This window comes from Cyclobacterium plantarum (assembly GCF_011290685.1).
Taxonomy (GTDB): Bacteria; Bacteroidota; Bacteroidia; order Cytophagales; family Cyclobacteriaceae; genus Cyclobacterium; species Cyclobacterium plantarum.
Genome location: NZ_JAANYN010000001.1, coordinates 750,366 through 808,036, shown reverse-complemented (window position 1 = coordinate 808,036; position 57,671 = coordinate 750,366). Strand labels below are relative to the sequence as shown.

The following is a 57,671-nucleotide window of genomic DNA, read 5'->3' as shown; positions in this document are numbered from 1 at the left end:
TTTGGCAAGGCTTCCGGCTTTAAGTGACTATTTCTCTTCCATTAACCTGACCCATAATTATTCATCTTTATATGAAGTAAGTAATTTCTCCAATGCACTCATTTATCAGGAAGGTTTGGAATTGTACAACACCCTACAGCAACTTCCCATGCCCAGTATGACAGACGAGTTCGGTTCTTATATACCCATTTTTATTTTAAATGATGTGGTAATTTCAGAGAGATTTGCACCCCTTATCGGGGTGGATTTGCTCACCAAAGACCGCATGAACATCAGTTTTGAATACAATACGGAAAGGAATATTGGTTTGAATTTTTCCAACGCCCAGGTCACCGAACAAAACAGCCAGGATTTCCGCTTTAATCTGGGTTACACCAAGGCCGGGGTGAAGGTGCCATTCAAGATACAGGGGCGGCAGGAAGTGCTCAACAATGACCTTACTATAAGGATTTCTACCAGCATCGTAGACACCAATACCGTACAAAGGAAAATTGAAGGGGAAAGCACCCTGACCAATGGAAACCTTAACATACAGTTCAGGCCCAGCATTGGATATGTAGTCAATCAAAAACTCAACATTCAATTTTACTTCGACCGAACCATCAATGATCCTAAAGTATCCACCGCATTCCGCAGAAGTTCCACCTCATTTGGCGGCCAATTGACATTTAATTTGAGTGAATAATTTTGTCCTATCCAGAAACATCGTATTTTTGAACCGTTAACTGATAAAAAATGAATTTTCCAAAAGAACTACAATACACCAAAGACCATGAATGGGTCAGCGTTGAAGGAAATATTGCTACCGTGGGTATCACGGACTTCGCCCAGAAAGAATTGGGCGATATTGTTTTTGTAGAAGTCGATACCGTAGGCGAAAGTCTGGAGACCGGTGAAATTTTTGGTACTGTAGAGGCAGTAAAAACCGTTTCTGACCTCTTTATGCCGATAACTGGTGAGGTTGTGGAATTGAATGAGCAGCTGGAAGATTCGCCGGAATTGGTCAACGATGATCCTTATGGAGCGGGTTGGATGATCAAAATCAAAATAGAAGAAGGTACAACTCATTCTTTGTTGTCTCCTGAAGAGTACACTGCTATAATTGGACAATAGGTCGTTTTTGAAGCATCCATTGATTCCTGCTTTGGTCTGGTCACTTGGCATGGCATACGCCTTGTTTAGTCCGGGCAGTGAAGTACCGGATATCCCGAAATTCTACGGCTCGGATAAATTGATCCATTTTGGCATGTTTTCAGGTATGGCTTTCTTATGGAACAGGGTCATCAGATTGCAACTTCCGGAAGAAAGCAGGGAAAAACAAAAAAAGTTTACTAATTACTTAGTTTTATGGATTTTTATAGCTATCTTTACAGAGTACTTGCAAATACTAGTGCCAGGCAGGTCGTTTGACTATCTGGATATTGTGACCAATATATTGGGGGGAACTATCGGAACAATTATTTTTGTTTACATGAATAAGAAGAGTAGCATTCTTGTATAAATAAAAATAATTTGTTATGATTGTTACTTGTAAATTAAAAGCTGAATCAACAAATTAAAAGGAGTTATAACATGGAAGCTAAAAAGACACCCAAAGCTGATCTGACCAAGAAAACAGGCATGTTCCTGAATCTTGGCTTGATGGTCAGTGTTGGTCTGGTTCTATTTGCCTTTGAATACAGGTCCTATGATGATGGCCTGCTCAAAGATCTGGGATCGATCGATGATGATTTTGAAGAATTGCTGGACATTCCAATTACGGAACAACCGCCACCACCGCCACCTCCAGTGGAACAACCTGAAATCAAGGAAATCCCTGATGAAGTGGAGATTGAAGAAAAAATCGAGGTAAATTTCGATGTGGATGTACAGGAAGAAACTGTAATCAAGGAAGTTGAGATTGCGGAAGCTCCAGTTGAAGAGAAAGCTGACGAGATTTTTGACGTGGTGGAAAACATGCCTACCCCTCCGGGAGGAATGGAAGGTTGGAATAAGTACTTATCCAAAAACCTTAAATACCCGACTCAGGCAAGAAGGATGGGCATAGAGGGTACCGTGTACGTCGTATTCGTCGTTAATACAGATGGTTCCATACAAGATGTAGATATCCTTAGGGGAATTGGTGGCGGATGCGATGAAGAAGCCATGAGAGTTGTTAGAAATGCTCCCGCCTGGGAACCAGGAAGACAAAGAGGCCGTCCTGTAAGGGTAAAAATGAGATTACCTATCAGGTTCCAATTGAGTTAATTAAATTCTATTGATAATCAGTTAAAATGCCATAGATATCCCATCTATGGCATTTTTTATTTAATCCACTGCTATCTATGCCTAATAATGTTTTCGGACAAGCCCTTACTCCCTGCTGTTTTAAGCCGGTAACAGGGTACTTTAGAGATGGTTATTGCAGGACAGGAAAGGGAGATACAGGAACCCATACTGTCTGTGCTATCATGAGTGAAGCTTTTCTTGAGTTTAGCCAATCTGTAGGAAATGACTTAAGCACCCCCAGACCCGGATTTGATTTTCCCGGATTAAAACCGGGTGACCAATGGTGTCTCTGCCTGACACGATGGATTCAGGCTTACCATGCGGGAGTTGCTCCCAAAGTTGTGCTTGAAGCTACACATGAAAAAAGTCTGGACCTTATTGATTTACAAGAATTGATTAAGTTTGCAGCCAGGTAAAGACCAGACTGCCTTTTTAAAGAATATTTAAAGCCTGTTCTTTTATCTTTTCCAATTCGTCTTTCATGTTGATTACATGGTGTTGTATGGCTGCATCATTGGCCTTGGACCCAATGGTATTGATTTCCCTTCCCATTTCCTGACTTACGAAACCCATTTTCTTGCCTTCCGAGCGATCGGAATCCAAAACAGCGGCAAACAACTTCAGGTGTGCATCCAGTCTAACTATTTCTTCTGAAATATCAAGTTTTTCAAAATAATAAATCAGTTCCTGTTCAAACCTGTTTTCATCAAAAGCTTGCTCTTTCACCCAGTCTGAAAAGTTATTTTTTATTTTATTTACCAAACGCTCTTTACGTTTGGGGACCAATTCCTGAATATGCTCAAGGCTTCCTTCGATTAAATGTAAACTCTCCCTGAATTTTCTCATCAATACATCCCCTTCTTTTCTGCGGAAATCATCACAATCCTGCAAGGCATTTTCCAAGACTTCTTTTACTTTCTCCCAGGAGGCTATTGAATCTGATTTTTCGGTGTTGGATAAAATCACATTGGGAGATTGCAGTGCCAGTTTAAACAACTCAGGTGTTTCTATCCGCACAGATTTGGCCATGTCTGAATATTTCCGAACATATTTCTCAAACAATTCCTCCTGAATCACTATAGGGAGCTCGTCTTCCTTTTTGGAAATGAAATCTACCGAAACATTCACTTTGCCTCTTTCAAGGACACCTGTCACCAGGGTTTTTACTTCTGTTTCTTTATCTGAAAACTGTTTTGGAGATCTGAAACTGAGATCAAGAAACTTGGAATTGAGGGTTTTGACTTCAACCTGAATGGAATAATCCTGGTCCTCAAAGGCTGCAAGACCAAAACCTGTCATTGATTTTATCATGTTAAAAAAGATTTGGTAATTAAAAATTATACCCCAAAGTTACATAAAATCTCGTCTTTTCTACTGAATAATTCCTGATAGGCCTGGCAGCATCCACCTTCACATAATAGTTGAGTAAAACCGTCCTTATTCCTGCTCCATAGCTCTGCAACCAGGGATTGTTGAAATTATTCAAGGTAATCACAAAGGGAGAACCTTCCGTATTGATGATTTCTGTATTCTGATCATTCACCCGTTCCCAGGGAGCGGAGTTAGTCCAGGAGGAGCCTGTATCATAAAAGCCTACCAATTGAAAGTTTCTAACGAAATTTGAGGTAATATTTCCTCTGGATAGGTAGGAAAACAAAGGAATTCTCAATTCCGCACTGAAAGTTATCACATTGTTTCCTCTTATTTCATCGTAATCAAAACCCCGCAGGTCTACAAACTCCGCAAACAGCAAATTAGAGTTTTCCACCCAATTTTCATTACGGAGAGGCGATACCTCAGGACGGTTTGTAGGAGGCTGGTAAAACTGATTAAACAACCAGTTGTCCATACCACCCACCAGGTATTTTTGGGGGTTATTGCCGAAGAAACTTCCTGCGAATAAGCGGGTCGCAAAGGTGATGTTCTTATGGATTTTTTGATAATTTCTAATATCAAGGTATACATTGCTAAAAGAACGCTCGGAGAGGTTTAAACCCTGATAATGAACCATTCCTATTTTGCCTTTCAAGCCTTGTTCCATATAAAGTCCAAGCTGCCTGGTCTTATCGACCACCAACTCGGCCCTGCCACCGGCGTAATTGATATCGAGCCGGCTTTGCGGACCATCTCCCCCTCTCAATATCGAATCCGGATTTAAATTAAAATACTGTGATTTAGCTACAAATGGTGATAAACTCACTCTGGTGTTTACGGATAAGGGGTAAGATACCCCTACTTCTGATTTGGTGAGGACATACTTCTGTTCAGTCAGGTTTCCCTCTCTCATGATCAAAGCCCTCCGATCAAATCTACCCCTGAAATCAAGTCGGTATTTCAGGTATTCATATTCAAAATGGATGTCACTCCCTGACCTAAAGTCCATGGCAGCCATGATACCACCTCTTATGGAATGATTGTCCAGCAGATCTGTCATTCTACCACTTAGATTAATCCCAAAACCCCGCAGCGGATCCACTACAAAAGAAGTGTTCAAACTAGTGGTTATAAATTGAGGAATATAATTCCTGGGCCCTTGTACCCTTTTGACCATATTCTGCTGTCTGAAAGCGTCTAAAATATTACTTCTTCTTTCGGCAAGAGAAGTGTCTTCCTGCTCGGCCCTTGATGACTCCTGCCCATACAAGGATGGTATCGTATCGAAAACATAATTATCGGTATCCAATCCCCCTTCCCTCTCAAACCGGAGTCTATCCACATTTATGGCTCCAGTCAAAGGTGCCTCTGATTGGGGAATGGTATCCTGAAGCACCGGCTGCTGTGTCTCCATAGGCTGCATTGCTGAAGTATCTGGCACCACATCTCCCAACATCAAGCTCTCCAAATTGATGCCGGAAAGGCTTGTGTCCGCTTCTGTGACCTCCGGTGCTAAATTCTCCTCACTGATGGAAGGAGCGACTGATATTTCTTCCGTTTCCCGATCTTCTGCTTCAGGATCCTCTTCTTCTCCTCGTTGAATCCTGCGATTAGAAATCCGTTCATTAAGCATTTTGGCTTGCTTTAACTGAATTCTAGGGGTACTTGGAGTAAACTGGTCCATATTTGGAAAGGTTTCCAAGACCAGCATGCTTTGCCTGCCATCCCTTACGGAATAGGCCCATTTGTTGTTTTCGACATCATAGTCAAAAGATTCCAGACTTTTATTGAATGCAGAAACCTGACTGGAAATATTGCTTCCCAGTCCCAACCTCATGATATTGGTTATGCCACTTTGCTCACTAAGGTGAAGAATGGTGGCATTATTCAACTTCTTAGGAAGCAAGTTGATGTGATTCAGATTGGTTAACCGCTTCTCCGAAATGGAATCTCCAAGATCCAATTGAAACAAATTGTAATAATCTGGAAGATTGTTCACATCTATTACCCCTGTCATCAAACTATCCGGAAGGTCTGTTTTGTTTGAAGAATAAATTATTGTTGAATCATTGAGGTAAATAGGGGTACGGTCATCAAAAACATCATTGGTAATTCTCCTACCCTGCCCCCTCATATTGAGCGTGTAAATATCAGTTTGCCCGTTATTGATTGCGGAAAGCACCATTGTTTGACCATTCGGTGCAAAATCCAGGTCCAAAATTTGTGTAATATTTCTCAGAAATATTTTATCCTGGCTACTGCCATCAATTGCCCGCATCCTCAGGGTTGTCACCCCTCTTTTGAACGTGGCTATCACCAGGTTCAGCGTGTCACGCCAGGCGATGGCCGGACTGGAATAGTCTGCTTCTTGCTCGGAAGAAGAATACCCTCCTTTGAAAATTACCCTCTCCCTGTTACTATTTAATTCCCTGATTTTAACTTTGAATTTTCCTTCGGTATTTTGTATGTAGGCGAGATGTTTACCATCCGGACTGAAGCTTAAACCCGATATGGCACCAAACCTGTTCTTAGGGGTTGTTACAATGACATTGCTTACGTCCAGATCCTTGAAATTTTGAAATACATCCTGATTTATATCGGTGTAGAACTTTCTCCATTCATTGGTGAAATCCTTAAACCTCCTACCCAGTGTATTGGAAATGCTATTTTCTTCATTTCTATTTATCCTACTGAGGTTCAGAATACTAGAAATGTATCTTTTGCCATATTTTTCTACGATATAATTCCATATAGACTGCCCTACCAAACCAGCCTCTTCATTTTGCAATTTGAAAAGCTTAGGGTTTTCATTATCCCGTAGGTAGTGTCGGACAAAATCGTCCATTTCCCGGCTCCAACCCTTGGCAAGATAAAGGGCTGCACCATCAATAAACCAATCGGGAAAATTATTTACCAGATTGGCCTGAAAAGCATCAGAAATACTCGAGCCATACAACATCTCCTCAATGATAATTTTAGAGGTATTGTAAAGTAACTCCTTTTTGAAAGATTCCCAGGAACCTGAATAGGCTACTTCTGCCAGCAGTTTGCTGAAAAAGGTTTGCCCATCTACTGTAAAATTATTTTCATTGAGATTAAGGTTGCTCTGCAGCAATTCCTGATTGGAATTGTAAATGAAAATTTTTGGCTTGGTGTAAGCCACATACCCGATAGACTGCGTTAAATTATCAAATTCACCCTCCAAAAAATCAATCGCCCTTCGGGCATTGGTTTGTCCTCCGTCATAATAGTAAACCTCAAAATTGTTGGAGGTAAAATAATACCAATCCTTTTCTTTGTATTGAATCCTATTTTTACCAAATCTTTCTTGATCAAACTGGGCCAGGAGCGTTCCGCTACTGCCACAAAAGACCAATAACCAAATAAGTGCTAGATTTTTAAGTCTCATTTACCTGCCTAAGAAATTATTTTCCAATATCTTAAATATACTTAAAAAATCGATTTATGTTCACTTCTTTTTGAAGTTCCTCCCCACGAACCAAAAATTCCACCATATTTTTACTAAAATAAGGGGCTAACGAAACACCTTTAGCTCCCAATCCCCCGAAGATGTAAACGTTTTCCTCTGATGGATGTTTTCCCAACATGGGTTTTCTATCAATGGTCGCTGGTCTGATGCCAACCTGTTGATCGGTGACCTCTATTACTTTTGCTGGAATCAACTGTCCAAGTTTTTCCAGAATTTCCCTTTTTCCTGAATCCGTTGGTATTAAGTCCACATTTTGGTTGTCGTAGGTAGCGCCAACCTTACCCAGCCCATTTCCCATGTCAATTCTAAATACCCCTCTGTTTACTATTTCCCGTGAATGAAATTCCTGCCTCACAGTAAGAATTTCTCCCTTGACAGGGGTAAATGGCAGCCAATTGAAAAAACTGGAATCCTTTGCCTGTACACCGTTTGTAAAAACCAGGTTTTTTGCTTCTAATTGCCCGTACTGCCATGTCCCTTCAGGATTTCTTTTTAAATGCCCGGGTAAAAACCGTACTTCTGTCAACATGCCTTGCTTCTTCACCCAGGACCGATAGGCTTTAAGCAGGCTTTTGATGTCTACATAACCGGATTTTTTTAACAAAAGTCCACCCAAATCATCCCTTACTCCTGGAAATTGGGGGCCAGTGATCACTTTTTCTATAAATCCGGTATATTGTTCATCAGCACTTTTGGCCAACCATTCATTTTGTTCCTCAAAAGAAATAAAGGGCCGGTAAATCCCTATGGGATGCAAAATTTTTTGCTTTAAGAACCCCTCCATCTCTTTATAAAACGGTTCGATCTCATCAAACAATATATCCGCCAGCCAGGTTTTTCCCAATTTTCTACCTGTGACAGGATTGTACAATCCTGCTGCAACCTTGCTGCTGCTGGAGGGATGTGCATCATCGATGAGATGAACCTTGTATCCAGCCTCAAGAAGCCGGTAAGAGAGTATCGTACCAGCGAGACCCTGACCAATAAGTAAAAAATCCACTTTCATGCCTGAAATTAAATCATTCTTTGTTATTTTGAACCTCTAACTGCTATCTATTTACCATGCTACAAATTAAATCCTTTACATTCAACCCTTTCGCAGAAAACACTTATGTGCTCTACGATGAAACCCGGGAAGCCCTGATCATTGATCCGGGATGCTATGAGAAGCAGGAAAAAGGCGAATTGTTTGATTTCATCGCATCCAATGGGCTTGAACCTGTGAAGTTAGTGAACACCCATTGCCATATTGATCACGTCCTTGGTAATGCTTTTGTAAAAAACACCTACGATATTCCCCTTTGGTACCACAAAGAAGAAGAAGTAATCCTGAGAGCGGTTGGCAGTTACGCTCCCAACTATGGATTCGCCCAGTATCAGGACAGCAAAGCGGATCATTATATCAAAGAAGGCGAATGGATCAAATTCGGCAACAACAAGTTGCTTTGTATCTGGGTACCTGGACATTCTCCCGGACACCTGGTATTTTATGATGAGCTTACCAAAAGCTGTATTGGTGGTGATGCATTGTTTAAAGGAAGTATCGGAAGAACAGACCTCCCCGGCGGCCACCATGAAACCCTGATTCAAGCCATTAAAACAAAACTTTTTGTCCTGCCCGATGAAGTTACCGTTTATCCTGGCCACGGTCCGGAAACGAGCATCGGGGAAGAAAAGAAAACCAACCCTTTTGTAGGGGAAAATATAACGCATTGAACATAAAAAAACATATCCCCAATACCCTCACCTGTTTGAATTTATTGTCAGGCATGTTGGGGATTCTGTATGTAGTACATAATGGACCTTACTATGGTTTCTATTTTATCTTAGCTGCGGCTGTTTTGGATTTTTTTGATGGTTTTGCAGCACGATGGCTAAAGGTACAAAGTGATATAGGCAAACAACTGGATTCTCTGGCAGACCTGGTCACCTTTGGCGTATTGCCTGCATTTATTGCCTTTTTTTTAATCCAGTCCGGGCAAGCCCACCCGTTTCTTCCCTACATCGCCTTCTTTATAGGCATACAATCTGCGATAAGGCTCGCCAAGTTCAATATTGATGAGCGGCAGGCAGATCGATTTATCGGCTTACCGACCCCTGCTAATGCCTTGTTCTTTTCTGCCCTGCCTATATTGGCCGAAAATTCAACATTTCTGAGCAGTTATTTGTTAAACCCCTGGTGGTTATCAACCATTACCCTTATATTTTCGTTACTATTGACGGCTGAAATTCCATTATTGGCTTTAAAATTCAAGGATTTTAGTTGGAAAAAAAACCTATTCCGCTACCTGCTGTTGTTGATTTCAGCCGTCAGCCTCATTTTCTGGGGCTGGGCAGGTATACCCATAGCGGTTTTGTCCTATATCCTGCTGTCGTTGATAAGTAACAGATTCGAAAAGAATGTGGGAGAAACATGAGTTTGTGCGAATAACCTTTTTGACCGGTTTACTCTTTTTGCTGAACGGTCCAATCCTTATATCACAGCAATTTTTTAAATTCCCTGTTACCAAAGAAGGTGTATACCATATCAGCCAGGAACAAGCCACCAACTGGGGACTTGGCCCTCTGGAGCAAATCAGCATTTACGGGATACCGGGAATGCTTCCGCAAATAGTAGATAGCAGCTCACTTGAACTTAAGGAGATCCCACAAAAAAGAATGGGAAATAGCCTCTACTTTTTTTTAAGCCAGGCAGATCAAATCCTAATGGATGGTAATTCGGCAGTTTTCGAACCCCACCATTATACAGATACCCTGCATTATTTAATTGGAACCGGAAATGTCCCTGAAAACTTTGTCAAGCCAGCTTCCTCCGAAACCTTTTCTGATCAGGTGCCGGCCACCAATCAGCCCTTGTATCGCTATGAGCATTTCAAAATTGAAGAAGACAATATTCTTACTTCCGGCAGGGCCTGGTATGGATTCCGTACCTTTACCAATGGCAGTAAAACCATTTCCTTTCCCAAACCAGCACAAAGGCCAGATGATAACCTTTCGGTTGTGGTACAGGTGATGGCCCAGTCCTTTGGCGAAAGCCTTTTTAGGTTTGCTTTAAACGGAGAAGAAGTAGGGGAAATCAATGTACCCTCCATACCCAACAGCAGGTATGCTATCAAAGGCAGGGAGGCTGTTTTTGAATCGCAAACTCCTTTTCCGGCAAGTGGAGATCAGCTTAACTTAAGGTTTACTTATTCTTCCACCAATCCAAATGGCGCAGGATTTCTGAAAAACATACTAATCGGTTTCCCTTACCTGGGGCCAGATTGGCAGGAAGGAGTATATTATAATATTTCCGAAAATGTTTATTCGGTCAATAGTACTTCGTTGCATTTTTGGGACATTAGTGATTTTTATAATGTAAGGGAGCTTAAGGCTACTCCTACCTTGCAAGCCCAGGCCAGCAAATTGGTGGCTTTTGACCCGGAAAATACGGCTGAAATACTTCAGCCAAAATCAGTGAAAAACCGCTCTCAGCTTATTTCCGGATACCCTTCCTTGATCATTATCAGCGCTGAGGAACTTTGGGGTCCGGCCCAAAGACTTACAGCTTTCAAAAACGACATTGGCATGCCCTCATCCCTTGTCGCCCTACAGGACATTTACGATACCTTTGGCTATGGCAACCCGGACATTAGCAGTATCCGAAACTTTTTGGCCCTACAATGGCATGAGGGGAAAAAGCTCCAAAATGTTTTGTTTTTTGGTAAAGGAAGTTTTGACTATAAAAAAAAATTAGGAGGCCGGCCCAACCTTGTTCCTACCTACAGTTCAAGAAACAGCCTGAATCCACTAACCACTTATGGTTCTGATGATTATTTCGGTTTTTTAACACCCGGAAAGGGCGAATGGGAAGAAACCGATGCCGGAGACCACCTCCTGGATATTGGAGTGGGTAGAATTCCGGCTATTAATGCCCGCGAAGCTAACATTGCGGTAAATAAAATCATTCATTATCAAACCGGAAACCCGGGTCAGTGGAAAAGAAAGCTGCTTTTTATTGCAGATGATGGAGACAACCATATCCACCTGAATGATGCAGAAAACCACAGCTCCTACCTGAACGGAAAGCACCCTGAATTCGAACTTCGGAAATTGTATCTGGACAACTTTGATCAGGAAAAGGATGGTGATATCCAAACTGCACCAATGGCCAAAGCGGCATTTGCCAGGGAACTGGAGGAAGGCTTGCTGATGGTAAATTATACCGGTCACGGTAATGAACTTACATGGGCGGCGGAGAATATATTCAGCGTCAGTGATATAGCAGACTGGCCGGATACCGGCCATTATCCCATTTTTGTCACGGCCACCTGCGAGTTTGGAAGGCATGACAGCCCCTTCCTGCGTTCAGGGGCAGAAGAACTTTTGTTGGCTTCCAATAAAGGGGCCATTGCCGTTTTGACTACAGGCCGCCCCGTATTCAGCAGTGTGAATTATTCCCTGAACAAAGCCTTTGTTGAGGCTGTATTCAGTGAAAATGGTAAGCTGACGCTGGGGGAAATTTTCAAAAAAACCAAAAACAACAGTCTGAATGGCCCTTTAAACAGGAATTTCTCCCTGTTGGGAGATCCTTCCATAATGGCAGATCTCCCTGATCTGACTGCCAAAACCACCTCATTAATTTCCCTTACATCCGGGATTGAAACAGATACCCTGGCAGGTTTGCAAAAATTGAAATATTTTGGCGAGGTACGGGATCCGGTATCGACCGCCAAAATCAGTCAATTTGATGGAAAATTTGAAATCAGGGTTGAAAGTTATCCCCGAAGCAGGGAAACCCTTGGTGACGAAGGGCCATCTACTTCCTACCTGGAATACAACCAAATTTTGTTCAGGGGGCAGGGGCAAGTAAAAAACGGGCAGCTGGAAGGGGAGTTGATGCTGGGTAAATTGGACACCAACACTGTAGCCCCTGGAAAAATTAAATTATATGCCCTGGATAAAGGAGGGGACAAAGAAGCTTTTGGAGGAATGGAAATCTTGCTGGGGCCGGATAAGTCAGGAATTCCTCCAGAGAATGAAGGGCCGGCCATTGAAATCATTTTTTATGACAGCCTGGTAAATACCTCCTCTATTTCTTCCAGGCAAAGTTTTATCTGGGTGTATTTGCGGGACACATCCGGTATACAGGTCGGTCATCCCGAAGGCATCAGCCTTCAACTCAATGATGCAACACCAGTATCCCTTGTCGGGAATTATACTGCCCTTTCAGGCAGTTTTCAGGAGGGATACATCAAATTCCTGATCAGCGATTTACAGGAGGGTGAAAACTCACTGATCGTTACTGCCAGAGATCTCCTCGGAAATGAGAGCAACCTCAGAAAAAATATTGAAGTAAGGGGAAGTCAAAGGATGCAAATGGAGGAGGTGATAGGCTACCCAAATCCTGCTACCGATCAGGTTGACTTTAAAATCACACATAATCGACCCGGAGAAAATTTAATTTTGAATTTGAGGGTGTTTTCTTTATCCGGAAGTGAAATATTTTCATTGCAGCGGCGTTTCCCAAAAGCTGAACGGTCCATAATGGACATTCAATGGATATTTTTACAAAGCAAAACCAAATATCCGGCAAAAGGAACTTATCTTTACGAAATTAATCTTCAATCTGAAGAAGACGGTGCTTCAGAAAGAAAGGGGGGCAAAATTATTATTCAATGAAAGTAAACACAAAAATTCTTCCATCTTTAACTTTTTTATTGGCTTTCACTGTTTTTCAAATAGAAAGTCATGCACAAATTTCCATACCTCAGCTTTCGGGACAAGACCAAAACAGAAGGGTGATCATTACCGCGGTACCCTTTCTTAATTTTGCTCCCGACAGCCGCCATTCTGCTATGGGTGATGCCGGGGTGGCAACCTCTCCGGATGTCAATTCGGCACACTGGAATGCCGGAAAACTGGCATTTATTGAGGATGACATGGGTTTTTCCTTATCATATTCACCATGGTTGGGGCGGCTGGTTCCGGACATGTCCCTAAATTACCTTACCGGATACAAAAGGATTGACAATGTTTCCGCTTTTGGTATCGACCTGAGGTATTTTAATATGGGTGATATACAGTTAACCGATTCAAGGGGTAATCCTCTGGGTGATTTTAGTCCGAGAGATATTGCCATAGGAGGCACCTATTCCAGAAAACTTTCAGACAACTTATCTCTGGGCATCAGTGCCCGGTTTATACATTCCAACCTTTCCGGAAACCTGAGTTCAGCCGGGGGAAATGAAAGCAGACCGGGAGTAAGTGTGGGTACAGATGTAGGTATTTACCACAGTTCGGAAATTATTCTTTCCGATAAGGAAGTGGACTTTTCCTGGGGCATTAACCTTTCCAATATCGGTCCCAAAATCACCTATAACAGTGCGGAAGACCTGGATTATCTTCCCACAAACCTAAGAATTGGGTCGGCGCTTAGCATACCAATGGATGAAATGAATACCATTACCTTTGCCCTGGACCTCAATAAAATGATGGTCCCTACACCACCCGTATATGAGGTGGATGAAAACGGCCAATTGGTTTTGGATCCCAACACCAACCAACCCAATATTGAAGCTGGAAAAGATCCCTCCAGACCCCTGCTAAGTGGGATGTTTGGTTCCTTTTTTGATGCTCCTGACGGATTCAGTGAAGAAATGAGGGAATTGATGATAGCATTTGGCACCGAATATTCGTACGATGATAAATTCGCTGTAAGAGCAGGGTATTTTTATGAAAATCCCAATAAAGGCGGCAGGAGATATTTTACCATGGGTGTAGGGTTTAAATTTAACCGATTGGGATTCGATTTCTCCTATCTGGTGCCACAAGTTCAAAATCACCCCTTGGCAGAAACTTTAAGATTTACGCTATTGTACAACCTGGAAAGATGAAGGTAAACCGAAGCCAGGCTCCAGGTTACCAGATTCCTGATCAAATCACCCTGACGCCACCCGAATACAGGACCTTGTCCAATGGTATTCCCTTGTACTTCATGCCTTCTCCAAATATTTTGGCCGTCAAAATAGAAGTCATCTTTCCTGTACAATACACAGAGGCGGTCCTTGACAAACCATTGCTTCCTTTTTTCATGCTTCACATGATTCTGGAAGGCACCAAAGACCTAAAATCTGATGCCCTGGATGATTTTTTTGATTTTCATGGTTCCGAGGTAGAGGTAGTTTCCGGATATGAAAGACAAGGGCTTAGCTTGCTTACTACCCAAAAACACCTGAAAGCGGTATTACCGGTCTTCAGAACCTTATTTACAGCCGCAACATTTCCTGAAAAATCCCTGGTCAAAAAGAAATCACAAAAAAAATTGAGCATAGGCATTCAAAAGGAACAGACATCTGCCCGTGCCAACCAATTGATCAGGTCTGGTCTCTTCGGCAAAGACCACCCTTTTGGCCATCAGGCAAACGAAAATGATGTGGATGCCATAAACAGAGAAGACCTGATTGCCTATTACAAAAACGGTTTTTTATCCAGTCCTCAATTGTTTGTTACCGGAAATCTATCTGATATGGAACTGCAGGCCATAGCAGAATCCTTTGATAACCTGCCACTAATCGCAGAAAAAATGGATTTTTTCCCTATTTCCCCAATTACACAATCAAGGCAGATAGAGCACAAACCGGAAGCCCTGCAATCCAGCATCAGAATAGGAAAATGGATGGTGCCTTTGTCTCATCCGGATTATTTGGCACTCTCGGTATTCAACACCCTACTGGGAGGGTATTTTGGAAGCCGCCTGATCAAGAATATCAGGGAGGAAAAGGGTTATACCTATGGGATAAACAGCTTTCTGGGAAGTCTCAATGGATCCAACTATTGGATGGTAGCAGCAGATGTGAAAGGAGGATATGGGGAAGAGGTAATTCAAGAGGTCTATAAGGAAATCCAACGCCTCAAACAGGAACCTGTCCCGGAAGAGGAAATAGAAATTATCCGAAATTACCTTGCCGGAAACCTGTTGGCCAATTTCAGCAGTCCCTTTGACTTGATGAGTCATTTTCAGCAGGTCCATTTTCAAGGGCTTGATTTTTCTTTTTATACCCGGCAATTGGACTTTATAAGAAAATTTGAGGAAAAAGACCTGGTGGAGAAAGCTGATAAATATTTTGGACTGGAGGGAATGCAGGAAGTAATCACGGGAATGGTTTAACCCAATCTGTTTCTTTTGATCCACCAGGTATACATCCCAGACAAATCGAGTCTGCTCACATACCACAAACTGAAAAAAAAGTAGCGGGGATCTGCTTGGGACAACCTCCTGTACAGGGCTAAAAATTCTCCCGCCACTTTAAAATTAGCAGAGGCAAGCGAATGCTTGATCTCATGCAGCAACCTGAATTTCAGGGCTTCCCTTTCCTTTTCATTGGCTACCAAGTCATAAATTTTTTCACAAACCCTGAGGGTAGAGGGTAAAAGTGCAGAATGCTTTGCCTGATACTGCCGGGTAGACAAGGAGCCGGGCAATTCCCTTTTATAAACCCCAATAAAATCCCCATAGACAAATGGGTATTTCCGGGACAGCCTGACCAGGATATCAAAATCTTCATAGGAAAGGTCTTCGTCATAGCCCCCTTCCTTCAAAAAGGAGTTGGTCTCCATTACCAGTGTTACTGAGCTGATTACATATTTTCGGACCACCGAAGCAAAAACATCTCCAGTCGGAATTTTGCCTGCATGCTGAAAGGGATAGAAAGGCTTATGGGAGCCATCGGGGTATTCCAGCAAGGCATTGCAAAAATACACCTTTGTTTTTGACTTAAGCAGATGCTCCAGGGCCTTGGACAAATGCTCAGGATGTAGGTAATCATCTGCAGCCAAATCTATCAGGTAAACCCCTTTGATGAATGCAAGGGCTGCATTAAAGGCCTGGCAGTAATTGACCGGACTTTCATAAAACCGGTGATGGATTGAAATTCGGTTTTCATGCTGTTGTATCCAGGTCGAAATCAGTTTTTCGGACTCATCGCTGCTGCCGTTGTCAATGATGAAAATTTCCACCTTTTTATAGGACTGGTCCAAAACACTGTTCAGGGCCTGAATCACATAAGCCCCCTGATTGTGACAGGTACAAATTACGGAGACCAATGGCTCGTGCTGCCTTTCCATTTTCTAAATCTGGGGGTTACAAATGTTTCATTGAAATGCCTAAATTAGCAAAAATTCACAGACCTGACCCCTCGAAAGCAAAACAGCTGTATGAGCGATTCATTCAAGACCATCAAAGCACCGGCTACAGGACTTTATAAAGAAAAGGGAAGTAAGTTTCTGTCGTTTATTTACCCTGTGGAAAATGAAACAGAGGTACAGGAAATTGTAAACCACCTTAAAAAAACCTACCATGATGCCCGCCACCACTGCTTTGCCTATGTTTTGGGCAAAGAAATGGATTACTTTCGGGCAAATGACGATGGTGAACCTCATCACAGTGCCGGAGACCCCATTTTGGGGCAGCTGCGCTCCAATGACCTTACCCAATCTCTGATCGTGGTGGTCAGGTATTTTGGAGGAACCAAATTGGGGAAGGGTGGCTTGGTCCAGGCATACAAAACCGCAGCAGCAGAAGCCATCGCCTCGGGAGAAATCATTACCAAAACCCTTACCACTGCACTGAACATCACTTTTGATTATGAAGCCATGGATCAGGTGATGCATACCATCAGTCGCCATGAACTGAAAATTGCTCATCAGGATTTTGGTAACAGCTGCCGGATTCAATTGGAATGCAGGGAAAATTTACGTGAGAAATTGAAAGCCCTGTTTAAGGGCATTCCTTCACTGAAAATACTCACATAGAAAAGATTTCGTCCAGGTAACCCTGCTTGTAAAGTTTAAGAAATATTTCCAGGCAAGCCCAAGCATCTGTTGCCGCATAAAGCAACTGTTTGTTGGTCAGGGCAGGTGCTTCCCAGTTAGAAACCTGCTCGGATTTAGAGATGCGGATACCCAAAACCATGGCGCTTAGGTTCCTCACACCTACATTCAAAAAACCCACTCGCTTCAGCTCTTCATTGAGGTCAAAAAAGGCATCAGGTGAAAAACCGGGAGAAATCTTTTTTAAAGCCTTGATATCATCCCTTACAGCAGCCCCCACCTTAACAATTCGGGAGCTTTCCAAAACCGATTTGGCTTCATCGGGAAATCCTATCTCGTTCAGCCGGATCAGATAAGCTCTTTCTTTGGTGGCCAATTGCAGTAAGGCCACCTCATGGCTTACTCCCCTTCTGAATGCGGGTCGGGTCTCGGTATCAAACCCTACAAAAGATTGAGAAAGCAGGTCTGTTTCCATATGTCTTAGGGCTTTTTGGTCTTCTACAAGGACGATCTCTCCTTCAAAAGCCCCTAATTCCATTTCATTTACCTCCTGCTTGCTTATTTTTAATGGTATCATGCCAAAATTTCTTCTTGCTTGATTGTTTTCATTTCTTCCTTAGAATAATAATTTATCCCCCAATTCAGGTAACCAAACAGTATGGTCATAAAAGGACTGATAATATTGAAAAAACAATATGGGGCATAAGTCAGGGTCGCCACGCCCAATACGGATGCCTGGGTAGCACCACAGGTATTCCAGGGAATGAGCACGGAGGTGACAGTGGCACTATCTTCCAAGGTCCTGCTGAGATTTTCTCCTTTCAGTCCTCTCTTTTTGTAAATATCCGAATACATCCGGCCGGGCACCAATATGGCCAGGTACTGATCAGAGGTAGTGACATTAAAAAACACGCCTGTTCCGGCAGTAGCAGCAATCAAGGAACCTACCGAGTTCACCTTGCTGATTACAGCCTCCGCTATGACTTTTAGCATTCCACTTACTTCCATGATTCCTCCAAAAACCATCGCACAAATAATCAGCCAAACGGTGTATAACATGCCCGCCATACCACCTGTTACCAATAATTCATTGACAATTTCATTGGAAGTTACAATGGCGGTATCACCAAAAAGTGATCCCATTACGATTTGGAAAGTCTGCAAGGCAGTGCCGCCTTCTATACCGGTGGCAAGGCTTCTGATCACATCAGCCTGAAAAATTACGGCAAATAATGCCCCCAGCAGCGCTCCTGCCAGCAAGGTGGGTATGGCAGGGACTTTTTTCATAATAAGCAAAAGCACCAATGCAGGGACTATAAAAAGCCAACCATTAATGGTAAATGTACCTGATATTACGCGGGATATTTCCTCTACCTGTCCTATCGTGCCGGCCGGCTGCCCCCAAATCCCAATAATACCAAATATGAGCAGGGTGATGGAAATGGATGGGACAGTGGTTTTGACCATGTGCCGGATATGGGTAAAAAGGTCTGTGCCTGCCATGGCCGGGGCCAGGTTGGTCGTGTCGGACAGGGGTGACATTTTATCACCAAAATAGGCTCCGGAAATAATCGCCCCTCCTATGATTCCTTCACTAAAACCTAAAGCCTTGCCTATCCCCAGCAAAGCAACTCCTACAGTGGCTACCGTCGTCCAACTGCTCCCGGTAGAAACAGAAACCACCCCACATACCACACAGGCGGCAAGGAGAAAGATTGTAGGATTCAATACCTTAAGTCCATAATAAATCATAGCTGGAACAATGCCGCTAATCATCCAGCTTCCTGCCAGGGAACCGATCAATAACAATATCAAAATGGAAGACATGGCCGAGGAAATACTCCTGATTATGCCATCCTGTACCTTGTCCCAATGAACACCCAACCTGAAAACGGCCATCATTCCGGCAATTCCGGAAGAAATAACCAGCACCAACTGATTGGAACCCAAAAGTCCGTCGGTACCAAACACATTGATATTGATCGCCAAAAGTACAATCAGGAAAATAATCGGAAATAAAGCTTCCCATAAGGAAGGTTTTCTTGAAGATCTATCCATTTATAAAATTTGTAGGCATAGAAAAGCTTAAAGTTAAAAAAAAATATGAATTTACTTTCTTTACCTACAGAACTCTTTTTAAATTTGAAATAATAAACCAAATGACCAAATATAATTTCAAATTTAAATGGACTTGCATGGATATCATTTTTTTTTACTAACTTAAAACGAATTATCAAATGAACAAATATCCTGAGCATGAGGAGAATTGATAATCTACTAACCGAATATGGCATCAGCCATCAGCATCCAACCAATAAAATCATACATTGGATTTGTGTGCCTGCTATTTTTTTTAGTATAGTAGGCCTGATTTACTGTATACCAGCCGGCCCCATGCTGGAATTTGGTTCTATTTTAGGAGATTTCGCCAATTGGGCTACTTTGATTTTATTGCTGGTCTTCTTTTATTACTATTCGCTCTCGCCTCCACTGGCTTTGGGCATGTTATTGTTTTCTGCGAGCTGCCTGGCACTTGCCAACTTTTTGGACCTGATTTTGCCTTTCCCTTTTTGGTCGTTTTGTATACTTATCTTTTTATTGGCCTGGATACTTCAATTTTACGGACATAAAATTGAGGGCAAAAAACCTTCTTTTTTCAAGGATCTTCAGTTTCTGCTTATAGGTCCCGCCTGGTTGATGCATTTCATTTACAAACGATTAGGGCTTTCCTATTGATATTAACAGAGTAAAGCTCCCGTCACCACCGTCTTCCCAGTTACCGGTCCTTTACTATTTTTGTTATATTTTGTTTAACTTGTTATCGTGAATTTTTAAATAAACGATCAAATGAACCCCCTAATATTAGCAGCAGCTGAAATACCTCTCCTATCAGATATTGTGGTCATCTTTGGATTGGCCACACTGGTGATCCTGCTTTTCATGCGGCTAAAGCTTCCCACAATTATCGGGTATTTGCTTACCGGTGCCATAGCCGGACCCTATGGCCTTTCCTTGGTTGATGCTTCTACAGCGGTGGAAGTGCTTTCTGAAATCGGTGTGATTCTACTGCTTTTTGTCATAGGCATGGAATTTTCCCTGAAAAGCCTGATGGCTATCAAAAAGGCGGTTTTTATAGGAGGTAGTCTGCAAGTAGCCCTGACCATAGCTGTGACGGCTATCATTACGTATTTTTTTGGATATGATTGGAACATTGCCGTGTTTTTTGGGTTTCTCTTTGCTTTAAGTAGCACGGCTATCGTGCTCAAACTCCTTCAGGAAAGTGGACAAATCAATACCATATCCGGCCGCACTACCCTGGCCATATTGATTTTTCAGGACATTATTATTGTCCCCCTGGTATTGTTTACCCCCATGCTGGCAGGCGAATCGGACAACATCCTGCTCTCCTTATTTTACATGGCTTTGAAAGGCGGGTTGGTAATCATTTTGACCATACTGGGTGCCAAATACCTGATACCCCAATTGTTGTACCGGGTGGCCAAATCCAAAAATGAAGAACTATTTCTCCTGAGCATAATCGTCACTTGTTTTGCCGTAGCCTATATCACCTCCTTACTCGGTCTTTCTCTTGGATTGGGTGCTTTTTTGGCGGGTTTGATCATCAGTGAATCCGAATACAGCCACCATGCCACCGGTAAAATTTTGCCTTTCAGGGAGATTTTCCTCAGCTTCTTTTTTGTCTCTGTGGGCATGCTTTTCGATATCAGCTTTCTGGTGGATCACATCCTGATCATTCTGGCACTGGTCCTGTTGACATTTGTCGTTAAATTTTTGGTCGTCTCCTTATCCGTTAAAGCTATAGGCAGCAATTTTAAGGAATCTTTTATAGTTGCATTTTCAATATTCCAGGTGGGTGAATTCTCCTTGTTACTGGCCAAGGAGGGATTGAAATACGAGCTATTGGACAATACCACTTACCAGTATTTTCTGGCCATATCCATCATCACCATGATCATTACTCCCTTTGTCTTGAAAAGTAGGGAAAACCTGGCCTGCAGGGTATTGAATATCCCGGTGCCCAAAAATTTCAAAGCCCGGTTTGGCGATAAACTAGACCTGCCTGCCGGCGAAATAGAAACCGATCAGCTCAGTGACCACCTTATCATCATAGGTTTTGGCCTGAATGGACGCAACCTGGCCAAGGCGGCCAAAAGGGCAAACATTCCCTATGCGATCATTGAAATGAATCCGGAAACAGTAAAAGTGGAAGCTGCCAAGGGTGAGCCCATCATGTATGGCGATGCAGCAAATGCCGTGGTTCTGGAACATGTAAAAGTCCATAAAGCCAGGGTGGTGGTGATCGCCATATCCAACCATGAGTCTACCAAGGGGATCATTATCAATATCAGGGATGCCACTCAAAATGCCTTTATTATTGTACGTACCCGATATGTAAACGAAATAGAGGCCATGCTAAAATTAGGTGCTGATGAGGTGATCCCTGAAGAATTCGAAACTTCCATCGAGATTTTTACCAGGGTCCTGAACAAATACCTGGTGCCCAAAGGGGAAATTGAAGATTTCACCCATGATGTAAGGTTTCACAACTACGAAGTATTTAGAACTTTAACCAGTGAAAATGGCAATACCATCACGCTGGATGTACCGGAAATCAACTTTGCGGGGGTAAAGGTAGAAAAAGACCACGGATCCCTGATAGGAAAACCTATAAAGGACATCAACCTGAGAGAGCAGGTAGGCATCAACATGGTGGCCATCAAGCGAGATGGAAAAACTAAAACGGACATCACTGGCAACACCAAAATCAAACTTGGGGATATCGTCTATGTAGTGGGCCGGCCGGAAGCGCTAGAGAAGTTTGAGAAGGAAGTCAGTATTTAAAGACCTTCGATTGATATACTTACTGAGCTTTAATTGTGTTTGCTCAGAAAACCCCCATTATTATTTTTCGAAAAAAAGAATTTGAGGCCAAATAAGTATCTTTCAAACGATCAAACCAAATGCAACACCAAAAGGTACCTGCCAACCTTGAAAAAACAACCCTTCCTTTTCAAAAGGTAATGCTTGTCCTGATTTTAAGGAGGGGATTTTTTAGCTTTATCATTGTGATTCTTAATACATCATCCGGGTTGAAGCCAAAAAAAACCCGTAGAAAAAAATCTCTACGGGTTGCTCAATGGAAGTTGTTATATCTTAAAGGATCAGCATGGCATCACCATAGCTGAAGAATTTATAATTTTCTTTGATGCCCTCTTGGTAAGCCTTCATGATCAGGTCATACCCTCCAAATGCGGAAGCCGTCATCAGCAAAGTGGACTCTGGCAGGTGGAAATTGGTGATCAGAGCATTGGCAATCTTAAACTCATACGGCGGAATGATAAATTTGTCGGTCCAGCCACTGCTTGCCTTGAGCCGGCCATTGGCGGTAACTGAAGATTCAATCGTTTTCAGGGAGGTGGTCCCTACGGAAACAACTTTTTTCTTAGTGTCCAAAGCCTTGTTTACCAAATCCACTGTTCCCTGAGGAATATCGTAATTTTCAGAATCCATTTTGTGTTTGGTCAGGTCCTCCACATCTACCTGCCTGAAGGTTCCCAGCCCTATGTGCAGGGTGATGGGACATACCTCTACCCCTTTGATCTCAAGTCTTTTTAACAAGTGTTGCGTAAAATGCAATCCTGCAGTCGGGGCAGCAACGGCTCCCACATGCTGGGCAAAAATGGTCTGGTACCTTTCCCTGTCGGCATCAACCACGTCCCTTTCTATAAATTCTTTCAAGATAGGCGTCTCTCCCAAAGTATCAATGGTTTTGTAGAATTCTTCATCCGTGCCATCGAATAAAAACCGGATCGTACGTCCCCTGGAAGTAGTGTTGTCGATCACCTCTGCAACCAGGTCGCTATCTCCAAAATAAAGCTTGTTGCCCACTCTTATCTTTCGGGCGGGGTCCACCAATACATCCCAAAGCCGAAGTTCCTGATTCAGCTCTCTCAACAGAAACACCTCAATTTTGGCTCCTGTCTTTTCCTTATTTCCGTAAAGCCTGGCCGGGAAAACCTTGGTATTGTTGGTGACGAATACATCTCCTTCGCCAAAATACTCGATGATATCTTTAAAAACCCGATGTTCTATTTTACCCGTATCCCTGTGAACCACCATTAATCTGGATTCATCCCGGTTTTCCGGTGGGTACAAGGAAATAAGCTTTTTGGGAATTTCAAATTTGAAATCTGATAACTTCATGTGTATATATTTTGGAAATAAAGCGTAAACGTAATTATCGTAAAAAATGCAAAGATAGTAAGAAATTACCCTTATTCTATCTATATTGTAAAATTGTTTTAAATATTCTGATATTTGATGATACTAAGGCTTCTCTGGGAAAGTTTTCGCTTTGCGATGCAGGCGTTAAAATCCAATTTAACCCGAACCATTCTATCCCTTCTGGGAGTCACGGTAGGCATATTTGCCATTATTGCAGTTTTCACCCTTGTGGATTCCCTGGAAAGAAACATCAAGGATAGCCTTACTTTTTTGGGAAGCAATGTGATCCGGGTAGACAGGTTTCCCTTTTCTTCGGGTCCTCAGGAGTATCCCTGGTGGCGGTATTTCCGACGTCCACCGGGCAGCTATTCCGAATTCACCTTTCTCGACGAACGCCTGAGCAGTGCTGCCGGAGTCACCATCTTTGCCAATACCCGTACTACCGTAAAAGCAGGAAGCAATGCCTATGAAATGGCCAATTTGGATGGGGTGGTTTACAACCACATTAAGGTATACGATATTCCCATACAGGAGGGTCGTTTTTTTACAGAAATGGAAATCAAGGCATCGCGAAACGTTTCCATTATCGGTGTGAAGATTGCCAATGCACTATTTCCGGGACAAAGTCCCATAGGCAAGGAATTTAAGATCAAAGGTTTGAAATTCATCGTTATCGGGGTACTGGAGGAAGAAGGCGAGGGCCTTTTTGATACTCCTTCCAAAGACGAGGCACTGATGGTCCCCTATGGGGCCTTCAACAAACTTTTTTATGTAGGAAAAAACGGCATAGAACCAACCATTGCTGCCAAAGGCAGGGACGATGATCCCGGTTTGGTAGCCCTGGAAAATGAAATGACCGGTCTTTTGAGGGCCAAAAGAGGGCTGAAACCGACTGAAGAGAATAATTTCGCATTGAATAAATCAGAGTTTATACAAGATGCCGTTGGTTCGATCTTTGCCGTTATTTCCCTGGCAGGTTGGGTGATCGGAGGTTTTTCCATTTTGATCGGCGGTTTCGGTATAGCCAATATCATGTTTGTCTCCGTCAAGGAGCGCACCGGCATCATAGGCATTCAAAAATCATTGGGCGCGAAAAATTATTTCATCCTTACCCAGTTTCTTTTTGAAGCTACCTTTCTGAGCCTGATAGGAGGCTTTGCCGGCTTGATGATCGTGTTTGGTGCCACCTTCATTTCCTTGGGAAACCTGGAAATCATCCTGAGTTTTAAAAACATAATGCTCGGCATAGGACTTTCCTCAGCCATCGGCATTGCCTCAGGAATAATTCCAGCTTCCATGGCCGCAAAAATGGATCCGGTAGAAGCCATCAGAACTACCTAAAATCGAGGAGTAACGGAATAGAAATTTCTTATTTCTCCTCTTCTTTTACTTCTTTTTTCCCTTTACCGTTAGACTTGCCTTTGTCTTTACTTTCTTTCAGAATACCTGCCTTTTCCTTGATCTTCAATTCCAATTCATCCATCAATTCAGGATTGTCCAGGAGCAGGGTTTTGACGGCATCCCTTCCCTGGCCCAATTTGTTGCCGTCATAAGAAAACCAGGAACCTGCTTTTTTAACGATTTCAAATTCCACTCCAAGATCTATGATTTCCCCTACCTTGGAAATGCCTTCTCCATACATGATGTCAAATTCTACTACTTTAAATGGAGGAGAAACCTTGTTTTTGACGACTTTAACCTTGGTCCGGTTGCCCAGTATATTGTCTGCCCCTTCTTTTATTTGTCCGATCCTGCGGATATCCAGCCTTACGGATGCATAAAACTTTAATGCGTTTCCCCCGGTGGTTGTTTCAGGATTGCCAAACATGACCCCAATCTTCTCACGAAGCTGGTTGATAAAAATACAGGCACAGCCCGTTTTGTTGATGGCTCCGGTCAATTTTCTCAAAGCCTGAGACATCAACCTGGCCTGAAGCCCCATTTTTGATTCGCCCATTTCTCCTTCGAGCTCTCCCTTAGGTACCAGAGCAGCTACAGAGTCAATGACAATGATATCGATGGCCCCGGACCGAATCAGGTGTTCCGCAATCTCCAGTGCCTGCTCCCCATTGTCAGGCTGGGAAATCAGCAGGTTTTCTATATCTATACCTAACTTTTCTGCATAGGTTTTGTCAAAAGCATGTTCTGCATCTATGAATGCCGCCAGGCCCCCGGCCTTTTGTGCCTCCGCAATGCAGTGCATGGAAAGCGTGGTTTTTCCGGATGATTCAGGTCCGTATATTTCTATGACCCTCCCACGTGGCACCCCTCCTATTCCCAGGGCCATATCCAGGCCCAGAGAGCCCGTCGAAATGGCAGGCACGTCCAGTACAACATTGTCGCTCAATTTCATGACCGTACCTTTGCCATAGGTCTTCTCCAGTTTGTCCAGCGTCAGCTGAAGGGCTTTAAGTTTTTCAGTATTTGCACTCATGGTATGTATTCAAATCTTTCAATTGATAATGTGAAAGTAAACATTAGCCGCTTCATTACCAACTGTGGATAACCATTGTTTTTGTATTTCGTTATACTACTTTTGGATATTTAAACGCTGGCTGTTGATATTCAAAATGGTATAGACTTTGATCATAGCCCATTAAAAAATACATGAACCTGTACCTACAATCCATAATTATTGCAGTCCTGATGCTCTTGCAGGCACCAGAAAAGGATGTACCTTCCCCGAGGAAAAACCAGGCATTTACCACAGGAGAAGAGCTCACCTTCAATGTAAGCTATTTTTTCATCAATGCAGCAGAAGCCAAAATGGTTATTTCGGATCAGATTCACCGGATTGATGGCCGCCCCGCTTACAAAATAGATGTGTTTGGTCGTACCTTGAGTATTTTCAAATTATTTTATGTCAAAGACAATTGGGGAAGCTATATAGATACGGCTCAGATTGTCCCTTTTCGTGCTTACAGGCACATTGAGGAGGGCAACTACCGGAAACATGAAGTGATCGACTTTGACCACCAGAACCAGAATGCTGAAGTAAAATTGTACGACAGGGAAAATAAAAACCTGACCAAAATTGAGCATTTTGACATCCCCAATAATGTACAGGATATCGTAAGCGGGTACTACCTGTTGAGAACTATGGATCTTACTGGATTGAAAAAAGGAGATGAGGTCTCGATCAAAGGCTTTTTTGACAAAAAAAATTATAACCTAAAATTAACATACGAAGGAATGGATGAGGTATCTACCGAGATTGGTGATTTCAACACTCATGTATTTAGCCCCACCCTGCCCAGCAACAAATTATTTCGGGGCAAGAAACCGGTGAAAATATGGATAACGGCAGATGCCAATCGCATTCCAGTAAAAATCAAGGCCAGCATGATGGTGGGCTCCATCAATATGGATATTGTATCGGCCAAGGGACTGCTTAACAATAGCTTGACGAATAATTAATGATAAAGTAACAATTGCCATTTTTTTACAAAATCTTCTTTGGGTGTGGCCCAAATCTTTCCCTGATTTAAGTCTGATTTTTTTTATTATCCCTACCTTTGGTTCAGCAATTTAAATTCCTGTTGTTTTTAGCTAACCAAGCAATGAGTGAAAAACAAAAATTAAAGGTTTTGGTAGTAGATGATGAAGAAGACATCATCGAAATATTAACTTACAATCTGGAAAAAGAAGGTTATGAAGTGAGCACTGCCAATAATGGTGTAAAAGCCGTCAAAAATGCCATCTCCTTTAAACCGGACGTTATTTTACTGGACATCATGATGCCCAATCAGGATGGGGTGGAAACCTGTAGACAAATAAGAGAAATCCCCGAGCTGAAAAATACCTTTATCATATTTTTGACGGCCAGGTCCGAGGAGTATTCGGAGGTTGCCGCCTTCGATGTAGGGGCAGACGATTATATCCACAAACCCATCAAACCCAGGGCACTGATAAGCCGGATAGGGGCCTTGTTTCGCCGGGAAACCAAAAAGGAAACGGACTCCAACCAAATCGCAGTCAGGGACCTGATCATTGACAGGAGCAGTTACACGATCAGCAAGGATGGTCAAATTATCATTTTGCCCAAAAAAGAATTTGAACTGCTTTACTTCCTGGCCAAAAACCCCAATATGGTCTTTAGCCGCGATGAATTGTTGAAGAATATATGGGGGGCGGATGTTTTTGTGCTGGCCAGAACCGTGGATGTGCATATCAGAAAGGTCCGGGAAAAAATTGGCGATGATTATATTTTTACGGTCAAAGGGGTGGGCTATAAATTTAATTTGCTTTGATCCATGGTTAGCACCTCCAGGGGAATCGCTCTTATCTTATCTTTTTCGATCGCTGTATTATTGGTTGCATTTTTATCCCTTATTGAGGATAGCAGAGGCCTGGTGTTGCTGGCTACAGCAGCCCTTTCTTTTTCCATCAGCTACCTGCTGATCCATCTCAGCCTGGAATTTTTGGTATTCAGGGAAATCAGCAATATCTACAATGTCCTGGAAAAAATCCAGAAAAAGGATGTTGCCATCAAGGCCACCAAAAAAATGAAAGCCTCCCTCCCACCACTGAAAAGCCTGCAGGCCAATATCAACGCTTATGCAGCTGCCAAAAACAGGGAGATAGAAACCCTTCAAAAAAACGAGACCTTCAGGAAGGAGTTTATCGCAGATATTTCACATGAATTGAAAACCCCGATCTTTGCCGCTCAGGGCTATATCCATACCCTTCTGGATGGAGCAGTGGAAGACCATACCGTCAGGGATAAATTCCTGAAACGGGCAGCCAAAAGCCTGAACAACCTGGAAAACCTGGTGCAGGACCTGATCACTATCAACCAGATAGAAAGTGGCTTTATCCGCTTCCACCCGGTAAATTTTGATGTAAAGAATTCCATTCTGGAAGTCATCGAACAGCTGGAAGGAAAAGCCCATAAGCGGGGTATCAAAATAGATTTCCAGTACGAAGCGGACAGCACTTATATCACCTACGCCGATAGGGATAAAATTTACCGGGTACTACAAAATCTAGTATCCAATGCCATCAAATACAACAAAGAAGAGGGGAAAGTAACCATACAATTGAACCATAATAAAAACCACCTGAGCATCAAAATTAAGGACCAGGGACCAGGCATCCATCCGGAGGATTTGAAACGCATCTTTGAGCGGTTTTACCGGGTAGAAAAAAGCCGGTCCAGGGAAAAGGGCGGCACCGGTCTGGGCCTGGCCATTGTCAAACATATACTGGAAGGGCACAAAAGTAAAATTTCAGTCAGTTCCATTGTAGGAAAAGGTTCGGTATTTAGCTTTGACCTGCCGATAGGAACAAGGGCGGTATTGCCTGGCAAGAAGGAGTGAAACCTGAACAAGTCCGAAAAGACCGGGATACTTTTGGTTTGCGTTATTATTTCAAAACATGAGTTGGTGTTCAGATCATCAAAAAACCGATTAAACCGTCACTGCAAGAATTAAATGTTTTTATAAATGCAGAAATTGGCCTGTCGATAGGTTATTTTTAAATATTTGAGAATATAAATTTGCTTGTATTACCAGGATTATGGCCTAAAATCAGCCTTTTTCCTTTTATTCTCTGTACTTTTTGTCCCGATTTTTCATCGGGAACAAAAAAATCCTTCCCCCCACATACCTGCCGCACCCTCCCGAAAAAAATCGGGACAGGCTCGGTTTTTTGTCGGGCCTGCGCTCTTTGCGTATCTAAATGTAAATCTTCATTTTTTATTTAGCTCTACTTTTTTAAAAAGTGGTTTTATTCACGTCACCAGTAGACTCTAAATTTCTTAAAACGCAGGAAACAGGGTGATGATGAGGATTTTCAATATGTTGATTTACAGGTATTTAAAAAACACATCATCAGTAAGCCTTTTAGGTCGGTTTAGGAGCTGGTAAAGGGTGTGGCAGCCTCGTCTGGCTAGATATCCCAACGGCTTTCACCGCTCAAAACCCTCTCTAAGTCTCGGAATGACGGTTTTTTTCGAAATTCGGTCGAATTCAGGTTAAAGGATTTTTGAAGTTTCTTCTCCTACCACTACTCCTTTTTATAAAACAGCCTGCCTACCCGATTAATATGATCCAGCAAGTCGGTATTTTAAATTTTTATCATATCCATCCAAATCTCCCCATCTTCAATTAACCCGTTTTTGAAGGCTTCCCGGATGGCATCTCTTGATCCATGAATTTCGGGATTCCCCTGATAGAAAAAGAAATCTCTCATCACTAGCCAGGCAAGCTCGTGGGTATATTCAAAGGACTGTATAAGCCCTTGTTTTTCAAGTTTACTCAGGTCTCGTGTATCGGAAAGTCGTACTGATTCTTCAAGTTGTTTAAATGCTTTCCTGTAATTTGAAAACCGCTGTTTCCAGCGTACATCATTATCCATAGGTACAATTCGCCAGTAGCAATTAAAATGGGTATCCGGTTGGTATTTGTAGCCATCTCGTGGCACCTATTTGTTACATTGAACAATAACTCAACCCAAAATTGACGCAGGTAAATTAATCATTTCGGATGTTGAAACAAACTGCAGCTACCCCTTTTACCTGGTTTTCACCGGAAAATTAAATCGTCGTGACTTATCCTTTTTCTAGTCAATAGCCATTTCTGCACCAAAAAAGCACCTAAAATCCTGTCGCTTTATTTACTTTTGATTTTTTTATACCCGCTAATTTCGGAACTTCGGGCCGAAAATAAGGCAGCATGAAAAAAATAGACTTTACATCACTGATATTGCTGGAAACGGAGGACTACATCATCGTCAACAAACCACCTTACTTCGCCACTCTTGAAGACCGGCATGAGGCGCAAAACATGCTTGCCCTGGGAAAGGAATATTGGGAGGACTTGCAGGTCTGCCACCGGCTGGATAAGGAAACCTCCGGCTGCCTGGTCTTTGCCAAAAACCCCGAAGCTTACCGGCATATTGCGTTGCAATTCGAAAATCGAACCGTTGATAAAGTGTACCATGCCGTAGCCGAGGGCATTCACGATTTTGATGGGGTACTGGTGGACCGCAACCTGACGGCCAGCAACAAGGGGATCGCCCGCATTGCGGCGCAGGGAAAACCGGCGCAAACGCTCTTCAAAACCCTGAAAACCTATTTTTCCCACAGCCTGATCGCCTGCAAGCCCATCACCGGCAGGCTGCACCAGATCCGGGTACACCTGGCCTACCTGGGTGCGCCTATTTGCGGGGATACGCTCTACGGAGGAAAGCCGCTGTACCTGTCCCAGCTCAAGCGCAAATTTAACCTGAAAAAAGACACCGAGGAAAGGCCTATCATGCAGCGGGTGTCCCTGCATGCGCAATCCATCAGCTTTCAGGACCTGGCCGGTGAGCCCATCACTGCGGAAGCCCCCTACCCCAAAGATTTTGCCGTATTGATCAAGCAATTAGAGAAGACAAGTAAGTAGCAGCGGAATTAACAGAAACGCCGGGTCCAGTGTACCGCAGGATACCTAATACCAGGAAAAACCGTTTACAAAGACTCCGGGGCTGCACCTACTGTATCAGCATTCAAGTGGCTACCGTATTGCCTATAGGGTGCGAAATCAGGTTGCAAGAGATCGGATTTTAATTCTTAATTTGCCTAATTAAGTGATTGAAGGACACAATATAATTGATTTGAAGATTGTTGCTTAATAATTACATCCCCCGATATTTTTATTTATCAGCAACCCCTTAGAAGAATCATCTACGAATAGATAAAGCGGGTGGGCCGGCACAAAACCGAGCCTGTCCCGATTTTTTTCGGGAGGGTGCGGCAGGCTGCGGGCAGAAGGATTTTTGTGCCTTGATCTTTTGGTACTCTTTTGGATCAAGCCAAAAGTACATATGGACTTGCGGTACTATAAAGATTAAACCTTCAGTCCTAGGATAAAGATAGCCAGAGTGGGCAGCAATTTGTCATAAGGATCAAAAAGGCAGTGGTATTGGCGAAAAACCGTTTCAGTGATTGCCCGCCTACCAGATAATACCAGAAGTAACGAGGACCATGTTCCTTTTAGGCATTGAGGCCTGCCAAGTCTCTGAAATGACAATTGGAGCCCTTCCAGCAAGCGTATTCTTGTGAAAATAAGGCAGTAAACTTTAGATTCCTTTGCAATTAATGGAATTTACTTCTATCTTTGTGTCCCTTTTTGAGGGTGAAATGTATTTAACAAGCTAATAATTAAACATTTACACACAGTGAATACTTTAAGCTATAAGACCATATCAGCAAATGATGCCACGGTGGATAAAAATTGGGTGGTAGTGGATGCCCAATCTCAGATACTGGGTAGATTTGCGAGCGAAGTGGCGAAAATGTTGAGAGGGAAGCACAAACCAAACTTTACCCCTCATGTGGATTGTGGTGATAACGTGATTGTCATCAATGCCGAAAAAATCAGACTTACCGGAAGGAAGTGGAATGAAAAAGTATATGTGCGCCATACGGGCTATCCCGGAGGACAGCGTATCGCTACTCCCAAAATCCTGATGGAAAAAGCTCCAAGAACTTTAGTAGAAAAGGCAGTGAAAGGCATGTTGCCCAAAAGCAGGCTGGGTAGAAAAATGTATACCAACCTGTATGTTTACGCCGGTTCGGAACATCCCCACAGTGCTCAGAAACCAAAAGAAGTAAAACTTTAATGCTAGCCCGTAAATGGAAGTAATTAACAAAATCGGAAGAAGAAAAGAATCTGTAGCCAGGATTTACATCAAGGCCGGAAATGGGAAAATCACCGTAAACAAAAGGTCACTGGAAACCTATTTCCCCTTTGAGTTGCACCAGATAGTGGTGAAACAGCCTTTGGCATTGGTCAATGAAGACGGCGCCTATGATATCAACATCAATGTTGATGGTGGTGGCATCAGTGGTCAGGCAGAAGCGATTCGCATGGCCATATCCAGGGCTTTGTGTGAAATCAACGAAGAGCACAGAACTCCCCTGAAAAAGGAAGGGTTTCTTACCCGTGACTCCAGAATGGTGGAACGTAAGAAAGCTGGTCGTAGAAAAGCAAGAAGAAGATTCCAGTTCTCCAAACGATAATTTTGGAATTTTTCTCCCAAACGAAATATCAAATCAATATTTATAAATGGCCAATATAGAATATAAAGACTTACTGGATGCTGGTGTTCACTTCGGACACTTAACAAGAAAGTGGGATCCTAGAATGGCGCCCTATATCTTCATGGAGAAGAATGGGATCCATATCATAGATCTAAACAAAACGCTCGTTTGCCTTGAAGAAGCATCCAACGCAATCAAGCAGATCGTACGCTCAGGCAAGAAAGTAATGTTTGTAGCGACAAAAAAACAAGCCAAGGACCTGGTAGCAGAGGAAGCCAGAAGGCTGAAAATGCCTTACGTTACTGAAAGGTGGCTGGGCGGCATGATGACCAATTTTGCCACCATCCGAAAGTCCCTGAAGAAAATGTCTACCATTGACAAATTGTCAAAAGACGATTCTTACAGCAACCTGGCGAAAAAAGAACGGTTGATGATCAGCCGTCAGCGGGAAAAGCTTGAAAACGTACTGGGCGGTATATCCGATCTTACCCGTCTTCCGGCAGCCCTTTTTATTGTAGATATCAAAAGGGAACACATTGCCCTTTCGGAAGCCAAAAAACTAGGTATTCCTGTATTTGCATTGGTGGATACCAATTCCAACCCCAACGAGGTGGATTTCCCCATACCTGCCAATGATGATGCTTTTAAATCCATTTCACTGCTGGTGAAAGCATTTGGCGCTGCCATCGAAGAAGGCTTGTCCGAACGAAAGAAAGACAAGGACGAAGCCAAACTCTCTGAAGAAGAGGAAGCCAAGAAAGCAGCCGACGCTGAAACCAACGAATAATTCACATTGACATTTTATTTACAAAAATTGGACACTGGCCCTTGCCTGCTGTTCAATTTTTGTTTTTACTGTCAATACCTATTGATACATCAACATTAAAATAAATAAACCAATGGCGATTACTGCACAAGAGGTAAATAAATTGAGACAAAAGACCGGCGCCGGTATGATGGACTGTAAAAAAGCCCTCACCGAAGCGGAAGGAGATTTTGAAAAAGCTATTGATATCCTGAGAAAAAAAGGGCAGAAAGTATCCGCCTCCAGGGCAGACAGAGAAACCAAGGAAGGTGTGGTAGCCACACATGTCAGTGCCGATGGGAAAACCGGTACACTGATATCCCTAACCTGTGAAACGGACTTTGTTGCCAAAAATGATGAGTTCAGCGGTTTTGCCAATGCCATTTTGGATGCGGCAGTGAAAGCCAATGCAGATTCCATTGATGCCGTCATGGCCCTTCCCTTTGAGGGCATTACCATTGGTGAAAAAATCACCGAAATGACCGGTAAAATCGGCGAAAAGATTGAAGTTTCCCATCTGGAAAAAGTATCGGGTGAAGTAGTAGAGCCCTACATCCACTCCAATGGCAAATTGGGCGTACTGGTAGCCCTGACCAATACAGGAGGTGCCGACGTTTCTGAAGCGGCTAAAGATGTGGCCATGCAAATTGCTGCCATGAGTCCTGTAGCTGTGGACAAAGACGGTGTGGATGCTTCCGTGATCGAAAGAGAAATTGAAGTGGGTAAGGACCAGGCAAGGCAGGAAGGCAAGCCCGAAGCCATGCTGGAAAAAATTGCCATGGGCAAGTTGAACAAGTTCTATAAGGAAAATACTTTATTGAGCCAGGCTTTTGTTAAGGACAACAGCCAAACCATTGCGCAATACCTGGACAGCGTTAGCAAAGGATTGACTGTATCCGATTTCAAGCGGGTATCTATTGGTTAATTCAGCTTGTAAAAATATATGCTATCAAAAAACCTGGCCCGTATTGGTCAGGTTTTTTTTTGACATTTTTCTCAGGACCATTTCTTGAGGCAGGCTACATGGTGGGAATAATCTGATGCTTTAGCAAAAAAGTGAGCCTCCTTCAAAAAGGTGTTTGGTATTTAATGAAGGGAATCAAAACTAGGGCATGTTTTCAAAATAAAATCCCCCTGTCTCCCCCTTAAAAAGGGGGATTTTGTCTTGGTGCGATTTCATATGTGCGCTCTTACCTGCTGGTTTTGGTAGCTGGAGGTTAGCTTAAGAATCCATTTCCAACCATTACCAAAATTCTTTGCGCTCTTTGTGCCTGCTTGGTGTGCTTTGTGACTATTATTTTAATCCGTGGTCTTAATGTGTACAAAAAAATCCCCCTTAATCCCCCTTTTTAAGGGGGAATTCATCCTCGCTTGATTTCCTATAATTGCGCTATTGCCTGATTATTTCCTTGGCGGGACGATAGCTGTAGCGCCCGCTACAAACCACTGCCAAAATCCTTTGGTTTCTTGGTGCCTTCTTGGTGTGCTTTGTGACCATTATTTTCTACCCGCTCCGCTGTCCTTATTGTATATAAAAATCCCCCTGCCCCCTTATTAAGGGGGATTTATCCTGGATCGATTTTAGATGTGTGCTCTTACCTGCTGGTTTCGATGGCTGGAGGTTAGCTTAAGTATCCATTTCCAACCATTACCAAAATTCTTTGCGCTCTTTGTGCCTGCTTGGTGTGCTTTGTGACTATTATTTTAATCCGTGGTCCTAAATGTGCACAAAAAAATCCCCCTTAATCCCCCTTTTTAAGGGGGAATTCATCCTCGATTGATTTCATATAATTGCGTTATTGCCGGATTATTTCCTTGGTGAAACGATAGCTGTAATGCCCGCTACAAACCACTGCCAAAATCCTTTGGGCTCTTTGTGCCCCCTTCGTGTCCTTTGTGACTATCCCTTTTTCTTTCTGAAAAAAGAACCCTTATTCAATCAATCCCGCTGCCTGAACCATTTTGAGGTGGTCAAAGGCAAGGTCCGGTAGTTCTGTAAGCGGAAACCAAAGGGCCTCACTGCTGTCCGATCCTGCCCTTGGGCTAAGCTGTTCCTTCAGGCAAAAGTAAAAGGACACACTTACCATCCAGCCGCGTGGATCCCTGCCCTTTTCGGCGAAAACTCCCAGCATTTTCTCCCCGGTCAAATCCAGGTTGGTTTCCTCCTTCATCTCTCTTCTGCAGGCATCAGCGGGCAACTCGTACTCCTCCACAAAACCTCCGGGAAGGGCCCATTGACCCTTAAAAGGTTCATTTTTTCGTCTAATCAACAATATCCGGTTTTCCCGTACATCATGGACGACAGCATCGGTACTCAGGGCAGGTCGGGGATAGTCGTAATGGTACATTTTTAAGCCAGCTTATATGGTGGTTAATATCTCAAAAGTCGCACAATTTTTTTTACCTAAAAAAATTATGCCTTGATTTCTCAAAAATAGCACGGGCCTCAATACCGTTCCCCGAGATTAAAACTACCTTTCCCTGAAAAGGAAAGGTAGTCTTGACTCCAAAAATTTTATTATGCTGTTTCCAGATCAATCTTAATGATATACGGTTTTGGCGTTCCATCAGCAGGCTGTTCCAGGTCTTCTCCATCCGTATCAGTCGCTTCATAGGAATACACATCACAACCGCTGGTATCAGACATGGTAACTACAAAATCAAAGGTTACCGACTCGTCTTCGGCCAATACCAATTGAAATTCCGTATTGCCCTCCAGGCTTTCTTCGGCAGCTTCCATGGATTCAATAAAAGGCAGCTCTGCAGAGGTTTCGTCAAGCTCTACAGTAAGTTCAACCCAATCGGAGCCGTCCTGATAATAAAGCTTGAAATCTGCTAATTCGTAATCTGAATCTTCATCAAGCAAGTTATTATCATCCGTATCGGTAACTATCAAGCGCAATGGTTCCAGGGTTTGGTCGGTACAGGGTTCCTCATCCTCATTGCAACCCACCAAATTTATCATAAGCAAGCCCGAACCTAATAAAAGCGTAATTTTTCTAAGCGTAGTAATCATTTTCTTGATTTTTTTATGGTTAACTAAAACAAATGAGCGCTCATTGTCCTCCATACGAGACAAGGTCCCGGAATGCTACATCCCTACCACGAAAAATTTCTTTTTATTCCTTGTACTTAAAAAAAACACCACTGACTGAGGTCATTACGGTCACCAAAAAAAACAAAAGACTAAAGGCTACCGCCACATTTTCGTTAATCCCCACATAATCGTGTGCCAATACAAATACCAATTCCCTTGCTCCCACCCCACCTATTGTCAGGGGCAGGACAGAGACGGTGCTGGACACCAGAAACACAAAAAGGTAAGGGATATACTGCTGCCCCACCCCTAAACTCATTAGAATAAAAAAAGCACTGAAGAGTTGCAATACCTGGTTGAGAAAGGAATATCCGGTGCTGGATGGAATAGATCCCATAAATGACCTGAAAAACAAAAACATGACCAGGTAAAATCCAAATGGCAGCAATACTAGGCCAAGCCATCCCAACCAATAAAACGAAAGGAAGAAGTCCAATCGAATATTTACAAAAAGCATCAACGCAAACATCAACCATAACAATACTGCCAGGCCATTCCCCCTGTCCAGCAAAACACAATTGATTAACTGCTTTACTGGCTTTTGGTGCAACTTGTTGAGCAAATATACTTTGTAGCCATCTCCGCCAATTCCACCCGGCAGAAACAGGTTGTAAAACATACCTATGGCATAGAGCTTTAGGTTTTTTGTTTCTGCTATTTGCAGTCCTATGTCTTTGAAATAAATATTGAGCCGGATGGCACTAAAAACTTTTGAGACAATAAAGAAAAGCCAGGCAAGCAACAGCCATCCCATATGGGCCGATTGGATGACACGCCAGGTGGCTTTTGTATCAATTTTGTTAAAAACCAGATACAAGGCAGCTCCCGTTAGGAGAATCTTCAGTAAAAGTTTAATCCTCTTTTTTACCACCTTGATGGATTGCTTTCACGGTGTAGGTTTTTTTATTTTGGGACTCAAAATAGGTCCTGACAATGATTTCGGCAACAATGCCCGTGGTGATCAATTGTATTCCTCCAAGCACCAGAATAGAACCTACCAATAAAATGGGCCTGCCCCAGATATCCTCCCCCATTAATTTTTCCACCAATAAATAAAAATTAACCAAAATCCCCAGGGCCAGTGAAAGCAAACCCAGAGTTCCAAAGATATGGATGGGGCGCTGGAAATACTTTTGAAAAAAAAGCATCAGGATAAGATCTGCAATTACCTTAAAGGTGCGGCTCAACCCATATTTTGATGCCCCATGTATGCGTGGATGGTGTTTGACATCCACCTCAGTCATCCTGGCGCCTTCGTGCTTGGCGAGAACGGGAATAAACCGGTGCAGTTCACCATACAAGCCCATGTTTTGGGCAATTTGTGCTTTGTAAATCCTCAAGCTACAGCCATAATCTGAAAGGTACACCTTGGTGGTGTGCCTGATCAGCCAATTGGCCATTTTACTGGGCAATTTCCGAAGCACAAAACCATCCTGTCTGTTGGCCCTTCTCCCGGCCACCACGTCCCAGTCTTCCTTTTTGGCCATATCCAGCATCATGGGAATATCACTGGGATCGTTCTGCAAATCCCCATCCATGGTTACGATATACTGCCCCTTCGAATGGTCAATGCCCGCAGCAAGTGCCGTTGTCTGCCCGTAATTTTTGTTGAAAATCAAAATTTGGCTCCTTTCGTTTGTCAGGGCCTTCATTTTATCTACGGAACTATCCGTGGAGCCATCGTCTACCAGTATCAATTCGTAGTCAATTGATTCCAGTGAATGATAAATTGCTTCCAGCAAAGGGGCAATATTGCCTTCTTCGTTAAAAATGGTAACAACTACAGAAATCTCAGGTTGGGCCATACTTCAAAATTTAGGCGAAAATACGTTTTTTTGGAAGCTGCAACAAATAGCACAGGCAAAACATGAACTTCATTCCTGTTTTCTGACCTACTTTCGACCGCCTCCAATATTTGTCCTGCCATTAAAATTACCTATATTAACTGCAAATTTAAAATGATTAAACCTACGTCATTACTTGATCAAACCAAAAAGATAAACCTGATGAACTTATATTCCCGAAGAAATGCCCTCAAAACCTTGGCGCTGGGAAGCAGCCTTGCTCTGGTAAATCCTTATGAGTTGCTTGCCCGCAACAAGAAAGAAAAAATCGGCGTTGCCCTGGTGGGACTGGGCTATTACAGCACCGACCTGCTGGCCCCGGCACTTCAACAAACGGAACATTGTTATCTGGCAGGTATCGTTACCGGCACTCCCTCCAAAGCCGAAGCATGGAAGGAAAAGTACCAGATACCGGAGAAAAACATCTACAACTACCAGACCTTTGACAGCATTGCAGACAATCCGGATATTGATGTGGTATATGTGGTATTGCCCCCGTCCATGCATGCGGAGTATACCATCCGGGCTGCCGAAGCGGGAAAACATGTCTGGTGCGAAAAACCCATGGCCGTCACCAGCCGGGAATGCCAGGACATGATCAATGCCTGCAAAAAAAACAAGGTACAACTGACCATAGGCTACCGGCTGCAGCATGAGCCAAACACCCAGGAATACCGGTCCATCATCCGGGAAAATAAGTTGGGCAAGGTGGAATATGTGGATTGTGCGGCCGGATACACAGAAAACAGAACCGATCACTGGAAACAAAAGAAAGAAATGGGCGGTGGTGTAATTTATGATATGGGGGTTTATTCCATACAGGGAGCCCGTATGGGAACAGATATGGAGCCCATAGCGGTAGTATCCGCCAAAGCCATTTCTACCCGGCCGGAAATTTACAAGGATGGTTTAGCGGATGTGGTAGAAGCCAAACTGGAGTTTCCCGGAAAAATTTATGCGGATATCAAAACCAGTTTTGCCGAGAATATCAATTACCTGACAGTGAAATGTGAGCAGGGTAACATAGAAATGAAACCTTACTCTGCCTATGCGGGAGTGAAGGGAGAAAGCCCACTGGGAGAAATCAATCACCCCTATCAGGTGCCCTGGCAACAGGCCAATCAAATGGACGACGATGCACTGGCCATTCTTGAAAACAAGCCACCACTGGTACCCGGAGAGGAGGGCCTACGAGACATAAAAGTCGTAGAAGCCATTTTGAAATCGGCAGAATCCGGCAAAAGGGTGAAAATTTAAATTGTCATTTACTTTTGGGAAGAAAAATCTTCCCAAAAGTTTAAATTTTTTAATTTTGCGCATGCCAATTTTTACTCCATGACCTTACTCCAAAAATGGATCCGGGGCTATCAATTGCCCACAGTAGCCTTCCTGTTGTTGATAGGTCCTTTTGCCCTGGACTTCCATCTGCACTACCCGGATGAAATGTACTACACGGATGCCGCCATCCGGATGATGCAAAACGGAGACTTCCTTACCACCTATCTGGGCGATGGGATGCTGCGCTTCAAGAAACCCATTCTTACCTATTGGTTTGTGCTTGCCGGCTTCAATGTCTTTGGGGTTTCTGCTCTGGGCTCCCGGATATTTTTCCTTCTGGCCGGAGCAGCCATCATCCCCCTGGTCTATCAGATTGCCCGTCTGAGTAGTTCGAATAAAAACCTTCCACTATGGTCTGCCTGGATAGCCGCAACCCATCCGGTAGTTATATTTAGCAGTACCCGCTCCATACCGGATATCTTATTGTCGCTTTTCATGACCTTCGCCGCTTTGGGAGTCGCTGGATTAATTCGCTATGGGAAGGAAGCCCCAAAAAAGTACCTCTGGATGCTTTATCTGGGGATAGGTCTGGCTTTTGAAGTTAAGGGACTCCCCGCTGCAGCTCTGGGGTTGATTGCCATAGGTTACTTATGGGTCAATCCCTGGAAACCGCTGCCTTTGAAAACTTTAATGCACATTCCTGCCATACTGACTGGCATTTTCATTGCCCTGTTTTGGTTCGTGGCCATGTACCTTAAATTTGGCCCGGTTTACCTGAATTCATTTTTGGAAGACCAGGTTGGCATGCGGGTAGGTAGCAGGATTTGGCTGATTGCCCGTCACTTTGTATTCGCCCTGGTGCTGATGTTGGTTTTATTTTTCCCCTGGTTCCTTTTTGGAATTAAAAAAATCAAAGCTACTTCCCTGGCTGTCTTCCATGAAAATCGGGCCTTTATAGGGTTTATCCTGGTTTGGGTATTGTCCATCATACTCATGACAGCCCTGGTTTCCAAGTTTTATGAAAGGTATTTGCTGCCGGTAACTCCTCTGGCAGCCATAGGCCTGGCCTGGATATTACTGAAGAAATGGCCTGATGGCTACCCAAAGGGATGGGCCCCCTGGACCTGGTTGTTTATAGGTCTCAATGCTTTGGTACTTTTAGTCGCATTGTTTGCGAACATTGGACTTGGCAGTCCTGTCTGGATCTTTGGCCAATGGGTGGCAGGGCTGCTGATAGGCTTGATGCTGGTCAGAGGGGCGCTTAAAGGCAGTCAGCCACTGGTGCTGCAAGGGATATCCATTTTATTGATTTTCTTTAATCTATCTCTGGTCTCTCATCCTTTGTCTATCCCCCACCAGGGACGCCAAATCAGTGCTTTTCTGGAAAAAAATCCAATTCCTGAGGGAAGTCACATTGCCTTTTTGGGACATGTGCACTATGGCAGTAAAATAAGAATCGGACTGGGCAAGGAGCTGGAAGTGAAAACCTTTAGCAGGCTGGAAGATATTCCCGACAGCTATCTATACATTATCTGTGACCAACCGAACAAAGAAAGGCTTCCGGCAGATGGCTACCGCATTCAACTCGCCAGCCTGAATTGGGATCCCAAATATGTGGATGAAATGATTGCAGCTATTCTGAGCGGTGAAACTGAGGAAGAAAAATTAAGATGGGGAAAAAAATATTATTGGGCAGAAAAGGTAAAGCAGCCCATAAACTGAGTCAAGGGTTGTACTAAGGAATGGAACATAAAAAAAGCTGCCCTGAGGCAGCTTTTAAGGTATTGCAAAAGGTTGTTGCTATTGCTTGGCCAGCACGAGTTTTTCCTTGTATTTTTTGATCTGCCTTCTCAGTGCCTCTATGGAATCATCTGCAGCTGCTTCAAAGGAGTCATTCTGACTTTTCGCAAAAAGTTGTTTTCCGGGTACATTCAGTTTGATTTCCACGATTTTATTCTCACTTCTGTCATTTTTATCCAGCCTCATAAAAACCTCTCCGTCAATGATCTGATCATAGTAGGTATCCAGTTTATCAGCCTTCTTCTGGATAAAGTTGATCAATTTCTGATCGGCGTCGAAATGAATTGAATGCATTTGTAATTTCATAGTAATCAATGTTTAAAAGTTTGACTTTTATTTACGCTTTAGGATGTGCCTGTTCATACACAGCCTTAAGTTTCTCTATAGAATTATGGGTGTAAACCTGGGTAGCGGCAAGACTTGAATGACCCAAAAGATCTTTGACCGCATTGAGGTCAGCTCCTTTATTAAGCAAATGGGTAGCAAAAGTATGTCTCATTAAATGGGGACTCTTTTTGGTGGTCTGAACAAAAATTTCAAGGTATTTCCTGACAATCCGGTAAATCATCATGGGATAAGCTGCTTCCCTGTTTAATTTAACGATAAAATAATCATTTCCGTCTATTAATGAAAATGTTTCCTCAAATACTTTTTTATATAAAATAATATTTTTTTGAAGGCCTGTTGAAATGGGAATGATTCGGTATTTTTTCCCTTTTCCCAATACTTTTATTTGGGCATTTCCCAGATCCACAGCAGCCCAGCGTAAACCGATTAATTCTGACAATCGCATTCCAGTGAGGTAAAGGATCTCCATGACCATGCGGTCTCTTTGCCCATCAAAATCGGGCTCGAAATTGGCTTCCCGGAGTAGATCCTGCATCTCCTTTTCCTGTATAAAGGCTGGAAGTTTCCTGCCCTTTTTCAGGGATTGGATCTTAAAAGTCGGGTCCCTGCTGATGATTTCGGATTTCAATAAAAATTTATAAAAAGACCGCAATGTGGCCATTTTACGGTTAACGGTGGCTACCGAATGCCCTTCTTCAATCAGGTCTATCATCCAGGCTCTTATTTCAGCGTGGCTGGCTTCCTCTGCCTGTTCCATTTCAAAAGCAGTGTGGAGGAAATCCATAAAGGTTTCCAGATCTCTTTTGTAGGCCAGTACCGTATGTGGACTGGCTCTTTTTTCGTTTTCCAGGAAGCTTATAAATGAAAAAAGCATATCGGTGATTTAATACACCAATATGCTCATTACTTTTATGAAAAAGAAAGGATTTGTTATTTTCCTTCCTGTTCCTGCATCCTTTGTTTGTAAGCGGCTTTTATCACTTCTGTTCTTCTGGTAATAGAAGGTTTTTCGAAATGCTGCCTGCTTCTCAATTCCCGGATGACTCCGGTCTTGTCAAACTTCTTCTTGAAACGCTTTAGCGCCTTTTCGATTGATTCGTTCTCTTTTACGTTTACTACGATCATATAATACACCTCCTTTCAGCCTGCAAAGTTAAATAAAGTAAATGATAATAAAAAGGATTCCTGCCTCAATAAGCCTCCATCGTTTGATCTATAACATTTACCATTTTTTCATTCCGTTTATTTTCCAGCATATGGATTAAACTTTATCTTTGGTCATGGAAAAAATTTTAATTACCGGGGGGGCAGGATATATCGGTTCCCATACCGCCGTAGCCTTGTACGAGGCTGGATACCAACCCATCATCATTGATGATTTTTCAAATTCTGAAAAAAGTGCCGTGGACGGCCTGAAAAAAATCACAGGAAAAGAAACTCCTTGCTATGAAGGGGATTGCAATGATGTTTTCCTGATGGACAAAATATTCACCGAAAATCAGTTATCCGGTGTAATCCATTTTGCCGCTTTTAAAGCCGTGGGAGAAAGCACCCAATTGCCCGTAAAATATTACAAAAACAACATCAATTCCTTGCTGGTTCTTTTGGAGACCATGGAAAAGCATGGGGTAGAAAACCTGGTTTTTTCATCGTCATGCACTGTATATGGACAACCTGACCAGCTCCCGGTCAAGGAAAGTACTCCAAGAAAAGATGCGGAAAGCCCCTATGGCAATACCAAAAAAATCTGTGAGGATATTTTATCGGACCAGGTGAAAAGTAAGGCCAGGCTTTCGGCCATTGCCTTACGGTATTTCAATCCCATCGGAGCTCATGCATCTTCACATATAGGGGAGTTGCCCATTGGGGTGCCTTCCAATCTGGTTCCTTTCGTCACCCAAACCGGAGCTGGTATACGGAAAGAATTGACTGTTTTCGGAAATGATTATGATACTCCTGATGGAACCTGCGTCCGGGACTATATTCATGTGATGGATCTGGCAGAGGCCCATGTGAGGGCCATTACTTACCTTAAGGATAAAAAATCTCCTTTCTATGATTGGTTTAATGTAGGGACAGGAAAAGGAAATACCGTTCTGGAAGTGATCGAGACCTTCGAGAAAGTAAGTGGCAAACCACTAACCTACACAGTAGGCCCCAGAAGACCCGGAGATGTGGTAAAGGTCTGGGCAGACACTGAAAAAATCAACCATGAATTGGGCTGGACTGCCCGCTTCAGCCTGGAAGATGCCCTCAGAGACAGCTGGAACTGGCAGTTGAATTTATCCGGCAATTCCTCATCATAAAATTTGAACCACATGCGACCATTTACTTTCCGGATATACTTTCTACTTTGCTTACTCCCCCTTTTCTCTTTTCAGGTCAAACCTGATCCCCAGCCGGTAGACCTGGTTTACCCCATGCTGGATGCTGCCAATTCCCGGTGGTTTTATTTCAGTTCGGCAACCCGACCATTTGGTATGGTCAATCTCAGTCCCGATCATGAAATAGACGGCGCATGGAACAGCGGATACCGTTATGATGCCGATACCATCAAAGGATTTAGCCATATCCATGCCTGGCAACTTTCCGGTGTTTCAGTGATGCCTGTAAGCTACACCGAGGCTCCGGAAAAACTGATTGCAGACTACTATACTTCCTACAGCCATGAAAAGGAAACCGTAAAGGCAGGTTACCACAAAGTTTTTTTAGACCGGTATGAAATAGATGTGGAACTCACAGCCAGCCATCGGGTGGGCATGCACCGTTACAAGTACCCCAAAGGGAAACAAGCCGGGGTATTGTTTCACCTGGGCGGTATTTTGGGTCCCAGTTCCATGGTGGATGGGCAACTAAAACAAACAGGGAAACGGAGATTAGAGGGACAAATCACCAATTCTCCCACATCCCGAAGGCCCAAGCCCATTAAAGTTCATTTTCAGGTGGTATTTGACCGTGATATTGAGAGCTGGACTGCCCACGATAGTTTACCCCATATCATTGTAGGTTTTGGTGAAAGCCAGGGAAATCCGGTACAAATGAAAGTAGGCCTTTCCTATACCCATCCGGATAATGCCATGGAAAACTTATTGACCGAAATTCCCCATTGGAATTTTGACCAGGTAGTGGCCGATACCCGGGAAGTTTGGAATGAGTTATTGGGAAGAATTCAAATAGAAGGCAATACCGAAACCCAGCAAAAAAGATTTTACACTGATCTATGGAAAGCATTGCAAGGCCGCAGGACCATCAGTGATGTCAACGGGGCTTATCCGGACCATACCAGGGATACGTTCCGCATAGGGCAACTACCAGTGGATGATGAAGGAAAGCCTTTATTCAGACATTTTAACTCAGATTCTTTCTGGGGAGCTCAATGGACCATTGCTGTTTTATGGGCACTGGTCTATCCGGACATTGCCGAGGAGTTTGCCAACAGTTTTGTCCAATATTACAAGGATGGGGGACTAATACCCAGAGGACCTTCCGGTGGCAATTATACCTATGTAATGACAGGGGCCTCCTCTACCCCCTTCTTTGTAGGCTTATACCAAAAAGGTATCCGGGGCTTCGATATATCCACTGCCTACGAGGGATTGAAAAAAAACCACCTGCCCGGCGGTATGATGAGTAAATCAGGGTATGAACATCAAACGGCCAGGGGCGGCAATGTGGAAGATTATATGAGTAAAGGATATGTCCCCTACCCCAATTCCAGAGGAAGATTTGGCGGGCACGAACAAGGTGCCGGCCAGACACTGGAATACAGCTATCAGGACTGGACACTGGCGCAGCTGTCCAGGGCCTTGGGTAAACGGGCAGATGAAGCATTGTTTTTGAGCCGCTCGCAAAATTATAAAAACGTATATGATGCTCAATCGGGCTGGATGCGCCCCAAAGACGAAAAAGGGAATTGGATGGAACCTTTCGATCCCTATGACTATGGAAAGGGTTTTGTGGAAGCCAATGGTGCCCAGTTTACCTGGTTTGTGCCTCATGACATTTCCGGATTGGCCCAGTTAATGGGCGGTAAGGAAAAAGCAGCAGCCAAACTCAATTGGCAGTTTGAAGAGGCAGAAAAGCTGGGTTTCACTTCCGGAACTTCACATGCCGTAGAAACTCACCCGGAATACAGGCGCATCCCGGTGAACTATGGAAACCAACCTTCCATGCAAATGGCTTATGTATTCAATTACCTGGACCGTCCGGATTTGACCCAGTATTGGAGTAGAAAAGTGCTGGATAAAGCCTTTTCCGCCCTGACGCCGCATTTGGGATACAATGGAGATGAAGATCAGGGCTTGATGGGTTCACTGGCGGTATTGATGAAATTAGGCCTGTTTCAAATGAATGCCGGAACGGAAGAAAACCCCATTTATGAATTGGGAAGCCCTATTTTTGATAAAGCAGTGATTCACTTACATCCGGATTATTATTCTGGGGATACCTTTACCATCCAGGCAGAAAACATCCGGCCCGACCATTTTTATATCCAAAGTAAAATATTCAATGGTAATGAAATACACGATATAGGTATCCGCCATGATGCGTTGGTAAGTGGGGGAATATTGAAATTAGAAATGGGCAGTAAGCCCTAAAACGCGAAATCAAGGAAAGTACCTTCTAAAACCCTAAGACCTGACAGGGTTTACCTTTTCTTAATGGGTTGAGTTGGATATAGGGTTACGGTGTGGATTTAAGTCACCTATTAAAAATGGGACTTTCATCACCGAAAAAATAAACCATTGTTAAAAAGCAGCTATCAGGATGATACTATTTTTTCTCATCTATTGAATAAAAGCTACTTAACAAACATGTCATTGGCGGGGTAAATCAATCTGTTTTCAAGACTTTGTCATAACGATAAAGTACCGGTTCTACCCGCAATTTTTTTTCACTTAGGGTATAATAAGCTTGTCCGTCAGGGGTAAAAGCAATGGCTTCCCCTTGAGGTTCAGGTTCATAGGGGAGTAATTTGGGTTGTCGCTGCAAAGTTTCTGCCAGAGATTCACCGGGATTCCGGGTCCAGTAATAAACCACCCAATAGTTTTTGATGACTATCTGGGTGCCATCAGCAGAAATGTCACCTCCTACGGAAAGCGTAATCGGAAGCTGCATCACTTTTTCCAGGGTCACTGTATCTCCATTGATCAGCTGGTCCGCATCCACTTTGTACAGGGTATTGCTGGCATCCCTTTTGGACAATACATACAGGTCACCTGACAATGGATCTACCAGCATGGTTTCTGCATCTTTACTTCCGTCAGGATAGATCAAAATTATTTTTTCAGGAACGATACTGAGTTTTTCCTTCAGGTCCAGGTCTTTTGGCTCGGGAATCCTATAAACGATCAATTCCTCATGCTTACTGAAATTATCACCAATATCACCAATATACAGATAGGATCTCCCAGGTACAGGTCCTGGCCCGATAGCCATATCTTCCCAGTCCCTGTTTTGCACTCCTTCAAGATTGATGGATCCCAGGTATTGGCCCAAGGTATCCAGCACATAAATTTCCGGAGTACCATTGCTATCATTGTGAACAAAAATACGTCCCGGATATTTTTGTGAAATGGCCATACCACTGGTTTCATCCATAAATCTTTCTTCGATTTGCCTGATTTTCTGAGGTCCTGAAAAAATGGTGTATTCCACCTGCGGATTAATTCTCACATCGTATTTCTTCTGCAGCTTTTCAGAAAGCAAAAAGGGTATTATGGAAAAAAGGAATAGTACCTTCAAAAGCATTTCAATAAAAAAACTCATATCAGCATAAGTTTAATGCAATCATCCCAATCAGACCAACTACAAACGACCATTTTAAAGTGCAACTTCTGCTTACAAAAATACATTTTTGTATTTTGAATACAAGATAATGTTCTTAAAATAAGCAGCTTCATTTTTCAAAGGACAAAGACCCAAAGGATTGCTACTTGTGGTTTTATTTTCAAACAGACATAACAAATCTTGTTCCTAAAAAATAAAAGGGAGGCAAAAATTGCCACCCTTTTATTGGTATTTTATCAAACTTATTTGGATTGTTATCAATCAGCTTTCTCTTTCCTGGTAACCCGAATATCCAATGCATCTCCACTTCCTGAGTAATCGGCAATTATTACATCGCCGTCTGAAAGTTCGCCTTTCAGGATTTCCTCAGCCAGCGCGTCCTCCAGGTATTTTTGGATCGCTCGATTGAGTGGTCTGGCTCCATATTGCTTGTCATATCCTTTTTCGGAAAGGAAATCTTTGGCCTCATTTGTCAATTCAATGACATATCCAAGGTCAGTAATTCTGGCAAACAATTTTTTAAGATTGATGTCTATGATCTGATGGATATGCTCCTTGGTAAGGGAATTGAATATTACCACATCGTCCAATCTGTTTAGAAACTCAGGACTAAATGCTTTTTTAAGCGCATTCTGAATGGTTGATTTCATCACCTCATCCATGTTCTCTTCCTTGGCTTTGGACGCAAATCCGATACCTGCACCGAAATCTTTCAGGTCTCTGACACCTATATTCGAAGTCATGATGATGATCGTATTTCTAAAGTCAACCCTACGTCCCAATCCGTCTGTGAGTACCCCATCATCCAAAACCTGCAACAGGATATTGAAAACATCTGGATGCGCTTTTTCTATCTCATCAAGCAATACTACTGAATAGGGTTTTCTCCTTACCTTTTCGGTCAACTGCCCTCCTTCTTCGTATCCTACATAACCGGGAGGAGCTCCTACCAGCCTGGAAACGGAGAATTTCTCCATATATTCCGACATATCTATTCGGATCAAGGAGTCTTCTTTGTCAAACAGGTAGATGGCCAGCATTTTGGCAAGCTCTGTTTTACCAACCCCTGTAGGTCCAAGAAATACAAAGGAACCAATGGGTTTTTTGGGATCTTTAAGACCTACCCTTGTCCTTTGAATGGCTTTGGTAAGTTTTTTGATTGCCTCTTCCTGACCTACCACTTTTCCTTTCAGCTCTTCGCCCATATTGAGCAGCTTTGCACCTTCATTCTGGGCAATTCTCCTGGCAGGTATACCGGTCATCATGGCTATCACTTCAGCCACGTTGTCTTCTTCTACAGTATATCTTTTGGTCTTACTTTCTTCTTCCCACTTGGCTTTCGCATTCTCAAGTTGCTCCAGGAGTTTTTTCTCCTTGTCCCTGAGTTGGGCGGCTTCTTCGTATTTCTGGCTTTTGACAACGCGGTTTTTCTCCACCTTGATCTTTTCTACTTCTTCTTCCAGCTTGAGAATATTCTCAGGAACATGGATATTATTGATATGAACCCTTGCTCCGGCCTCATCCAGGATATCTATTGCTTTGTCCGGCAAAAACCTGTCAGAAATATACCTATCGGAAAGGTATACACAAGCCTGAATGGCCTCCGGTGTATAATTTACATTGTGATGATCCTCATACTTGTCCTTAATATTCTCCAGGATTTGAACTGTTTCTTCAGGAGAGGTAGCATCTACCATCACCATCTGAAACCTCCTTGCAAGCGCCCCATCTTTTTCAATGTACTGTCGGTATTCATCCAAGGTGGTGGCACCAATACATTGTATTTCCCCTCTGGCCAATGCCGGTTTGAACATATTGGAAGCATCAAGGGAACCACTTGCTCCTCCTGCACCGACAATGGTATGCAGCTCATCGATAAACAGGATGACATTTGGAGATTTCTCCAACTCGTTCATCACCGCTTTCATTCGTTCTTCAAACTGACCACGGTATTTGGTGCCTGCCACCAAAGATGCCAGATCTAATGTGACCACCCTTTTGTTGAAAAGGACTCTGGAAACTTTCTTTTGTATAATCCGCAAGGCAAGCCCCTCCGCTATGGCAGTCTTTCCCACTCCTGGTTCACCGATAAGGATGGGATTGTTTTTCTTTCTTCTGGAAAGTATCTGCGCCACCCTTTCGATTTCTTTTTCCCTACCTATAATGGGGTCGAGTTTATCTTCTTCCGCCATGCGGGTTAGGTCACGGCCGAAGTTATCCAGGACTGGTGTTCTGGATTTTTCAGCACTACCCTTGGAAGTACCGGAGGCCCCACCAGAGGCTCCGAATAATTTAGATCCTTCTTCATCCGAATCATCGGCTTCTGTACCAGACCTGGGGGATTGATCGGTTTGAAATTCAAGCATTTCTTTGACAGAGTCATAGGTAGCGTCAAATTTTTGTAATATCTGAGTAGCTATGTTGTCCTCATCTCTCAATATAGAAAGCAGCAAATGTTCGGTGCCTATTAGTTGGCTTTTGAAAATTTTAGCCTCCAGGTAGGTAATCTTCAATACTTTCTCAGACTGCCTGGTCAGCGGAATATTGGCCAGATTTTTCACATTGTGATTGGCAGTACCCTTTACTGCCCTCTCTACAGAATTTCTCAATTCATCCAAAGGAACGCCAAGCTTCTTAAGAATGGAAACAGCCACTCCCTCACCTTCACGGATCATTCCTAACAAGAGGTGCTCTGTACCGATGTAATCATGTCCCAATCGCAAAGCTTCTTCGCGGCTGAGGGAGATCACCTCTTTAACTCTGTTTGAAAATTTTGCTTCCATTATATCCTTTGTTATGGTATTATTTCGAATATTTGATTAATGTTATCAAATTTGTTTTAAAAACACAATACTTTTACATATTGTTCAATTAGTTTTTTCTGATCGGTTTAAAATGGTTTCCGCCATTGGTCCTTCACAGAACAACAAATCCACGATGGACAAATTAGGAACAAAGTTTGCGCCAAATATTTGCTGATATTTATGAGGAATGTAAATTTTATCCCTGTCCATCAGCCTTTTAGGGTGAATTAGTCCCCTAATGTCCCTTTCAGGCGCAACGAAATCTTTTTTTTCAATCACCATCAGCCTGACATTCCAACGCAGAAATTTAAGACAAAGTGTCAGTAGTTCCCGATTCAAATCTATTAGAAAAGCATGCTTTTGTAAATATACATGCTCCAGGTCAGAATAAAAATACTCAAAAAAGGGTGCCTTACCATAAGCACTTTGAAGTCCTTTCAAATGGACATTCAGCCATTTTTGATTGTAATCGATTCTAACATCCTTGATTTCCTGTTTTTTTCTGATCCCAAAAACCGGAACACTTAATACTTCCGTTTTATTTGCCAGCAATACTTTCGCTTTATTTACATAAGATTGTCTTAAAATCGGCTCATCAGATGGAATGATTATTTCCTTACTGGCTTTTACCGCTATGAAATAGGATAAGGGCGGCAAATAGAGCGAATCAGAAACAACTACCGGAACGACTTTATTCATTTTCTTCCGTTTGCTGTAAGTTAGGCCTAAGAAACTATTCCGACAAAGGAAAAACGATTTTCCTCAAATAAATTCATTTATTTCACCCATTCCCTCTCTCAATACTTCTATTTGATCAGCTGTACAATCAACGACTGTGGATGCCACATTGTTTCCATAGCCCCCATCAATGACCAGGTCCACCAGATCTTTGAATTTCTCATAAATTAATTCCGGATCTGTACTATATTCTATTACATCGTCTTCATCCCTGATGGAAGTCGTCAGGATGGGCTGTCCCAGTTCCTTCACCAATGTGCGTGGAATACTGTGGTCGGGCACCCTGATTCCTATTGTTTTCTTTTTGTTATTCAGTATTTTAGGTACTTTATTGTTAGCATCCAAAATAAATGTAAATGGTCCGGGCAAGGCTTTCTTCATCATTTTGAAAACAGGAGTACTTAAAGCCCGGGTATATTCAGAAATATTACTCAGATCGTAACATATAAACGAAAAATTCTGCTTTTTGGGTTTAACTCCCTTGATCAAACATATTCTTTCTATGGCTTTTTGATTAAAAATATCGCAGCCCATTCCATAAATGGTGTCGGTGGGATAAATGATCACACCACCCTGTCTCAGGACATCGACTACCTGCTGTATCCTTCTCGGATCGGGGTTTTCAGGATAAATTTTAATAAATGCCGCTGCCATAATATGTTAAAAACGGAAAATCCTATTTATTGGGTTAACTAGTTTTAAATTAAATCAATTAATCGACAAAATAAAAGCCGACCCTCCTTTTTAAGTGGATTTTGTTTTTCCTAAAACCAAGTACCTGATTTAATAGTATATTTGTGGCACAATCAGGTTCCTTATACCAAATCAATGATTTGATAATCATAAGTCAGAAATTTAAAAAAAAATATGCTTAAGGATAAAAAAAAGAAATACTTATTGGTGGGATTGGTGGCGTTTTCCGTTTTATTAACCTCTTTGAGCTTTTATTTTTACCAGGCTTTTTTCTCTCCCAATACGATGGTGGACAGGGAAGAGCCCGAGGTGCTGGAGATTTATTCCGGCAGTTCCTTCAGTCAGGTACTTGATAGTTTAATTGCCAGGGACATCATCAACGAGGTGGTGACTTTCAGCTTTGTTGCCAAAATAATGAAATATCAGGAAGCTGTCAAACCTGGCCGTTATACCATTCAGCCAAAAATGTCCAACCGCGAATTGGTGACTTTGCTTCGCTCAGGACGACAAAGTCCGGTCAATATCACATTCAACAATATCAGGCTTCCTGAGGAGCTGGCAGAGAAAATCACTACCAATCTGGAAATGGACAAAGCTTCCTTTCTGGCCTTGCTGGAGGACAAGACATTCATTGAGAAATATGGCTTTGATACCACCAATGTCATGACCATGTTCATTCCCAATACCTATGAGGTGTATTGGAACCTGGACCCCATAGACTTATTTGACCGGATGTACAGGGAATACGAAAAATTCTGGACTGAAGAAAGAAAGGAAAAGGCCGAAAAGTTACAAATGAGCCCAACCGAAGTAGCCACGCTGGCCTCGATCGTCCAGGCAGAAACGAACAAATCTGATGAAAGGCCGCTGGTAGCTGGTGTATATATCAACCGACTGGAAAGAAACATTCCCCTACAAGCCGACCCCACCTTGCTGTTTGCCTTGGGCGATTTCAGTATCAGGCGTGTATTGAACGTACATAAGGAAGTAGAAAGCCCTTATAATACCTATAAATATGCCGGTCTCCCACCCGGACCGATCAATTTGCCGGAGATCAGATCCCTTGATGCTGTTCTAAATTACACGGACCACAATTACCTGTATTTCTGCGCCAAAGCGGATTTTTCAGGTTACCATGCCTTTGCCACCAATTTACGGGATCACATGATCAATGCCCGAAAATATCAAAATGCTTTAAACGCCTCGAAAATCTATAGATAATGTTTACACACGAACACCAACTCAGGGTAAGGTATGCAGAAACAGATCAAATGGGATATGTGTACTATGGCAACTATGCCGCCTACTACGAAGTTGCCAGGGTGGAGGCACTGCGCAATGTTGGGTTTTCTTACAAAGAAATGGAGGCTACCGGCGTCATGATGCCGGTACTGGAAAACCACAGCCGGTTTTTGCTGCCGGGAAAGTATGACGAGCTTTTGACCATCAGGGTTAGCATCAGGGAAATGCCCGGAGTGAGAATTCGTTTTCACTATGAAATATTTTCTGAGCAGGGAGTGCTTATTCATACCGGAGAAACCTTGCTTACCTTTTTGCGAACGGACAATCACAAACCCTGCCGGCCTCCGCAAAAGTTCATGGCTCTTATCCGGCCCTATTTTGAACCCTCTCCTAAGGCATCGATGTGAAAAAGCGGATAAATCATCTTAAACTCAGGTTGCACCAACAGGCTTTGCGCTTAAAGCCAATTCACTTTGGCAATCCGGATCAAAACCTCTATGATGTGGGGAAAATATTCCTGCACCACATTCAAAAAGATGATGTATTTGAAAGGGCCAGTGCGATGGCTTTTAATTTTACGGTAGCCATGTTTCCTTTGCTGCTTTTCCTACTAAACACCATACCCTTTATTCAATTTTTTATTCCTGAAGTAACCACGGCCAATATCCTGATATTTGTCAGGGATATTTTGCCAGATAACATTTACGATGAAGCTGCTCCCACAATAATGGATATTGTAAGTAAGCCCCGGCAAAGTTTGTTGTCTTTGGGTTTTTTTCTGGCACTTTACCTATCCACCAATGGAGTGATATCCATGATGAATGCTTTTAATGCGGTATATAGAACGCGGGAAAACCGTGGCTTTTTCCGCACCCGCATGGTGGCGGTCAGTATCGTTGTGGTTTTGGTCCTGAGTATTTGCGGGGCCGTACTGGTGATGTTGGTAGGAAGCAATCTTTTGTATCGCTTTTCGGAATTTGAATTTGTGAGCAATTCCATTTATTATTACTCGCTGGCTTCGTTCAGGTTTTTCGTTCTTTTGCTACTTTTTATAATAGCCACAGCATATATCTTCCGTTTTGCTCCAGCGGTTCATGACAAATGGAAGTTTTTTTCAACAGGTTCGGTTGTCGCTGGTGCATTGATTACCCTGGGATTTTTTCTGTTTACTTTTTACTTAAATAACTTCTCTACTTACAACAAGCTTTATGGTTCCATTGGAACCATGATTGCGGTAATGCTGTGGTTGTGGATTACCTCCATATTGGTATTGGTAGGTTTTGAGATCAACGTAAGTCTGGACAAGGCACGGGATAGAAAAATGCGAAAAAAGCAGGCGGTTCAAAACCAATAAATTAGGCATTTTTCATACATTTTACTGGCATTAGATTTGAATAATTTGGAAATAGGTCTACCTTTGCAAACCGAAACACATCAAATGAGTGTTTTGGGATTATTGAACGTCGGAAATCAGTAAGACTTGATCTGTTAACTGTAACGACAAAGAAAAAAAGAACCATTAAGAGGAGTGGCAGAGTGGTCGATTGCGGCGGTCTTGAAAACCGTTGTACCGCGAGGTACCGGGGGTTCGAATCCCTCCTCCTCTGCACAAAAATAGCCAAGCTGATTGCTTGGCTATTTTCATTTCGAGTCGCCGGGAGTCGCCTTGCAGCCTGGTAAATCGCTAAAATACTCCATTCGGGACGAATTTTTAACGCTCGGGCCCATGAATCGACACGATCCCAATCCACCCCAACCTAATCTGGTACTTGCCTGCCAGTAGGCAAGGTTTACGCTTCCGCTCGGGCTAGTCCCGCCTACCCGGCCCAAAACGCTTGCCTTGTCCTCCATCGTCTCGGATAAATTCACTGGATATACCGGAAGAAATGGACCCCAGAATAATGCGTTAGCAGGAAGGTTAAACTGTCTCTAAATGCGTTAAACCCCTACTATTCTGGCAAAAGAGAATTCCACACACTCGTATATCACCATTCCAGCTTAAGGCATAGCAGTGATTCCCGGAAAAATATGCCCTGTAGTCGTTGTATGTAAATGGCATTTGGCGAAATATTGAATGACCCGGTGTGCCTCAAGGAATGCTGCCGGAAACACACGAGAAGTCGAACGCTAACGACTGGGAAAGATAGGCCATGCATCAGGTGTTGGTAAGCGATCGGATTATGGGATTTGCTTTCAACGTGGTTTCCTAACGCAACGAACAAACATCTGAAAAAAGGCACCCCCTCCGTATAATCTATGCTTTTTTCCGTCGGAAATCATGCAAAATAAATATTATTGAGTACATTTAAAGAAGGTTGGGAAAAACCAGGAAAAAAGGACTCCACAAACGCCTCCCGCACCCTGGCTTGGTGCTTTTGGCAGGGTTCAATTATAATTCTTACGCAAATAGTCTGCGAAAGCTAATGGTTTATCCACTCATTGCGGCAAATGATATTTTCAAAAAGTAGAAAATAAAAAACATTATTAAATAGGCGGAATCCAAAACGCCAATTTTGAACCAGAGTAGGAAAATTAAATTTTATTCGAAGCTTGGGAAAACTAATTATGTACCCCCTATGCATCATTTACTTAAACGTACACTTTAATGCTAACCACAAAAAAATTCAAGGAAATGCTCGACCAAGGCAGAACGTTAAAGCATGCCCCGGAGGACGAAGACGCTCTCGGCCCTCTTAAACAATTGACAGGCGTTTGGACAAATGTCCCAAATCTACCCGGTCATGGTTGGAACATGATCGCGCTTCCCTTCATTAAGGATGGGTCTTCGCTTAACTACAGGCTGCTGCTTAATCAATACAATGAAAAACACCAGTTTGGTTTGGTGGATAAGGGAGTTCCAAATAGAGGCATAGACCTCAACGAACCTGAAAACACGGATCAGTTCGTAGCCACGCTGGATTACGATCAGTCTATCACCCAAATCGCGGCTATGGACTTTCCGGAAAGTGGGGAAGCAGGCCCCCCTAACCTACCCATACACCATGAGCCCGGCTTATTTTTACACATGACGAACCTGGCTACTACTGGTTACGACATCGCAAGACTTGGTGCTATCCCACATGGCAATTCAATGTTGGCTTTGGGAAAGGCACGAACGATTGATGGTGCCCCGACAATTCCTCAGGAAAGCGGATTACCGGTAGGTTTCAAAAAGCTCGATAACCCTTACCTGGCTCCGTATAAGCATTTTCATGAAAATCTTTTTAAGGGAGTTTTCGACCCTACCATTCCGAACGACTTGCTTAACAAAGCCAATCAGGGTGTCACTATTGTAAAAACCACCGAGCTGATGTTTGATTCCACTATTGACTCCGGTGGTATTTCCAGTATTCCTTTTATTAAAAAGCAGGCAGACGCCACCAAGTTGAATGCTACGTTTTGGATACAGGAATTAGCCGACAAGGATTCGAACGGCGATCCGGTTTTAAGGCTTCAGTATACCCAGAGGGTCATTCTCAACTTCTTTGGTATTGAATGGCCACATGTCAGCATCAATACCTTACAAAAGGTAGTATAATCACCAGTATTTTTATAAACCCAAATCATAAAAAATGGCACACTTTAAAGTTAAGCATCTAAAACATCCTGAAGGTCACCAGGTACCAAAAAAAGCCCCCGTGGTAATTGTAGGAGCCGGTATGGCGGGTCTATATACGGCATGGCGGTTAATCAACGAGAAAGGCTATTCACCTGACGAAATCGTAATTCTTGAAAAACTTAATCGTACCGGAGGTAGACTAGACTCTGACCTGATCAAGTTTGAGGGTGCCACTGTCAAAGAGGAGGAAGGCGGCATGCGCTTTACTTTTGACAGTATGGATAACCTGATGGCGCTGTTTATGACATTGCCAACAGCTGATGAGAGCGGTAAACCCAATCCGGGAGAGGAGCTTATCGCCAGACAGATCGTTCCTTTTCCCATGCAAAGTGGGGGGAACAATAAATTGTACTTCAGAGGGGTTCCCTTTAAACAAAACGAAGCGAATAGTCTCTGGCCACAACTATACAATCTTACCGAGCAGGAAATTGCCCTGAGCCCCTCAGAGATTATCAATATTGTTTATAATCAGATACTGGCTGCAAATCCCGATTTTACAGCCAAATACCCCAAAGCCGAAGATCGCAAGGGGCCGGACTATTGGCAAGATTTCCGCATCGGCTGCCAATGGGAGGGAGTGACCATGAAAGACTGGTCACTATGGAATCTTTTCGCTGAAATGGGCTATAGCAATGAAGCCATTAATATGGTGTATCAATCATCCGGATTCAATGGCACATTCCTCTCTCAAATGAATGGCGGAGTTGCCTACCAATTGCTGAAAGAATTTCCGGCCGATCCACAATTTCGCACCTTGAGTGAAGGCTTCAGCACATTACCCAATGCCCTGGCAGCGCAAATAGGCAAAAAATCCATATTCCTGAATACGACCGTTACCAGTCTGATCCAATCTGGAAAGGAGGGCTATGAGCTTAATTACACGATCACCAATAAACACTGTGAGGAGGAAAAAAGGGGTCAAATACATGGAGAAAAGGTGATCCTGGCGCTACCCAGGCTGGCATTGGAGACGCTATTCATCAGATCTGATGCTTTCAATGTGCTGAATAAAAGCAAGTCAGATAAATTGTGGAATACGCTTCAAACAGCCTCTAACCAACCTTTACTCAAGATCAATTTGTATTACCCAAAGGCCTGGTGGTGTAATGAGACGCTGGTTGGAAAAGGAGCTATCGACTTCGGTCCTAATTTTGCCGATTTGCCAGTTGGTTCTATTTATCCATTCTATGCGGTGAATGATGCCTTGGCTGCTGCCCTGGAATATCAGCAATACATGACCGAACACAATCAACCAATTCCGGAAGATATTCAGAAAAAAGTTGATGAAATCAATAACAGTAAATCTGAAAAACCGGCAGCTCTGACCATTTACTGCGATTATCTGAATATCAATTACTGGTTGGCATTACAAAAAAATGGACCACTTTTCACTTCGG

Annotated in this window: 51 protein-coding genes and 1 tRNA gene (2 of these 52 cut by a window edge); 32 read left to right on the top strand and 20 right to left on the bottom strand. The window is 43.0% G+C overall.

The window, feature by feature from the left end:
- The 5 genes from sov to G9Q97_RS03355 form a co-directional block, all read left to right on the top strand.
- Positions 1-685: the end of a T9SS outer membrane translocon Sov/SprA gene (gene sov / locus G9Q97_RS03375; RefSeq protein ID WP_166143114.1), read on the top strand. It extends 6,428 nt beyond the left edge of the window; only the last 685 of its 7,113 coding nucleotides appear in the window; the start codon falls outside the window, past its left edge; it ends in the stop codon at positions 683-685.
- Positions 686-735: 50 nt separating this feature from the next.
- Complete coding sequence (gcvH, locus tag G9Q97_RS03370) at positions 736-1,113, top strand: glycine cleavage system protein GcvH (RefSeq protein ID WP_166143112.1); 378 nt, start codon at positions 736-738, stop codon at positions 1,111-1,113.
- 7 nt (positions 1,114-1,120) lie between these two features.
- Entirely contained in the window at positions 1,121-1,501 is a 381-nt protein-coding gene (locus G9Q97_RS03365; protein ID WP_246255376.1) for a VanZ family protein, read from the top strand.
- Between the two features lie 71 nt (positions 1,502-1,572).
- On the top strand, positions 1,573-2,247 hold the full coding sequence (locus tag G9Q97_RS03360) for an energy transducer TonB (protein WP_166143109.1): 675 nt from the start codon (positions 1,573-1,575) through the stop codon (positions 2,245-2,247).
- Between the two features lie 77 nt (positions 2,248-2,324).
- Positions 2,325-2,684 (top strand): DUF2237 family protein, encoded by a 360-nt coding sequence (locus tag G9Q97_RS03355; RefSeq protein WP_166143107.1) that lies wholly within the window; start codon positions 2,325-2,327, stop codon positions 2,682-2,684.
- A gap of 16 nt (positions 2,685-2,700) precedes the next feature.
- Here G9Q97_RS03355 and G9Q97_RS03350 read toward each other — a convergent pair whose 3' ends face one another.
- The 3 genes from G9Q97_RS03350 to G9Q97_RS03340 are packed head-to-tail and all read right to left on the bottom strand — an operon-like array spanning position 2,701 to position 8,138.
- Positions 2,701-3,579 carry a YicC/YloC family endoribonuclease gene (locus G9Q97_RS03350; RefSeq protein ID WP_166143105.1) on the bottom strand — a complete coding sequence of 293 codons (879 nt, stop codon included), beginning with the start codon at positions 3,577-3,579 and terminating at the stop codon, positions 2,701-2,703.
- Positions 3,580-3,598: 19 nt separating this feature from the next.
- Complete coding sequence (locus tag G9Q97_RS03345; RefSeq protein WP_166143103.1) at positions 3,599-7,051, bottom strand: PD40 domain-containing protein; 3,453 nt, start codon at positions 7,049-7,051, stop codon at positions 3,599-3,601.
- Between the two features lie 31 nt (positions 7,052-7,082).
- On the bottom strand, positions 7,083-8,138 hold the full coding sequence (locus G9Q97_RS03340; protein ID WP_166143101.1) for an NAD(P)/FAD-dependent oxidoreductase: 1,056 nt from the start codon (positions 8,136-8,138) through the stop codon (positions 7,083-7,085).
- A 56-nt stretch (positions 8,139-8,194) separates the two neighbouring features.
- Between G9Q97_RS03340 and G9Q97_RS03335 the strand changes: the two genes are divergently transcribed.
- Genes G9Q97_RS03335 through G9Q97_RS03315 form a run of 5 tightly spaced genes read left to right on the top strand, consistent with a single transcriptional unit; the run spans position 8,195 to position 15,281 of the window.
- Entirely contained in the window at positions 8,195-8,848 is a 654-nt protein-coding gene (locus G9Q97_RS03335; RefSeq protein ID WP_166143099.1) for an MBL fold metallo-hydrolase, read from the top strand.
- Positions 8,845-9,549, top strand: coding sequence for a CDP-diacylglycerol--serine O-phosphatidyltransferase (gene pssA / locus G9Q97_RS03330; RefSeq protein WP_166143097.1), 705 nt, complete (start codon positions 8,845-8,847; stop codon positions 9,547-9,549). Before G9Q97_RS03335 ends, pssA begins: the two co-directional genes overlap by 4 nt.
- A complete protein-coding gene (gene porU / locus G9Q97_RS03325; protein ID WP_166143095.1) occupies positions 9,533-12,793 on the top strand; it encodes a type IX secretion system sortase PorU in 3,261 nt (1,086 codons plus the stop codon). The genes pssA and porU overlap by 17 nt, the downstream gene beginning before the upstream one ends.
- Positions 12,790-14,007 carry a type IX secretion system outer membrane channel protein PorV gene (gene porV, locus G9Q97_RS03320; protein WP_166143093.1) on the top strand — a complete coding sequence of 406 codons (1,218 nt, stop codon included), beginning with the start codon at positions 12,790-12,792 and terminating at the stop codon, positions 14,005-14,007. The genes porU and porV overlap by 4 nt, the downstream gene beginning before the upstream one ends.
- The gene (locus G9Q97_RS03315) at positions 14,004-15,281 is read left to right on the top strand and encodes a M16 family metallopeptidase (RefSeq protein ID WP_166143091.1); all 1,278 of its coding nucleotides are present in this window, start codon (positions 14,004-14,006) and stop codon (positions 15,279-15,281) included. Before porV ends, G9Q97_RS03315 begins: the two co-directional genes overlap by 4 nt.
- Here G9Q97_RS03315 and G9Q97_RS03310 read toward each other — a convergent pair.
- Complete coding sequence (locus G9Q97_RS03310) at positions 15,278-16,237, bottom strand: glycosyltransferase family 2 protein (RefSeq protein ID WP_166143089.1); 960 nt, start codon at positions 16,235-16,237, stop codon at positions 15,278-15,280. The genes G9Q97_RS03315 and G9Q97_RS03310 overlap by 4 nt on opposite strands.
- 90 nt (positions 16,238-16,327) lie before the next feature.
- Between G9Q97_RS03310 and G9Q97_RS03305 the strand changes: the two genes are divergently transcribed.
- Positions 16,328-16,924: an IMPACT family protein gene (locus G9Q97_RS03305; protein ID WP_166143087.1), complete on the top strand. Its 597-nt coding sequence runs from the start codon at positions 16,328-16,330 to the stop codon at positions 16,922-16,924.
- Here the strand turns inward: G9Q97_RS03305 and G9Q97_RS03300 are convergent.
- Together G9Q97_RS03300 and nhaC are read right to left on the bottom strand one after the other, a co-directional pair.
- Complete coding sequence (locus tag G9Q97_RS03300; protein ID WP_166143085.1) at positions 16,917-17,519, bottom strand: 3'-5' exonuclease; 603 nt, start codon at positions 17,517-17,519, stop codon at positions 16,917-16,919. The genes G9Q97_RS03305 and G9Q97_RS03300 overlap by 8 nt on opposite strands.
- Entirely contained in the window at positions 17,516-19,000 is a 1,485-nt protein-coding gene (nhaC, locus tag G9Q97_RS03295; protein WP_166143083.1) for a Na+/H+ antiporter NhaC, read from the bottom strand. Before nhaC ends, G9Q97_RS03300 begins: the two co-directional genes overlap by 4 nt.
- Before the next feature lie 198 nt (positions 19,001-19,198).
- Between nhaC and G9Q97_RS03290 the strand changes: the two genes are divergently transcribed.
- Both G9Q97_RS03290 and G9Q97_RS03285 read left to right on the top strand, forming a co-directional pair.
- The gene (locus G9Q97_RS03290) at positions 19,199-19,678 is read left to right on the top strand and encodes an Mpo1 family 2-hydroxy fatty acid dioxygenase (RefSeq protein ID WP_166143081.1); all 480 of its coding nucleotides are present in this window, start codon (positions 19,199-19,201) and stop codon (positions 19,676-19,678) included.
- Positions 19,679-19,789: 111 nt separating this feature from the next.
- Complete coding sequence (locus G9Q97_RS03285) at positions 19,790-21,805, top strand: monovalent cation:proton antiporter family protein (protein WP_166143079.1); 2,016 nt, start codon at positions 19,790-19,792, stop codon at positions 21,803-21,805.
- Between the two features lie 312 nt (positions 21,806-22,117).
- Here the strand turns inward: G9Q97_RS03285 and queA are convergent, their stop codons facing one another.
- Entirely contained in the window at positions 22,118-23,167 is a 1,050-nt protein-coding gene (gene queA / locus G9Q97_RS03280; RefSeq protein ID WP_166143077.1) for a tRNA preQ1(34) S-adenosylmethionine ribosyltransferase-isomerase QueA, read from the bottom strand.
- A 117-nt stretch (positions 23,168-23,284) separates the two neighbouring features.
- Between queA and G9Q97_RS03275 the strand changes: the two genes are divergently transcribed.
- Complete coding sequence (locus tag G9Q97_RS03275) at positions 23,285-24,529, top strand: ABC transporter permease (RefSeq protein WP_394352954.1); 1,245 nt, start codon at positions 23,285-23,287, stop codon at positions 24,527-24,529.
- Positions 24,530-24,557: 28 nt separating this feature from the next.
- Here G9Q97_RS03275 and recA read toward each other — a convergent pair whose 3' ends face one another.
- Positions 24,558-25,622, bottom strand: a complete 1,065-nt coding sequence (gene recA, locus G9Q97_RS03270; RefSeq protein WP_166143073.1) for a recombinase RecA — start codon at positions 25,620-25,622, stop codon at positions 24,558-24,560.
- A gap of 173 nt (positions 25,623-25,795) precedes the next feature.
- Here recA and G9Q97_RS03265 point away from each other — a divergent pair, with 173 nt between their 5' ends.
- The 3 genes from G9Q97_RS03265 to G9Q97_RS03255 all read left to right on the top strand — a co-directional run bounded on the left by G9Q97_RS03265 (position 25,796) and on the right by G9Q97_RS03255 (position 28,506).
- Positions 25,796-26,605 (top strand): DUF3108 domain-containing protein, encoded by an 810-nt coding sequence (locus G9Q97_RS03265; protein WP_166143071.1) that lies wholly within the window; start codon positions 25,796-25,798, stop codon positions 26,603-26,605.
- Between the two features lie 143 nt (positions 26,606-26,748).
- The gene (locus G9Q97_RS03260) at positions 26,749-27,438 is read left to right on the top strand and encodes a response regulator transcription factor (protein ID WP_166143069.1); all 690 of its coding nucleotides are present in this window, start codon (positions 26,749-26,751) and stop codon (positions 27,436-27,438) included.
- Positions 27,439-27,441: 3 nt separating this feature from the next.
- Positions 27,442-28,506 (top strand): sensor histidine kinase, encoded by a 1,065-nt coding sequence (locus G9Q97_RS03255; RefSeq protein ID WP_166143067.1) that lies wholly within the window; start codon positions 27,442-27,444, stop codon positions 28,504-28,506.
- Positions 28,507-29,254: 748 nt separating this feature from the next.
- On the opposite strand, the gene G9Q97_RS03250 is transcribed toward G9Q97_RS03255, so the two are convergent.
- Positions 29,255-29,545 carry a nucleotidyltransferase substrate binding protein gene (locus G9Q97_RS03250; RefSeq protein WP_166143065.1) on the bottom strand — a complete coding sequence of 97 codons (291 nt, stop codon included), beginning with the start codon at positions 29,543-29,545 and terminating at the stop codon, positions 29,255-29,257.
- A gap of 317 nt (positions 29,546-29,862) precedes the next feature.
- On the opposite strand from G9Q97_RS03250, the gene G9Q97_RS03245 reads away from it, so the two are divergent.
- The 5 genes from G9Q97_RS03245 (at position 29,863) to tsf (ending at position 33,946) form a co-directional block, all read left to right on the top strand.
- A complete protein-coding gene (locus tag G9Q97_RS03245; protein ID WP_166143063.1) occupies positions 29,863-30,576 on the top strand; it encodes an RluA family pseudouridine synthase in 714 nt (237 codons plus the stop codon).
- A 775-nt stretch (positions 30,577-31,351) separates the two neighbouring features.
- Positions 31,352-31,795, top strand: coding sequence for a 50S ribosomal protein L13 (gene rplM, locus G9Q97_RS03240; protein ID WP_166143061.1), 444 nt, complete (start codon positions 31,352-31,354; stop codon positions 31,793-31,795).
- 13 nt (positions 31,796-31,808) lie between these two features.
- Positions 31,809-32,195, top strand: coding sequence for a 30S ribosomal protein S9 (gene rpsI / locus G9Q97_RS03235; protein ID WP_166143059.1), 387 nt, complete (start codon positions 31,809-31,811; stop codon positions 32,193-32,195).
- 46 nt (positions 32,196-32,241) lie between these two features.
- Positions 32,242-33,003: a 30S ribosomal protein S2 gene (rpsB, locus tag G9Q97_RS03230; RefSeq protein WP_166143057.1), complete on the top strand. Its 762-nt coding sequence runs from the start codon at positions 32,242-32,244 to the stop codon at positions 33,001-33,003.
- A 112-nt stretch (positions 33,004-33,115) separates the two neighbouring features.
- The gene (gene tsf, locus G9Q97_RS03225) at positions 33,116-33,946 is read left to right on the top strand and encodes a translation elongation factor Ts (protein ID WP_166143055.1); all 831 of its coding nucleotides are present in this window, start codon (positions 33,116-33,118) and stop codon (positions 33,944-33,946) included.
- 1,006 nt (positions 33,947-34,952) lie between these two features.
- On the opposite strand, the gene G9Q97_RS03220 is transcribed toward tsf, so the two are convergent.
- The 4 genes from G9Q97_RS03220 to G9Q97_RS03205 all read right to left on the bottom strand — a co-directional run bounded on the left by G9Q97_RS03220 (position 34,953) and on the right by G9Q97_RS03205 (position 37,923).
- On the bottom strand, positions 34,953-35,369 hold the full coding sequence (locus G9Q97_RS03220) for an NUDIX domain-containing protein (protein WP_166143053.1): 417 nt from the start codon (positions 35,367-35,369) through the stop codon (positions 34,953-34,955).
- A 170-nt stretch (positions 35,370-35,539) separates the two neighbouring features.
- The gene (locus tag G9Q97_RS03215) at positions 35,540-36,037 is read right to left on the bottom strand and encodes a hypothetical protein (RefSeq protein ID WP_166143051.1); all 498 of its coding nucleotides are present in this window, start codon (positions 36,035-36,037) and stop codon (positions 35,540-35,542) included.
- Between the two features lie 103 nt (positions 36,038-36,140).
- Entirely contained in the window at positions 36,141-36,989 is an 849-nt protein-coding gene (locus G9Q97_RS03210; protein ID WP_166143050.1) for a lysylphosphatidylglycerol synthase transmembrane domain-containing protein, read from the bottom strand.
- Entirely contained in the window at positions 36,970-37,923 is a 954-nt protein-coding gene (locus tag G9Q97_RS03205) for a glycosyltransferase family 2 protein (RefSeq protein ID WP_166143048.1), read from the bottom strand. The genes G9Q97_RS03210 and G9Q97_RS03205 overlap by 20 nt, the downstream gene beginning before the upstream one ends.
- 201 nt (positions 37,924-38,124) lie before the next feature.
- On the opposite strand from G9Q97_RS03205, the gene G9Q97_RS03200 reads away from it, so the two are divergent.
- Together G9Q97_RS03200 and G9Q97_RS03195 are read left to right on the top strand one after the other, a co-directional pair.
- Positions 38,125-39,219 carry a Gfo/Idh/MocA family protein gene (locus G9Q97_RS03200; protein WP_166143046.1) on the top strand — a complete coding sequence of 365 codons (1,095 nt, stop codon included), beginning with the start codon at positions 38,125-38,127 and terminating at the stop codon, positions 39,217-39,219.
- A 78-nt stretch (positions 39,220-39,297) separates the two neighbouring features.
- On the top strand, positions 39,298-40,962 hold the full coding sequence (locus G9Q97_RS03195) for an ArnT family glycosyltransferase (protein ID WP_166143044.1): 1,665 nt from the start codon (positions 39,298-39,300) through the stop codon (positions 40,960-40,962).
- Positions 40,963-41,040: 78 nt separating this feature from the next.
- On the opposite strand, the gene hpf is transcribed toward G9Q97_RS03195, so the two are convergent.
- From hpf to rpsU, 3 genes are read right to left on the bottom strand one after another with little or no spacing between them, the layout of a single operon-like run.
- Positions 41,041-41,346 carry a ribosome hibernation-promoting factor, HPF/YfiA family gene (gene hpf / locus G9Q97_RS03190; RefSeq protein ID WP_163381651.1) on the bottom strand — a complete coding sequence of 102 codons (306 nt, stop codon included), beginning with the start codon at positions 41,344-41,346 and terminating at the stop codon, positions 41,041-41,043.
- Between the two features lie 31 nt (positions 41,347-41,377).
- On the bottom strand, positions 41,378-42,262 hold the full coding sequence (locus tag G9Q97_RS03185; RefSeq protein ID WP_166143042.1) for a tyrosine-type recombinase/integrase: 885 nt from the start codon (positions 42,260-42,262) through the stop codon (positions 41,378-41,380).
- Between the two features lie 56 nt (positions 42,263-42,318).
- Positions 42,319-42,513: a 30S ribosomal protein S21 gene (rpsU, locus tag G9Q97_RS03180; protein ID WP_073095989.1), complete on the bottom strand. Its 195-nt coding sequence runs from the start codon at positions 42,511-42,513 to the stop codon at positions 42,319-42,321.
- Positions 42,514-42,668: 155 nt separating this feature from the next.
- On the opposite strand from rpsU, the gene galE reads away from it, so the two are divergent.
- Together galE and G9Q97_RS03170 are read left to right on the top strand one after the other, a co-directional pair.
- Positions 42,669-43,694: a UDP-glucose 4-epimerase GalE gene (gene galE, locus G9Q97_RS03175; protein WP_166143040.1), complete on the top strand. Its 1,026-nt coding sequence runs from the start codon at positions 42,669-42,671 to the stop codon at positions 43,692-43,694.
- A gap of 12 nt (positions 43,695-43,706) precedes the next feature.
- The gene (locus G9Q97_RS03170) at positions 43,707-45,986 is read left to right on the top strand and encodes a GH92 family glycosyl hydrolase (RefSeq protein WP_166143038.1); all 2,280 of its coding nucleotides are present in this window, start codon (positions 43,707-43,709) and stop codon (positions 45,984-45,986) included.
- 235 nt (positions 45,987-46,221) lie between these two features.
- On the opposite strand, the gene G9Q97_RS03165 is transcribed toward G9Q97_RS03170, so the two are convergent.
- The 4 genes from G9Q97_RS03165 to G9Q97_RS03150 all read right to left on the bottom strand — a co-directional run bounded on the left by G9Q97_RS03165 (position 46,222) and on the right by G9Q97_RS03150 (position 51,374).
- A complete protein-coding gene (locus tag G9Q97_RS03165; protein WP_166143036.1) occupies positions 46,222-47,157 on the bottom strand; it encodes an NHL repeat-containing protein in 936 nt (311 codons plus the stop codon).
- A gap of 278 nt (positions 47,158-47,435) precedes the next feature.
- Entirely contained in the window at positions 47,436-49,961 is a 2,526-nt protein-coding gene (locus G9Q97_RS03160) for an ATP-dependent Clp protease ATP-binding subunit (RefSeq protein ID WP_166143034.1), read from the bottom strand.
- Between the two features lie 84 nt (positions 49,962-50,045).
- Positions 50,046-50,681 carry a WbqC family protein gene (locus tag G9Q97_RS03155; RefSeq protein WP_166143032.1) on the bottom strand — a complete coding sequence of 212 codons (636 nt, stop codon included), beginning with the start codon at positions 50,679-50,681 and terminating at the stop codon, positions 50,046-50,048.
- Positions 50,682-50,744: 63 nt separating this feature from the next.
- The gene (locus G9Q97_RS03150) at positions 50,745-51,374 is read right to left on the bottom strand and encodes an L-threonylcarbamoyladenylate synthase (protein WP_166143030.1); all 630 of its coding nucleotides are present in this window, start codon (positions 51,372-51,374) and stop codon (positions 50,745-50,747) included.
- Between the two features lie 213 nt (positions 51,375-51,587).
- On the opposite strand from G9Q97_RS03150, the gene mltG reads away from it, so the two are divergent.
- From mltG to G9Q97_RS03120, 6 genes are all read left to right on the top strand, one after another.
- Complete coding sequence (mltG, locus tag G9Q97_RS03145) at positions 51,588-52,634, top strand: endolytic transglycosylase MltG (RefSeq protein WP_166143028.1); 1,047 nt, start codon at positions 51,588-51,590, stop codon at positions 52,632-52,634.
- Complete coding sequence (locus G9Q97_RS03140; protein ID WP_166143026.1) at positions 52,634-53,062, top strand: acyl-CoA thioesterase; 429 nt, start codon at positions 52,634-52,636, stop codon at positions 53,060-53,062. The genes mltG and G9Q97_RS03140 overlap by 1 nt, the downstream gene beginning before the upstream one ends.
- Complete coding sequence (locus G9Q97_RS03135; RefSeq protein WP_166143024.1) at positions 53,059-54,009, top strand: YihY/virulence factor BrkB family protein; 951 nt, start codon at positions 53,059-53,061, stop codon at positions 54,007-54,009. Before G9Q97_RS03140 ends, G9Q97_RS03135 begins: the two co-directional genes overlap by 4 nt.
- A 168-nt stretch (positions 54,010-54,177) precedes the next feature.
- Positions 54,178-54,262: transfer RNA gene (locus G9Q97_RS03130), tRNA-Ser, on the top strand.
- A gap of 998 nt (positions 54,263-55,260) precedes the next feature.
- On the top strand, positions 55,261-56,193 hold the full coding sequence (locus tag G9Q97_RS03125) for a heme-binding protein (RefSeq protein ID WP_166143022.1): 933 nt from the start codon (positions 55,261-55,263) through the stop codon (positions 56,191-56,193).
- A 34-nt stretch (positions 56,194-56,227) separates the two neighbouring features.
- On the top strand, positions 56,228-57,671 hold the 5' portion of the coding sequence (locus G9Q97_RS03120; RefSeq protein WP_166143020.1) for a flavin monoamine oxidase family protein. It continues 587 nt past the right edge of the window; the window shows 1,444 of its 2,031 coding nt (coding positions 1-1,444); it begins with the start codon at positions 56,228-56,230; its stop codon lies off the right edge, out of view.

Bases quoted from the DNA above. Each gene is read 5' to 3' on its own strand.
- gcvH (WP_166143112.1), top strand. From the start codon at position 736: ATGAATTTTCCAAAAGAACTACAATACACCAAAGACCATGAATGGGTC.
- G9Q97_RS03360 (WP_166143109.1), top strand. From the start codon at position 1,573: ATGGAAGCTAAAAAGACACCCAAAGCTGATCTGACCAAGAAAACAGGC.
- G9Q97_RS03355 (WP_166143107.1), top strand. From the start codon at position 2,325: ATGCCTAATAATGTTTTCGGACAAGCCCTTACTCCCTGCTGTTTTAAG.
- G9Q97_RS03350 (WP_166143105.1), bottom strand. From the start codon at position 3,579: ATGATAAAATCAATGACAGGTTTTGGTCTTGCAGCCTTTGAGGACCAG.
- G9Q97_RS03345 (WP_166143103.1), bottom strand. From the start codon at position 7,051: ATGAGACTTAAAAATCTAGCACTTATTTGGTTATTGGTCTTTTGTGGC.
- G9Q97_RS03340 (WP_166143101.1), bottom strand. From the start codon at position 8,138: ATGAAAGTGGATTTTTTACTTATTGGTCAGGGTCTCGCTGGTACGATA.
- G9Q97_RS03335 (WP_166143099.1), top strand. From the start codon at position 8,195: ATGCTACAAATTAAATCCTTTACATTCAACCCTTTCGCAGAAAACACT.
- porU (WP_166143095.1), top strand. From the start codon at position 9,533: ATGTGGGAGAAACATGAGTTTGTGCGAATAACCTTTTTGACCGGTTTA.
- porV (WP_166143093.1), top strand. From the start codon at position 12,790: ATGAAAGTAAACACAAAAATTCTTCCATCTTTAACTTTTTTATTGGCT.
- G9Q97_RS03315 (WP_166143091.1), top strand. From the start codon at position 14,004: ATGAAGGTAAACCGAAGCCAGGCTCCAGGTTACCAGATTCCTGATCAA.
- G9Q97_RS03310 (WP_166143089.1), bottom strand. From the start codon at position 16,237: ATGGAAAGGCAGCACGAGCCATTGGTCTCCGTAATTTGTACCTGTCAC.
- G9Q97_RS03305 (WP_166143087.1), top strand. From the start codon at position 16,328: ATGAGCGATTCATTCAAGACCATCAAAGCACCGGCTACAGGACTTTAT.
- G9Q97_RS03300 (WP_166143085.1), bottom strand. From the start codon at position 17,519: ATGATACCATTAAAAATAAGCAAGCAGGAGGTAAATGAAATGGAATTA.
- nhaC (WP_166143083.1), bottom strand. From the start codon at position 19,000: ATGGATAGATCTTCAAGAAAACCTTCCTTATGGGAAGCTTTATTTCCG.
- G9Q97_RS03290 (WP_166143081.1), top strand. From the start codon at position 19,199: ATGAGGAGAATTGATAATCTACTAACCGAATATGGCATCAGCCATCAG.
- G9Q97_RS03285 (WP_166143079.1), top strand. From the start codon at position 19,790: ATGAACCCCCTAATATTAGCAGCAGCTGAAATACCTCTCCTATCAGAT.
- queA (WP_166143077.1), bottom strand. From the start codon at position 23,167: ATGAAGTTATCAGATTTCAAATTTGAAATTCCCAAAAAGCTTATTTCC.
- G9Q97_RS03275 (WP_394352954.1), top strand. From the start codon at position 23,285: ATGATACTAAGGCTTCTCTGGGAAAGTTTTCGCTTTGCGATGCAGGCG.
- recA (WP_166143073.1), bottom strand. From the start codon at position 25,622: ATGAGTGCAAATACTGAAAAACTTAAAGCCCTTCAGCTGACGCTGGAC.
- G9Q97_RS03265 (WP_166143071.1), top strand. From the start codon at position 25,796: ATGAACCTGTACCTACAATCCATAATTATTGCAGTCCTGATGCTCTTG.
- G9Q97_RS03260 (WP_166143069.1), top strand. From the start codon at position 26,749: ATGAGTGAAAAACAAAAATTAAAGGTTTTGGTAGTAGATGATGAAGAA.
- G9Q97_RS03255 (WP_166143067.1), top strand. From the start codon at position 27,442: ATGGTTAGCACCTCCAGGGGAATCGCTCTTATCTTATCTTTTTCGATC.
- G9Q97_RS03250 (WP_166143065.1), bottom strand. From the start codon at position 29,545: ATGGATAATGATGTACGCTGGAAACAGCGGTTTTCAAATTACAGGAAA.
- G9Q97_RS03245 (WP_166143063.1), top strand. From the start codon at position 29,863: ATGAAAAAAATAGACTTTACATCACTGATATTGCTGGAAACGGAGGAC.
- rpsI (WP_166143059.1), top strand. From the start codon at position 31,809: ATGGAAGTAATTAACAAAATCGGAAGAAGAAAAGAATCTGTAGCCAGG.
- rpsB (WP_166143057.1), top strand. From the start codon at position 32,242: ATGGCCAATATAGAATATAAAGACTTACTGGATGCTGGTGTTCACTTC.
- tsf (WP_166143055.1), top strand. From the start codon at position 33,116: ATGGCGATTACTGCACAAGAGGTAAATAAATTGAGACAAAAGACCGGC.
- G9Q97_RS03220 (WP_166143053.1), bottom strand. From the start codon at position 35,369: ATGTACCATTACGACTATCCCCGACCTGCCCTGAGTACCGATGCTGTC.
- G9Q97_RS03215 (WP_166143051.1), bottom strand. From the start codon at position 36,037: ATGATTACTACGCTTAGAAAAATTACGCTTTTATTAGGTTCGGGCTTG.
- G9Q97_RS03205 (WP_166143048.1), bottom strand. From the start codon at position 37,923: ATGGCCCAACCTGAGATTTCTGTAGTTGTTACCATTTTTAACGAAGAA.
- G9Q97_RS03200 (WP_166143046.1), top strand. From the start codon at position 38,125: ATGAACTTATATTCCCGAAGAAATGCCCTCAAAACCTTGGCGCTGGGA.
- G9Q97_RS03195 (WP_166143044.1), top strand. From the start codon at position 39,298: ATGACCTTACTCCAAAAATGGATCCGGGGCTATCAATTGCCCACAGTA.
- hpf (WP_163381651.1), bottom strand. From the start codon at position 41,346: ATGAAATTACAAATGCATTCAATTCATTTCGACGCCGATCAGAAATTG.
- G9Q97_RS03185 (WP_166143042.1), bottom strand. From the start codon at position 42,262: ATGCTTTTTTCATTTATAAGCTTCCTGGAAAACGAAAAAAGAGCCAGT.
- rpsU (WP_073095989.1), bottom strand. From the start codon at position 42,513: ATGATCGTAGTAAACGTAAAAGAGAACGAATCAATCGAAAAGGCGCTA.
- galE (WP_166143040.1), top strand. From the start codon at position 42,669: ATGGAAAAAATTTTAATTACCGGGGGGGCAGGATATATCGGTTCCCAT.
- G9Q97_RS03170 (WP_166143038.1), top strand. From the start codon at position 43,707: ATGCGACCATTTACTTTCCGGATATACTTTCTACTTTGCTTACTCCCC.
- G9Q97_RS03165 (WP_166143036.1), bottom strand. From the start codon at position 47,157: ATGAGTTTTTTTATTGAAATGCTTTTGAAGGTACTATTCCTTTTTTCC.
- G9Q97_RS03160 (WP_166143034.1), bottom strand. From the start codon at position 49,961: ATGGAAGCAAAATTTTCAAACAGAGTTAAAGAGGTGATCTCCCTCAGC.
- G9Q97_RS03155 (WP_166143032.1), bottom strand. From the start codon at position 50,681: ATGAATAAAGTCGTTCCGGTAGTTGTTTCTGATTCGCTCTATTTGCCG.
- G9Q97_RS03150 (WP_166143030.1), bottom strand. From the start codon at position 51,374: ATGGCAGCGGCATTTATTAAAATTTATCCTGAAAACCCCGATCCGAGA.
- mltG (WP_166143028.1), top strand. From the start codon at position 51,588: ATGCTTAAGGATAAAAAAAAGAAATACTTATTGGTGGGATTGGTGGCG.
- G9Q97_RS03140 (WP_166143026.1), top strand. From the start codon at position 52,634: ATGTTTACACACGAACACCAACTCAGGGTAAGGTATGCAGAAACAGAT.
- G9Q97_RS03125 (WP_166143022.1), top strand. From the start codon at position 55,261: ATGCTAACCACAAAAAAATTCAAGGAAATGCTCGACCAAGGCAGAACG.